General features: G+C 70.6%; 54 protein-coding genes (1 of these 54 running past the window's edge). 33 read left to right on the plus strand and 21 right to left on the minus strand.

Annotated features, from left to right (window positions below):
- Window positions 1–479: 479 nt before the first annotated feature.
- The gene (locus tag AB0M73_RS31030; RefSeq protein ID WP_363897887.1) at window positions 480–1793 is read left to right on the plus strand and encodes an NlpC/P60 family protein; all 1314 of its coding nucleotides are present in this window, start codon (window positions 480–482) and stop codon (window positions 1791–1793) included.
- On the opposite strand, the gene AB0M73_RS31035 is transcribed toward AB0M73_RS31030, so the two are convergent.
- Window positions 1730–2965, minus strand: a complete 1236-nt coding sequence (locus tag AB0M73_RS31035; protein WP_363897890.1) for an MFS transporter — start codon at window positions 2963–2965, stop codon at window positions 1730–1732. The genes AB0M73_RS31030 and AB0M73_RS31035 overlap by 64 nt on opposite strands.
- Window positions 2966–3048: 83 nt before the next feature.
- Here AB0M73_RS31035 and AB0M73_RS31040 point away from each other — a divergent pair, with 83 nt between their 5' ends.
- Window positions 3049–3963, plus strand: coding sequence for a LysR family transcriptional regulator (locus AB0M73_RS31040; RefSeq protein ID WP_363897893.1), 915 nt, complete (start codon window positions 3049–3051; stop codon window positions 3961–3963).
- On the opposite strand, the gene AB0M73_RS31045 is transcribed toward AB0M73_RS31040, so the two are convergent.
- The gene (locus AB0M73_RS31045; protein WP_363897896.1) at window positions 3960–4418 is read right to left on the minus strand and encodes a DUF3291 domain-containing protein; all 459 of its coding nucleotides are present in this window, start codon (window positions 4416–4418) and stop codon (window positions 3960–3962) included. The two genes, AB0M73_RS31040 and AB0M73_RS31045, sit on opposite strands and share 4 nt — an antisense overlap.
- 23 nt (window positions 4419–4441) lie before the next feature.
- Window positions 4442–4849: a VOC family protein gene (locus AB0M73_RS31050; protein WP_363897898.1), complete on the minus strand. Its 408-nt coding sequence runs from the start codon at window positions 4847–4849 to the stop codon at window positions 4442–4444.
- A gap of 148 nt (window positions 4850–4997) precedes the next feature.
- Here AB0M73_RS31050 and AB0M73_RS31055 point away from each other — a divergent pair, with 148 nt between their 5' ends.
- The 3 genes from AB0M73_RS31055 (at window position 4998) to AB0M73_RS31065 (ending at window position 7283) form a co-directional block, all read left to right on the plus strand.
- Entirely contained in the window at window positions 4998–5342 is a 345-nt protein-coding gene (locus AB0M73_RS31055) for a hypothetical protein (protein ID WP_363897901.1), read from the plus strand.
- Window positions 5330–5689, plus strand: a complete 360-nt coding sequence (locus AB0M73_RS31060; RefSeq protein ID WP_363897904.1) for a hypothetical protein — start codon at window positions 5330–5332, stop codon at window positions 5687–5689. The genes AB0M73_RS31055 and AB0M73_RS31060 overlap by 13 nt, the downstream gene beginning before the upstream one ends.
- 388 nt (window positions 5690–6077) lie before the next feature.
- Window positions 6078–7283: a protein kinase gene (locus tag AB0M73_RS31065; RefSeq protein WP_363897906.1), complete on the plus strand. Its 1206-nt coding sequence runs from the start codon at window positions 6078–6080 to the stop codon at window positions 7281–7283.
- Window positions 7284–7341: 58 nt separating this feature from the next.
- Here AB0M73_RS31065 and AB0M73_RS31070 read toward each other — a convergent pair whose 3' ends face one another.
- Complete coding sequence (locus tag AB0M73_RS31070; RefSeq protein ID WP_363897909.1) at window positions 7342–8028, minus strand: hypothetical protein; 687 nt, start codon at window positions 8026–8028, stop codon at window positions 7342–7344.
- A gap of 195 nt (window positions 8029–8223) precedes the next feature.
- Between AB0M73_RS31070 and AB0M73_RS31075 the strand changes: the two genes are divergently transcribed.
- Complete coding sequence (locus tag AB0M73_RS31075; protein ID WP_363897911.1) at window positions 8224–8811, plus strand: hypothetical protein; 588 nt, start codon at window positions 8224–8226, stop codon at window positions 8809–8811.
- Window positions 8812–8829: 18 nt separating this feature from the next.
- Here AB0M73_RS31075 and pntB read toward each other — a convergent pair whose 3' ends face one another.
- The 5 genes from pntB to AB0M73_RS31100 all read right to left on the minus strand — a co-directional run bounded on the left by pntB (window position 8830) and on the right by AB0M73_RS31100 (window position 20189).
- A complete protein-coding gene (gene pntB, locus AB0M73_RS31080; RefSeq protein WP_363897914.1) occupies window positions 8830–10206 on the minus strand; it encodes a Re/Si-specific NAD(P)(+) transhydrogenase subunit beta in 1377 nt (458 codons plus the stop codon).
- 3 nt (window positions 10207–10209) lie between these two features.
- Window positions 10210–11739, minus strand: coding sequence for a Re/Si-specific NAD(P)(+) transhydrogenase subunit alpha (locus tag AB0M73_RS31085; RefSeq protein ID WP_363897917.1), 1530 nt, complete (start codon window positions 11737–11739; stop codon window positions 10210–10212).
- Window positions 11740–11907: 168 nt separating this feature from the next.
- Window positions 11908–13110, minus strand: coding sequence for an MFS transporter (locus AB0M73_RS31090; protein ID WP_363897920.1), 1203 nt, complete (start codon window positions 13108–13110; stop codon window positions 11908–11910).
- 64 nt (window positions 13111–13174) lie between these two features.
- Window positions 13175–16657: a BTAD domain-containing putative transcriptional regulator gene (locus AB0M73_RS31095; RefSeq protein WP_363897923.1), complete on the minus strand. Its 3483-nt coding sequence runs from the start codon at window positions 16655–16657 to the stop codon at window positions 13175–13177.
- Window positions 16650–20189 carry a BTAD domain-containing putative transcriptional regulator gene (locus AB0M73_RS31100; RefSeq protein ID WP_363897926.1) on the minus strand — a complete coding sequence of 1180 codons (3540 nt, stop codon included), beginning with the start codon at window positions 20187–20189 and terminating at the stop codon, window positions 16650–16652. The genes AB0M73_RS31095 and AB0M73_RS31100 overlap by 8 nt, the downstream gene beginning before the upstream one ends.
- Before the next feature lie 235 nt (window positions 20190–20424).
- On the opposite strand from AB0M73_RS31100, the gene AB0M73_RS31105 reads away from it, so the two are divergent.
- The 9 genes from AB0M73_RS31105 (at window position 20425) to AB0M73_RS31145 (ending at window position 28127) form a co-directional block, all read left to right on the plus strand.
- Window positions 20425–20763 carry a metalloregulator ArsR/SmtB family transcription factor gene (locus AB0M73_RS31105; RefSeq protein ID WP_363897929.1) on the plus strand — a complete coding sequence of 113 codons (339 nt, stop codon included), beginning with the start codon at window positions 20425–20427 and terminating at the stop codon, window positions 20761–20763.
- A complete protein-coding gene (locus tag AB0M73_RS31110) occupies window positions 20760–21230 on the plus strand; it encodes an SRPBCC family protein (protein WP_363897932.1) in 471 nt (156 codons plus the stop codon). Before AB0M73_RS31105 ends, AB0M73_RS31110 begins: the two co-directional genes overlap by 4 nt.
- Before the next feature lie 70 nt (window positions 21231–21300).
- Window positions 21301–22302 (plus strand): hypothetical protein, encoded by a 1002-nt coding sequence (locus AB0M73_RS31115; protein ID WP_043716358.1) that lies wholly within the window; start codon window positions 21301–21303, stop codon window positions 22300–22302.
- Window positions 22299–22856 (plus strand): NTP transferase domain-containing protein, encoded by a 558-nt coding sequence (locus AB0M73_RS31120; protein ID WP_363897935.1) that lies wholly within the window; start codon window positions 22299–22301, stop codon window positions 22854–22856. Before AB0M73_RS31115 ends, AB0M73_RS31120 begins: the two co-directional genes overlap by 4 nt.
- Before the next feature lie 47 nt (window positions 22857–22903).
- The gene (locus tag AB0M73_RS31125) at window positions 22904–24028 is read left to right on the plus strand and encodes a MoxR family ATPase (RefSeq protein WP_363897938.1); all 1125 of its coding nucleotides are present in this window, start codon (window positions 22904–22906) and stop codon (window positions 24026–24028) included.
- Window positions 24025–24960 (plus strand): DUF58 domain-containing protein, encoded by a 936-nt coding sequence (locus tag AB0M73_RS31130; RefSeq protein WP_363897941.1) that lies wholly within the window; start codon window positions 24025–24027, stop codon window positions 24958–24960. The genes AB0M73_RS31125 and AB0M73_RS31130 overlap by 4 nt, the downstream gene beginning before the upstream one ends.
- Window positions 24957–25937 carry a VWA domain-containing protein gene (locus AB0M73_RS31135; RefSeq protein ID WP_363897943.1) on the plus strand — a complete coding sequence of 327 codons (981 nt, stop codon included), beginning with the start codon at window positions 24957–24959 and terminating at the stop codon, window positions 25935–25937. Before AB0M73_RS31130 ends, AB0M73_RS31135 begins: the two co-directional genes overlap by 4 nt.
- 132 nt (window positions 25938–26069) lie before the next feature.
- A complete protein-coding gene (locus tag AB0M73_RS31140; RefSeq protein WP_363897946.1) occupies window positions 26070–27404 on the plus strand; it encodes an MFS transporter in 1335 nt (444 codons plus the stop codon).
- 72 nt (window positions 27405–27476) lie between these two features.
- Window positions 27477–28127: a DUF998 domain-containing protein gene (locus AB0M73_RS31145; protein WP_363897949.1), complete on the plus strand. Its 651-nt coding sequence runs from the start codon at window positions 27477–27479 to the stop codon at window positions 28125–28127.
- On the opposite strand, the gene AB0M73_RS31150 is transcribed toward AB0M73_RS31145, so the two are convergent.
- The 4 genes from AB0M73_RS31150 to AB0M73_RS31165 all read right to left on the minus strand — a co-directional run bounded on the left by AB0M73_RS31150 (window position 28098) and on the right by AB0M73_RS31165 (window position 30723).
- Window positions 28098–29078: an acetylxylan esterase gene (locus tag AB0M73_RS31150; RefSeq protein WP_363897953.1), complete on the minus strand. Its 981-nt coding sequence runs from the start codon at window positions 29076–29078 to the stop codon at window positions 28098–28100. The genes AB0M73_RS31145 and AB0M73_RS31150 overlap by 30 nt on opposite strands.
- Before the next feature lie 9 nt (window positions 29079–29087).
- Complete coding sequence (locus AB0M73_RS31155; protein WP_043716353.1) at window positions 29088–29774, minus strand: dihydrofolate reductase family protein; 687 nt, start codon at window positions 29772–29774, stop codon at window positions 29088–29090.
- A gap of 5 nt (window positions 29775–29779) precedes the next feature.
- Complete coding sequence (gene ribA / locus AB0M73_RS31160; RefSeq protein ID WP_363897957.1) at window positions 29780–30412, minus strand: GTP cyclohydrolase II; 633 nt, start codon at window positions 30410–30412, stop codon at window positions 29780–29782.
- Window positions 30413–30600: 188 nt separating this feature from the next.
- Window positions 30601–30723 carry a hypothetical protein gene (locus AB0M73_RS31165; protein ID WP_363897959.1) on the minus strand — a complete coding sequence of 41 codons (123 nt, stop codon included), beginning with the start codon at window positions 30721–30723 and terminating at the stop codon, window positions 30601–30603.
- Between the two features lie 371 nt (window positions 30724–31094).
- Here AB0M73_RS31165 and AB0M73_RS31170 point away from each other — a divergent pair, with 371 nt between their 5' ends.
- The gene (locus AB0M73_RS31170) at window positions 31095–31952 is read left to right on the plus strand and encodes a class I SAM-dependent methyltransferase (RefSeq protein WP_363897961.1); all 858 of its coding nucleotides are present in this window, start codon (window positions 31095–31097) and stop codon (window positions 31950–31952) included.
- Window positions 31953–32199: 247 nt separating this feature from the next.
- Complete coding sequence (locus AB0M73_RS31175) at window positions 32200–32628, plus strand: hypothetical protein (protein ID WP_363897963.1); 429 nt, start codon at window positions 32200–32202, stop codon at window positions 32626–32628.
- Here AB0M73_RS31175 and AB0M73_RS31180 read toward each other — a convergent pair.
- A complete protein-coding gene (locus AB0M73_RS31180; protein ID WP_363897966.1) occupies window positions 32570–33430 on the minus strand; it encodes an aminoglycoside phosphotransferase family protein in 861 nt (286 codons plus the stop codon). The two genes, AB0M73_RS31175 and AB0M73_RS31180, sit on opposite strands and share 59 nt — an antisense overlap.
- Before the next feature lie 69 nt (window positions 33431–33499).
- Between AB0M73_RS31180 and AB0M73_RS31185 the strand changes: the two genes are divergently transcribed.
- A complete protein-coding gene (locus AB0M73_RS31185) occupies window positions 33500–34057 on the plus strand; it encodes a GNAT family N-acetyltransferase (RefSeq protein WP_363897969.1) in 558 nt (185 codons plus the stop codon).
- Here the strand turns inward: AB0M73_RS31185 and AB0M73_RS31190 are convergent.
- On the minus strand, window positions 34048–34884 hold the full coding sequence (locus tag AB0M73_RS31190; RefSeq protein WP_363897972.1) for an SDR family oxidoreductase: 837 nt from the start codon (window positions 34882–34884) through the stop codon (window positions 34048–34050). The two genes, AB0M73_RS31185 and AB0M73_RS31190, sit on opposite strands and share 10 nt — an antisense overlap.
- A 52-nt stretch (window positions 34885–34936) precedes the next feature.
- Here AB0M73_RS31190 and AB0M73_RS31195 point away from each other — a divergent pair, with 52 nt between their 5' ends.
- Window positions 34937–35545 carry a TetR/AcrR family transcriptional regulator gene (locus tag AB0M73_RS31195; protein ID WP_363897975.1) on the plus strand — a complete coding sequence of 203 codons (609 nt, stop codon included), beginning with the start codon at window positions 34937–34939 and terminating at the stop codon, window positions 35543–35545.
- On the opposite strand, the gene AB0M73_RS31200 is transcribed toward AB0M73_RS31195, so the two are convergent.
- Window positions 35519–36154 (minus strand): TetR/AcrR family transcriptional regulator, encoded by a 636-nt coding sequence (locus AB0M73_RS31200; RefSeq protein ID WP_363897978.1) that lies wholly within the window; start codon window positions 36152–36154, stop codon window positions 35519–35521. The two genes, AB0M73_RS31195 and AB0M73_RS31200, sit on opposite strands and share 27 nt — an antisense overlap.
- A 91-nt stretch (window positions 36155–36245) precedes the next feature.
- On the opposite strand from AB0M73_RS31200, the gene AB0M73_RS31205 reads away from it, so the two are divergent.
- From AB0M73_RS31205 to AB0M73_RS31215, 3 genes are read left to right on the plus strand one after another with little or no spacing between them, the layout of a single operon-like run.
- Complete coding sequence (locus AB0M73_RS31205; RefSeq protein ID WP_363897981.1) at window positions 36246–37448, plus strand: lipase family protein; 1203 nt, start codon at window positions 36246–36248, stop codon at window positions 37446–37448.
- 18 nt (window positions 37449–37466) lie between these two features.
- Window positions 37467–38126, plus strand: coding sequence for an alpha/beta fold hydrolase (locus AB0M73_RS31210; RefSeq protein WP_363897984.1), 660 nt, complete (start codon window positions 37467–37469; stop codon window positions 38124–38126).
- A gap of 43 nt (window positions 38127–38169) precedes the next feature.
- Entirely contained in the window at window positions 38170–38997 is an 828-nt protein-coding gene (locus tag AB0M73_RS31215) for a DUF4436 family protein (RefSeq protein ID WP_363897987.1), read from the plus strand.
- Here the strand turns inward: AB0M73_RS31215 and AB0M73_RS31220 are convergent.
- Window positions 38989–39465 carry an Lrp/AsnC family transcriptional regulator gene (locus AB0M73_RS31220; RefSeq protein WP_043716340.1) on the minus strand — a complete coding sequence of 159 codons (477 nt, stop codon included), beginning with the start codon at window positions 39463–39465 and terminating at the stop codon, window positions 38989–38991. The two genes, AB0M73_RS31215 and AB0M73_RS31220, sit on opposite strands and share 9 nt — an antisense overlap.
- Before the next feature lie 129 nt (window positions 39466–39594).
- Here AB0M73_RS31220 and AB0M73_RS31225 point away from each other — a divergent pair, with 129 nt between their 5' ends.
- A complete protein-coding gene (locus AB0M73_RS31225) occupies window positions 39595–41865 on the plus strand; it encodes a pyruvate dehydrogenase (RefSeq protein WP_363897991.1) in 2271 nt (756 codons plus the stop codon).
- Window positions 41866–41871: 6 nt separating this feature from the next.
- Here the strand turns inward: AB0M73_RS31225 and AB0M73_RS31230 are convergent, their stop codons facing one another.
- Window positions 41872–42150 (minus strand): DUF427 domain-containing protein, encoded by a 279-nt coding sequence (locus tag AB0M73_RS31230; protein WP_363897994.1) that lies wholly within the window; start codon window positions 42148–42150, stop codon window positions 41872–41874.
- Window positions 42151–42235: 85 nt separating this feature from the next.
- On the opposite strand from AB0M73_RS31230, the gene AB0M73_RS31235 reads away from it, so the two are divergent.
- The 3 genes from AB0M73_RS31235 (at window position 42236) to AB0M73_RS31245 (ending at window position 45772) form a co-directional block, all read left to right on the plus strand.
- The gene (locus AB0M73_RS31235) at window positions 42236–43477 is read left to right on the plus strand and encodes an MFS transporter (RefSeq protein ID WP_363897997.1); all 1242 of its coding nucleotides are present in this window, start codon (window positions 42236–42238) and stop codon (window positions 43475–43477) included.
- Between the two features lie 269 nt (window positions 43478–43746).
- Window positions 43747–45204: an MFS transporter gene (locus AB0M73_RS31240; RefSeq protein ID WP_363898000.1), complete on the plus strand. Its 1458-nt coding sequence runs from the start codon at window positions 43747–43749 to the stop codon at window positions 45202–45204.
- Window positions 45205–45229: 25 nt separating this feature from the next.
- On the plus strand, window positions 45230–45772 hold the full coding sequence (locus tag AB0M73_RS31245; RefSeq protein WP_363898003.1) for a universal stress protein: 543 nt from the start codon (window positions 45230–45232) through the stop codon (window positions 45770–45772).
- 125 nt (window positions 45773–45897) lie between these two features.
- On the opposite strand, the gene AB0M73_RS31250 is transcribed toward AB0M73_RS31245, so the two are convergent.
- Window positions 45898–46830 carry an EamA family transporter gene (locus tag AB0M73_RS31250; RefSeq protein WP_363898006.1) on the minus strand — a complete coding sequence of 311 codons (933 nt, stop codon included), beginning with the start codon at window positions 46828–46830 and terminating at the stop codon, window positions 45898–45900.
- Between the two features lie 62 nt (window positions 46831–46892).
- Here AB0M73_RS31250 and AB0M73_RS31255 point away from each other — a divergent pair, with 62 nt between their 5' ends.
- Together AB0M73_RS31255 and AB0M73_RS31260 are read left to right on the plus strand one after the other, a co-directional pair.
- Complete coding sequence (locus AB0M73_RS31255) at window positions 46893–47528, plus strand: GntR family transcriptional regulator (RefSeq protein ID WP_363898009.1); 636 nt, start codon at window positions 46893–46895, stop codon at window positions 47526–47528.
- A gap of 302 nt (window positions 47529–47830) precedes the next feature.
- Window positions 47831–49789: a translation factor GTPase family protein gene (locus tag AB0M73_RS31260; RefSeq protein ID WP_363898012.1), complete on the plus strand. Its 1959-nt coding sequence runs from the start codon at window positions 47831–47833 to the stop codon at window positions 49787–49789.
- A 2-nt stretch (window positions 49790–49791) separates the two neighbouring features.
- Here the strand turns inward: AB0M73_RS31260 and AB0M73_RS31265 are convergent, their stop codons facing one another.
- Complete coding sequence (locus AB0M73_RS31265; RefSeq protein WP_363898015.1) at window positions 49792–50058, minus strand: hypothetical protein; 267 nt, start codon at window positions 50056–50058, stop codon at window positions 49792–49794.
- Window positions 50059–50245: 187 nt separating this feature from the next.
- Here AB0M73_RS31265 and AB0M73_RS31270 point away from each other — a divergent pair, with 187 nt between their 5' ends.
- Complete coding sequence (locus AB0M73_RS31270) at window positions 50246–50641, plus strand: nitroreductase/quinone reductase family protein (protein WP_363898018.1); 396 nt, start codon at window positions 50246–50248, stop codon at window positions 50639–50641.
- On the opposite strand, the gene AB0M73_RS31275 is transcribed toward AB0M73_RS31270, so the two are convergent.
- A complete protein-coding gene (locus tag AB0M73_RS31275; RefSeq protein WP_363898021.1) occupies window positions 50638–51192 on the minus strand; it encodes a suppressor of fused domain protein in 555 nt (184 codons plus the stop codon). The genes AB0M73_RS31270 and AB0M73_RS31275 overlap by 4 nt on opposite strands.
- A 103-nt stretch (window positions 51193–51295) precedes the next feature.
- Between AB0M73_RS31275 and AB0M73_RS31280 the strand changes: the two genes are divergently transcribed.
- The 4 genes from AB0M73_RS31280 to AB0M73_RS31295 form a co-directional block, all read left to right on the plus strand.
- Window positions 51296–51976: a hypothetical protein gene (locus tag AB0M73_RS31280; RefSeq protein WP_363898024.1), complete on the plus strand. Its 681-nt coding sequence runs from the start codon at window positions 51296–51298 to the stop codon at window positions 51974–51976.
- A 25-nt stretch (window positions 51977–52001) separates the two neighbouring features.
- Window positions 52002–53225 (plus strand): MFS transporter, encoded by a 1224-nt coding sequence (locus tag AB0M73_RS31285; RefSeq protein ID WP_363898027.1) that lies wholly within the window; start codon window positions 52002–52004, stop codon window positions 53223–53225.
- 4 nt (window positions 53226–53229) lie between these two features.
- Window positions 53230–54018 (plus strand): hypothetical protein, encoded by a 789-nt coding sequence (locus AB0M73_RS31290; RefSeq protein WP_363898030.1) that lies wholly within the window; start codon window positions 53230–53232, stop codon window positions 54016–54018.
- A 594-nt stretch (window positions 54019–54612) separates the two neighbouring features.
- On the plus strand, window positions 54613–56552 hold the 5' portion of the coding sequence (locus tag AB0M73_RS31295) for a protease pro-enzyme activation domain-containing protein (RefSeq protein WP_363898033.1). It continues 502 nt past the right edge of the window; 1940 of the gene's 2442 nt are visible here — the first part of the coding sequence; its start codon is at window positions 54613–54615; its stop codon lies beyond the right edge, outside the window.

Consider the following 56552-nt stretch of genomic DNA (forward strand, 5'->3'; position numbering starts at 1 on the left):
GGTGACTGTGCTCAGGCTGCCGGCGGCTCGGCGGTGGTCTGAGGGAACAGCCATGCCCTGGACATGGTCGACTCACCACTATTTTCGGGTCAGTCCCGCCCACCGTCACACCGAAACCCGGCTTCGGGCACACCGACCCCCGCGAGTCCCGCCCAGCGTCACACCGAAACCCGCTCTCCGTCCCCCGCGAGTCCCGCTCTCCAGCAGTCATGAATTGGTTTCATGACTGCCCCAGGGCGGGACTCGCGGTGTGTCGGGGGTAGTTGTGTCCGAAAACGGCATTTGTGCTGCTTGAAGGCGTGACGTGCGGGGGTTTTAGGCCATTGGTGTGACACGTGTGGCTGATGATGGGTGAGTTTTGCACGTGCTGTGTGGCGCTGGTGGGACGGGAGTGGCACAGTGACATCGTGCCTGGTTGACGCCGTTCGGCCCCCTCTGTGCTGCGCCGAACGGACCAGCCTTCGCGAGGAGGTGCGGCGGTGGTTCGAGCAACGGTGCTGGCCGGGGTGGTGCTGGCCGTCCTGGTGGGCGCGGCCGGCCCGGGGAGCGCGGCGCCGCCGCCGAACAATCCGTCGGACACCGACATCAGCGCCGGTCAGGACGCGGTCCGGGACAAGGCGGCGAAGGTCGGGGACCTGAGCAACCAGCTGGCGGCGGCGGACGCGAAGCTCGCCGACCTGCAGGACCAGGTCGAAGCCCGGATGGAAGAGGTCAACAAGGCCCGGGTCGACCTGGAGACGGCGCAGGCGGCGGCCAAGCAGGCCGGCGACGAGGCGGCCGCGGCCAAGTTGGAGTCGGACGCGGCGGCCAAGGCGATGGACGACGCCCGCCGGCGCCTCGACGACTTTGCGGCGGCCAGCTTCTCCCAGGGCAGCGCAGTCGGCGGCTTCTCGGCCCTGTTCGACGCGACGAGCCCGGACAACCTGCTGGCCCGGGTGCAGATGCTCAACGCCGTCAGCGAGTCCGAGCTCAAGGCGATGGACGTGACGCAGCGGGCCGAGGTGGACCGGGCCAACAAGGACTCGGCCAGCCGCAAGTCGTTGCAGGTGGCCAAGGAGAAGCAGGACGCGGCCGACGCGGCCAAGCGCGAGGTGGACGCGGCGATGGCGGCGGCGGTGGCCGCCCGCCAGAGCGAGGCGGCGCAGGAGAAGCAGCTCCAGTCCTCGAAGTCGGACATGGACGCCCAGCTGTCGGCGGCCCAGGCCAACGTCACCGACCTCCAGGCCCAGCGCCAGCGCTACGACGACTGGCAGGCCGAGAAGAAGAAGGAAGAAGAAGCCGCCGCGGCCGCCGCGGCAGCGGCCGCTGCCTCCCGCCCGGTGGCCAACCGCCCGCCCCCGCCGCCCCGCCCGGTGCCGGTGGCGGCCGCGGGACGGGCAGCGGCGGTGATCGCCCGCGCGATGGCCGAGCTCGGCATGCCGTACGCCTGGGGCGGCGGCACGCCCAGCGGCCCCAGCCGCGGCATCAGCGACGGCGGCGGCGACGCCGACTACTACGGCGACTACAACAAGATCGGTTTCGACTGCTCGGGGCTGATGGTCTACGCCTTCGCCGGCGTCGGCGTGTACCTGCCGCACTACAGCGGCTACCAGTACTACGCGGGCCAGCACGTGCCGCTGTCCCAGATGGCCCCGGGCGACATGCTCTTCTACGGCAACCCCAGCAACATCCACCACGTCACGATGTACGTCGGCGGGGGCCGCATGATCGAGGCGCCCTACTCCGGCGCCTACGTCCGCGTGGTGCCGGTGCGCTGGGGCGAGATCATGCCGTACGCCACCCGCGTCCTCTGAGGCCGTCGCAGCGTCAACGGCGTGCAGAGCGCCAGCACGCCGGCCACGGCGATGGCCTCGCGCGGCCCGATCCAGCTGGCCAGCAGGCCCCACAGCGCGGTCATCACGGCGATGCTGACCTTGGTGGTGACCGACCACGCCGACAGGACTCGGGCCACGTTGTCGGCCGCGGAGTTCTCCAGCCGCACGGTGGCCGACACCGGGGCGTAAACGCTGCAACACACGATGATCCCGAACTCGACGCCGATCACCAGCAGCAGACCGGGCAGGCCCGGCCCGACAAACGCGAGCCCCACCACCCACACCGCCCGCAACGTGCCGCTGGCGAACAACACCCGCTCCGGCCCGAACCGCCGCACCAGGGGACGGGCCAGGCGTGAGCCCACGAGCCCGCCCAGGCACGGAATCCCGAACGCCAGGCCGTACTGCCACGGCGTGAATCCGAGGTCCCCCAGCATCAACACCGCCAACAGCGGCGCCGTCGCCATGAGCAAGCCGTTGTACAGCGCGGAGTTCACGAACAGCGGCCGCAACACCGGATGCCGAACGATGTGCCGCCACCCGTCGAAGATCTCACCGAAGCCGATCTTCCGTGACGCGTTCGGCACCGGCTCGGAACCGTGAATGGCCCGAATTCCCAGCGCCGACACCAGGAAGCTCAGAGCATTGGCCACGATCGTCGTCATCGGCCCGAACACGCCGATGGCCAGCCCGCCGGTCGGCGGCCCGACGGCGGTCGCGGCCCAGGACGTGGCCTCGAACCGTCCGTTGGCCTGAAGCAGATCCTCCCGTGGCACCAACGACTTCAGAAACGCACCGCTGGCCGCCGTGAACACGATGTCGGCCGTGGCGACCACCACCGACACGGCCACCAGCTGCCCGAAGGTCAAGCCGCCCAACAGATACGCCGCCGGCAGCGTCAACAGCGCCGCGAACCGCAGCAGGTCCATCGCCACCATCACCGGCCGCTTGCGCCGGAACTCGACCCACGGCCCCAACGGCACCGCCACCAGCGCCCCGACCACCAGCCCGGCCGCCGCCAGTAGCGACACCTCGGCCGGCGTGCTGTGCAGCGCCAGGATCGCCACCAGCGGGAAAGCGTCGAACGCGAACCAGGTGCCGACGGTGCTGGCCGCGAAAGCCGCCCACAGCCAGCCGAAATCCCTACCCATGGCCGGGATCCTCTCGGTTGTCGGCCGAGCGATCAAACAACCCCGACCCGGCGAGCCACAACCGCGAGTTGTAGCCTCGCGCCGTGGACCTCAACGCCGTGCGGACCTTCGTGGTGGCGACCGACGAGGGCCAGCTCCAGGAGGCCGGCGTCGAGCTGGGCATCAGCCAGCAGGCGGTGTCCAAGCGCATTGCCGCGCTGGAGAAGGAGCTTGGCGTCCGCCTGTTCACCCGCACCGCCCGGGGCATCCAGCTGACCGCCGACGGCCAGGCCTTCCTGCCGCACGCCCGCGCCCTGCTGGACGCGGCCGACCGAGCCGTGGCCGCCGTCCGCCCGGGGGTCCGCCCGCTGCGCGTCGACGTGCTCGGCCGGCGCTCCGCCTGTGCCGCCCTGGTGCAGGAATTCCACCGCCAGCACCCGGAATTCGAGCTGGAGGTGGTCACGCTGCCCAACGGCACCGCCGCCACCGCGGCGGTCCGGGCCGGCGAGGTCGACGCCGCGTTCTGCGGGCAACAGTCCCCGCCACCGGAGGGCGTGCGCACGATGCGCGTCGACAACGAACCGCTGCACCTGCTGGTCGGCCTGGGTCACGAACTCGCCGCCGCGACCGAGCTGAGGCCGGAAGACCTTGTGGGGCAACGGATCTGGATTCCCGGCATCGTGCCCGGCGCGGAATGGGGCGCCTACTACGAGGAACTGGCCGCCGCGTTCGACCTGTCCATCGACGCCGAGGGGCCGAATTTCGGCACGGAGCACATGCTGGACCGGATCGCCGACACGCCGTCGCTCGCGACCTTCTTCGGCACGGTGATCCGGCTGCCCCGGGCCGAGGACCTGCGCCTGATCCCGGTGCGCGATCCGACGCCGGTCTACCCGCACTCGCTGATCTGGCGCGCCGACAACCACCATCCCGGCCTGGCCGAATTGCGTAGGCACCTGGACGAGCACTGGCGGTCCAGCCGCCGCGAGGACGTCTGGACCGCCAGCTGGGCCGCCTAGGACCTCCGACGCTCAGGAGCGCCGTCGGCGTCGAAGCGGCGACGAACGGTGAAAGCGCGCGGACTTGGACCATGACGCCGCAGATATTCCAGCCTGGTGAGGCATTCCGACGGTGTCGGGCGGTGCGCGGCGGGCACCCACCACAGAGCGGTCGTCGGCCCGGAAAGCGGGGTGAACCACTCCGTGCGGCGTCGAACGAAGTGGCCATGCCGGGAGCGATAGGTGAACATGTGCAGGTGCTCGTAGCTGGCCCAGAGTGACAGGTTGATGATGGTGAGCGGATCGCCGAGCAGGTCGGCGCCGTCGAGATGCCCGTCGCTGGTGATGTGGCGCCAGATGAAGCCCGGTGAGCGTTCGGCCAGAGCGTTGATCGTGTCGAGGGCGTCGGTGAATTCCCGTACACCTGGATCGCCGAACGGCCGGCGCAGCCGTGCGACATTGATCTGCGCCAGCACGCGTGGCGCCCCGAGCGGCGAGGTCAGGGCGAATCCTGTGGGCCGCTCGTGTCTGGACCGACCGCTAGTGCGATCGGATTGCCGTCCGGATCACTGACGTACGCGACGCGTTCACCCCACGGCATGTCGGCCGGTTCCCGGAGGATGGCGACGCCGCTGGCGCGCAGTGTTTCGACGAGGGCGTCCACCGCCTCGACGTAAACGAAGAGTTCGAATTTGACGCCGCCGACGGCCACGGGTTTGCCGTACTGCTGTCGCGGCCAGTCCGAGGTCACGACCGCCAGTTCGTGACTTCCCCGGCGCAACCCGATGTAACCGGGTTCGCCCTCGGGAGGCAGTTGAAAGTGTCGCCGGAACCCGAGAGTTTCGTAGAACGCCGCCGATGACTCGACCATTTCGGCAAAGACAACCGGGAACGCCCGTTCGGTCATGACGCGACCCTACACGTGTCCGGCGTCAACCTCCGTCGTGTCGGCGCGTGGGGCGTGTGCCGCCCCCGTGCCGCCTGCTTGCCATCTCCGAAGCCGTCATCTACGTTGCCCATAGCGTCATCCTAGATGACAGAGTGGAGACTCTCAAATGACACGCACCAACGCCAAGTCGCCTGCGACCAGGGCGCGCCGCGCACTGACGCGCGGCGTCGTCGTGCTGGGTGCCGCCGGCATGATCGCGGCCGGCGCGGGTACGGCGCCGGCCTCCGCCGCGCCCCCGCGCACCCAGCCGGTCGCCGTTCACTGCGACACCGCCCACTACTTCGCCAACTACGACCAGGCCGCGGACAGGTTCTTCGGTGAGCAGTCGGACACCGTGTCGCGCGGCGGTCTGATGAATCGGCGCATCATCACCCCGTTCGAGGGGCGACGCGGTGTGGTCGTCTTTCATGGCACCGGATGGTTTTTCACCACCAGGGCTTGCCTCGGCTGATCCTAAGGAGCTTCGTCATGCCATACAGGAACCCAAAGTTTGTGGCTGTCGCCCTTTCCGTCGCATGCCTGTCGATCTCCCTGCTGAGCTCGGCGGTCGCTTCGGCCAGCGACGACGTGCTGTATGTGTGCCACGCGCAGGACACCTACGTTCGTCAAGCGCCCGTAGGCGAGATCGTCGGCCGGATCTACCACAACCAGAAGTTCGACCGGTCCGAGCCGACGACACCACACGGATGGATCAAGGGTGTCGCTCCGGCGGTGAACGACGGGCCGGTGGAACAGCGGCACGGCGTGATTCCCGGTTTTGTCGACCACGACTACGTCTGCACCGGGCCGCAAACCTGAGCCGACGTTAACTGCCTCGCCGGGTGCTTTCGCGATCCAGGTGGATGATCGACATGCCGCCGCCTGGCCGTGAAAGCACCCGGCGCTCACCGTCCGGGGCGGGCCTTTCGTGTCAGTCGCTTGTGGCCATTCGCCACCTGAGAGTACGTTGCGGTGATTATGAGATGGTCAGCCGCAGAGGGGGCCGGGCGAGTAGGTGTGGCTCGAATTCCGTCCAGTCGGCGCTGGCCTGCGAATGATTCGTGGGATGTGGCAGCCGTCCCCGGCTGGAGGAGCTGAAACATGAATGAGCGAGGCGCCATCAGCCTGTCCGGTGACATCTCGACTCCGCCGCGGTCGGTCCGAGCCGTCGCCGTCCACACCGTGACCTCCGTGTGGAGAGTGGCCGGTGCCTGATCGAGACCTCGCGACGACCAACCCGCTGAGCGTGCCCGGCTACCGACTGGGAGCAGCGCTGGGCGGTGGCGCCACCGGGACGGTGTACGAGGCCTGCCGTCTGGCCGACGGCAGCACCGTCGCGATCAAGTTGCTGCACCCCCACCTGGTCGATCAGGGATATCGGGAGCGCCTTCGCCGCGAGGCGCAGCTGACGTCCGCCGTGATCCACCCCGGCGTCGTGGCCGTGCACGAGGTGGGCGGCGACGGAGACGACGCCTGGCTGGTGATGGACCGGCTCACCGGCCCGGACCTGGGGCGCCAACTCGAAACCGAGGGCCCGATGGCGCCGGATCGGGCGGCCTGGCTCATGGCCGAGGTCGCCGACGCCGTGGACTCGGTCCACCAGGCCGGTGTCATCCACGGCGACCTCAAGCCGGCCAACATCATCCTCGACAACGGCCGGCCACTGGTCGGCGACTTCGGCGTCGCGCGGCAGCTCATTCACCCGCAGCCGACCGGCAGGATGGATCTCACGGGCGGGTCCGCCTGGATCCGCACCGGCGACCCGTCCCTGGTGAGCGACCCGGTGTCGGGCGATCTCGGCACGGTTGCCTACATGCCGCCCGAACAGTGGCGAGGTGACGGGATCTCGGCCGCCACCGACGTCTACGCTCTCGGCGGCACCCTGTTCACCCTGTTGACCGGCCGCCGGCCGTTCGAACGTCAGTCCCTTCCCGAGCTCGCGTACGCCGTCGCGATCGTGCCCGCACCGCGTCCGAGCGCGTTCGACGTGCCCCAGGTGTTCGACGACGTGGTCGGCATGGCCATGTCCAAGGAGCCCCGTGACCGGTTCCCGACCGCCGCGGCCTTCGCCGACGCCGTCAGGGCCGCCGCGCGGGGCGCGAAGCTCGCGCCCGCTCGACGAGTTCGGAAGGTCTGGCCGGTCATCGCCGCAGTGGCCGCCCTGGCGTGTCTCGGCCTCGGCGCCGCTCTGCTGCTCGTGCCGTACCGCTCGGCCGTTCCGGACGACCTGACGGTCTGCGCGGTGGACGCCTCCGTGCGCGATGTCCCCCACGGCCACACGATCGCCCTGCTGCACCGCGGAGACCATGTCAGTTCGCTGGATGCCAGAGACGGCGACGCGTGGGTGCACGTCAAGCTCCCCGACGGCCGGACCGGGTGGTCGCTGACGGACTTTGTCCGCCACTCCTGCTGACACCGACCTCATCCTCGGCCGCCTTGCGCTTGAGGATGAGGTCGACGTGGTCAGGTGCTCAGTCGTTGTCGTTGTTGAGCTTCGAGGGAAGCTGGGAGGCGATGCAGCTGCGGGCCACGAACATCCACGTGGTTTCGCCGTTGATGTCGGCCCGGATCATGGACGCTCCGTTGTCCCTGGTGGAGTACCGGTATCCCGCGGTGCTCGGCAGGGTTACGCCGACGGGGTCGTGCAACCGGCCCGACCGGTAGTCGCTGTCGACGAAATAGTTGTAGAACCCCGCACAGGCGGACGGGTTGACCTTGACGATGATCTCGCCGTTCCCGGTGTGCGGCTTCACGTCGAAGTCATGCCCGAAGCTGAGGCGGTGCTTGAGGGCGTCGCTGGTGGTGGCGCCGCAACTGTCCGCGACTGCGGTCGAGCGAGATGTGTCCAGCGCGCCCGGCACCAGCCATGCGCAGTAGCTCGACCCGTCCCCGGCCCGCCAGCGGCCGAAGTGGAAATTGGCGCCGGTGGTCACGCTGACGTCGAACCTGGTTCCGGCGACCGCGGTGCCCATCACGTAGCCGCACGCCTTGTTCGCCAGCCAGCCGCCGGCGACCATCGTGCCGTGGTTGTTGCAGGCGGCGGCGGGTTTGGCGACATTGCCCACCGTGACGAACCGGTGGGCCGCCTGTGCCGGCTGGGCCATCATGACCACCCCGAACAGGGCCGCGGCCAGGACGCCGAGCAGTCTCGTTTTCATCGGTAGCACCATTCCTTTGTGGACAGAGACGTCGCCGGTGGTGTCGACGGCGAGAGGGTCCCGCTGTCTTCGCGGGTAGCCGCATCGTCACGATGTAATCTTGAAATTCGCTACATGTACTTTAAAAGTACACGGCGACCGTAACCCGTGTAGACGCAGATGGCAAGAGCCGTATTCACGGGCTACGCTGGCGCGGTGGGCACAGACACCGGAGCAGCGGCCGAGCGTCATATCGCCCCCGCCCGGAGGGCCTACTACGGCATCGCCGAGATCGCGGATGCCCTGGGCATGAACCGGCAGTTGATCACGGCCTGGCGGCGGCGCGGAAGCCATGGGATGCCCAAACCGGACGCCGAGCTCTCGGCCGGACCGGTCTGGCGCGGCGACACCATCGAGCCGTGGATCGACCGCGTTCGTAGCGACCACGGTGACCAGACGGGGCACCCGCTGTGCCCGAGCGTCGCGCTCCGCGCCGGTCGTCGAATGCTGCGGCTGGCCGCGGTCCTGTTGGAAGAGCCGATCCGAACCAGGCTGCTCAACCAGGTGCTGGCGGACGCGCGCGAGCTGCTCCCGATCGTCGACGCGGCCGCCGACGACCCGCTCAGCCGGGCAGTCGCCGATCTTGTCTCCCCGGTGCGCGAGACCGCGGACGGATCGGCCGACCTGACCGCCTTCCGCGCCCGGGTGCTCGGCGAAGTCGAGCACCTGTCGGCCCTGTTGGATCTGGTCGCCGTCCGCGCACCGGCACTCGCGACGAGTGCCCGATCAGAACACGACGTCTGACCGGGCCCGGGACGCTCCTCAGAGGGCGCGGACGATGTCCTCCACCCGCTCCTTGGCGTCGCCGAACAGCATCTTGCTGTTGTCCTTGAAGAACAACGGGTTCTGCACGCCCGCGTAGCCGACGGCCATCGAGCGCTTGAACACGATCACGTTCTGCGCCTCCCACACGTGCAGCACCGGCATGCCGGCGATGGGGCTGCCGGGGTCGTCGGCCGCCGGGTTGACCGTGTCGTTGGCGCCGATCACGAGCACCACCGACGTCTGCGGGAAGTCGTCGTTGATCTCGTCCATCTCCAGCACGATGTCGTACGGCACCTTGGCCTCGGCCAGCAGCACGTTCATGTGCCCGGGCAGGCGGCCGGCCACCGGGTGGATGCCGAACCGCACGTCGATGCCGCGTTCGCGCAGCTTGCGGGTCAGGTCCGCGACGGGGTACTGGGCCTGGGCCACGGCCATGCCGTAGCCGGGCGTGATGATCACCGTCTCGGCGTCGCGCAGCAGCTCGGCGGTGTCGGCCGGCGTGATCTCGCGGTGCTCGCCCTGCTCGATCGCCGCGAACGTGCCGGATTCCACGCCGAAACCGCCGGCGATGACCGAGATGAACGACCGGTTCATCGCCTTGCACATGATGTATGACAGGTAGGCGCCGGAGGAACCGACCAAGGCGCCGGTGACGATCAGCAGGTCGTTGTTCAGCAGGAAGCCCGATGCGGCCGCCGCCCAGCCGGAATAGCTGTTCAGCATGGACACCACGACCGGCATGTCGCCGCCGCCGATGGACGCCACCAGATGCCAACCCAGCAGCAGCGCGATCGCCGTCACCGCGGCCAGCAGAACGACATTCGGCGTGATGACGAAGAACACCGTCAGCACGACAAAGGCCACCAGCGCGCCGAGATTGAGGAAGTGCCGGCCCGGCAACATCATCGGCGCCGACCTGATGCGCGCCGACAGCTTGAGGAACGCCACGATCGAGCCGGTGAAGGTGACCGCGCCGATGAACACGCCGATGCACACCTCGGCGTGGTGGATGCCCGGCAGCGGGCCGGCATCGGCGTCCAGATAACCGTTCCAGCCGACCAGAACCGCCGCCAGGCCGACAAAACTGTGCAGCAACGCGATGAGCTCCGGCATACCGGTCATCTCGACGACCCGAGCCCGCCACAGCCCGATGCCGCCGCCGACCGCCATCGCCACGATCAGCAGCACGATGCCGATGACGGCCATTCCCTGCAGGGCCAACACAATGGTCGCGATCAGCGCCAGCGCCATGCCCGCGATGCCGAACAGCACGCCGTTGCGGGACGTCTCGTGCTTGGACAAACCGGCCAGGCTGAGCACGAAAAGCAGTGCTGCGACGAGGTATGCGGCCTGCGCCGCCGTTGCCACGGTCATGGGTCAGCTCCTCGAGAACATGCCGAGCATGCGCCGGGTGACGGCGAATCCGCCGAAGACGTTGATACTGGCCAACAGCACCGCCACGGCGGACAGCACCGTGACGGCGACCGTGCTGTGCCCGATCTGGAGCAGGGCGCCGACCACCACGATGCCGGAAATGGCGTTGGTGACCGACATCAGCGGCGTGTGCAGGGCGTGGTGCACGTTGCCGATCACGTAGAAGCCGATCACCACCGACAGCGCGAACACCGTGAGGTGGCCGATCAACTCGTCGGGGGAGAAGCCGACCAGCAGGAACAGCGCGATCGCCGCGACGGCGACCACCAGATGCCGGGCCCGCTTCGGCTGGTCCTTCTTCTGCGGCGCAGGCGTTTTCTCCACCTGCTGCGGCGGCGCCGCGCTGACGCTGATCTTGGGTGGCGGCCAGGTCGTCTCGCCGGCCCGGACCACGGTCACGCCCCGCAGCACGACGTCCTCGAAGTCCAGCACCACTTCGCCGTCCTTGCCCGGCGTCAGCAGCTTGAGCAGGTTCACCACGTTCGTGCCGTACAGCTGCGAGGCCTGGGCCGGCAGGCGGCCGGCGAGGTCGGTGTAGCCGATGATCGTCACGCCGTTGGCCGTGACCACCACTTCGCCGGCCACGGTGCCCTCGACGTTGCCGCCCTGCACGGCCGCCATGTCGACGATCACGCTGCCGGGCCGCATGCTGGCCACGTGCTCCTTGGTCAGCAGCCGCGGCGCGGGCCGGCCGGGGATGAGCGCCGTGGTGATGATGATGTCGACATCCCGGGCCTGCTCGGCGTAGATCTCCGCCGCCCGCTTGTCGTACGCCTCCGAGGTCGCCTTGGCGTAGCCGTCGGTGCTGGCCTCCTGCTCGACGTTGACGGCCAGGAAGTCGCCGCCCAGCGACTTCACCTGCTCGGCCACCTCCGCGCGCGGGTCGGTCGCCCGGACGACGGCGCCCAGGCTGTTGGCCGCGGCGATCGCCGCCAGGCCGGCCACGCCCGCCCCGGCCACCAGGACCTTGGCCGGCGGCACCTTGCCCGCCGCCGTGACCTGGCCCATGAGGAAGCGGCCGAAGACGTTGGCCGCCTCGATCACCGCCCGGTAGCCGGCGATGTTGGCCATGGAGCTGAGCACGTCCAGGGACTGGGCGCGGGAGATCCGCGGCACCGCGTCCATCGCCAGCACGGTGATCGGGCGCTCGGAGAGGGTCTGGACCAATTCAGGCCGCAACGCCGGGCCGATCATGCCGATCAGCGTCGCGCCGTCGTGCAGCGCCGCGATCTCCGGCTCGGTCGGCGGGTTCACCTTGATCACGACATCGCCCGCCCAGGCCTCGCCATGGCCGGCGATTCGGGCCCCGGCCTGCGCATACGCCTCGTCCGGGAAGCTCGCGGCCGCCCCGGCGCCGGTCTCCACGAGCACCTCGTAGCCGAGGGCGGCCAGTTGGCGCACGGTCGCCGGTGTGGCGGCCACCCGCGTCTCGCCGGCGGCCGACTCGGTGACCACGCCCAGTGTCCGACCCATCACGGCTCCCGTCTGTGTCGCTGGCCCCCCGACTCCATCTTCGTTCACAATGACCGTTCCGCGACTCATTTCGGTTCACACGTGAATCTCGATCGGGAAATGCACCGGATGGCGGAGCGTCTACAGTGCACACGCCAGACTCTATGTGACGGTTGACACACAAGGTTGTCAGGCTTGTTCGAGCGCGCCGAGCCGCGGCACGAGCAGCAGCGACAGCGCCAGCACGACGCCGCCGATGATGATGGGGGCTCGCACGTCGAGCACGGTGCCGAGCACACCGCTCAGCGCCGCGCCGACCGGTCCGGCGCCCCAGCCGACGAGCCGGTAGGCGCTGGTGACCCGGCCCATCAGCTCGCGTGGGGTGAGCCGCTGGCGCACCACCACCGCCTGCACGTTCCACAGCAGGATGCCGAAGCAGCCGATGGTGTAGCCGACCGCGACCACCGGGATCGACCAGGCGACGCCCGCCACGAGCAGCCCGACGGCAATCAGGCCGATGGCCAGGCCCAGACCGGGGCCCAACCGCAGGCGGCGCCGGACCCAGCCGCCGGCCAGGCCGCCGAGCATGCCGCCGACCGCGCCGATCGCCAGCACGAGCCCGTAGACCGCCGCCGGGGCGTGCAGGGTGTTCACGATCAGCAGCACGAGCATGGTCAGCGCCATCTGCACGGCCAGGTTGGCCACACCCAGCTCCAATGCCAGCAGGCGCAGGCCCTTGTGCCGCCACAGCCACCGCACGCCCTCGGCGATGTCGGCGCGGATGGTGGTGTTCACCTCGGCGCGGGCCGGCGCGTGTCGGGCGCGGATGGCGAACACCAGTCCCGCCGCCGCAACGAACGTCACCGCGTCGACCAGCAGCGGCGCGCCGGCCGAGAGGGCGAACAGGGCGGCGCCGAGCGGCGGCCCGAGGAACTGGAAGCTGATCAGCTGGGCGGCCTGTAGGCGGCCGTTGGCCTTGGCCAGGTCGTCGGGGTCGACCAGGTCGGCGATGAACGGGCCGGAGATGGTGTCGAAGACGGCCCCGGCGCTGCCGAGCAGGAACGTCATGACGATCAGGCCCCACAGCGGCGGCGCGGTCGTCAGGACCCAAACGGCGAAGGCGGCGACCAGCAGGCCGCGGACCAGGTCGATGCGCCACATCAGGTTGCGGCGGTCGTGCCGGTCGGCCAGCGCGCCGCCGAGCAGGGTGAACAGCAGGATCGGGACCGTGCCGGCGAAGGTCACGATGCTGACGGCCGCCGGCGTGGGCGACAGCGCCGCCGCGAGCAGCGGCAATGCCGCGGTGCGGATGCCGTCGCCGAGAAGCGAGGTCGACGCCGCTGCCCAGAGCTTGGCGAAGTCGGTGTCGCGAGTGGTGTTCGGCGCCCCCATGACCGGAGACTAGCCGATGTCGTGCCGCGGCGGTTTCCCTTTCGTGCAGCCGAAGCGGCGACGCCTAACCCACGTCGCGCTGCGCCGGGCCTTCCGTTGTGCGGCCGCCGAAACGGGCCGTGGCGCGGCGGGCCGGCCAGGCGGCGCCGAGGGCCTCGTAGCGGCGGACGGCCTCGGCCAAGGCCGCCTCGCCTTCGCCCCGTCGGCCGGCCGAAGCCAGCACGACGGCGAGATCTTCCAGCGCCTGGGCCAATTCCACCGGCCGGCCGACGTTGCGGTAGTGGGCCACGGCCTTGGCCACCTGGGCCGGATCGCCCTGCGCCAGACCACGGCAGCGCAACAATGCGGCAGCGGCGCGGGTGGGGATGAGCTCGCGGGCCGCCTCGCCGGCGCAGATCTCCAATGCCCGAGCGACAACGTCGGTGGAACCGGCTTGCAGAGCCAGCCGAACGACGTCGGGCAGCCACTGGTGGCGAAGCATCATGGGGGCGTAGCGAGGATCCAGGACGGGTTCCAAGGCGATGAGGGCCTCATCGATGCGGCCATCGCGCTCGGCGGCCTGGGCCTCGGCCATGAGCAGGAAGTCGCAGTTCTCGCGGTCGGCGGTCGTGAGCATGGGCAGCTCGTCGGCGGCGGCGAGGTGCGCGGCGACCTCGTCGCCGTCGTCACGGAGGGCGGCGATCAAAGCGGCGACGCCATGGGAAAGCAAGAGCATGGGGCTGCTCTCGCGCAGCCCCAGGAAGGCCAGCTCGGGACCGGACCGGGTGATGATGCTCAGCTCCAGCAGGCCGTCGCTCCACCGGCCGGCCCAATAGTGGTTGACGGCGGTGGACATCGGCAGACCGCCGGGCAGCTGATAACGATGCACCAAGGTGCGAACGGCCGACAGAGCACGATCGGCGTCGTCGAGGCGGTCGAGGTTCTGGAGGCTGAACACACGATTGTCGAGCAGGCTCAGATGCAGGTGCGCCAGGCCGGCATCGTCGGCGACAACGGCCAGAGCCTCGTCCACGTAACGCAGAGCGGCGGCATGATCGCGGTCGATGGACTCGAACAGCCACAGCGCCTGCAAAGCGAAAGCGACGGCGAAGTTGTCGCCGGCCTTCTCCCCACGGTCGATGGCCGCCAGCGCGGTGGCCTTGGCGGAGGCGAACTCCAACAGCCCCATGCCCTCCCGCACGGCCAACAACGCCTGGCACCGGGCCTGCCACACGGCCGAGATCTCCGGCGCCGAAGCGGCTTCCCGCAGCGCCGTGACGGAATGCCCCTCCTGCCCGCGACGGTAGAAGATGACGGCCCGGATCCACTGCATCTCGCCGGCCAGATCGGGATCACGGGTCAGCGCCAGCACCGACCGAACCTCGTCCTCGGGCAGCTCCCCGCGCCAGTACAGCACCCGGGCCAACACGGCGGTCAGGTCCACGTGCCGGGGATCGTCCTGCTCGCAGACGGCGACAACCCGGCGCAACAGGTCCAACCCGATGTCCGGCGCCCGGTGCGCGATCCGCTCGCCGTGCCGGAGCATCCAGTCGATCACCCACGAGTCGACGGCGACCGGAGACGCGACCAGCTGCCGTGCAACGGTTTCCATCGACGCGCCGGCCCGGTCCAGCCGCTCGGCGGCCTGCCTGTGCAACACGGTGCGCACGGTGGGAGAGGTGGCGTCGTAGAGGGCCTGGCGGATGAGGGCGTGCCGGAAGTTGTAGCGATTCCCGTTGGCCAGCAACACCTTCGCGGCGGCGGCCTCCTCCAGCGCCGGCAGCAGCTCGGCGACCGGCCGCCCCAACAGCACGCTCAGGTCGGCGGTCGCGAACTCGGTGCCGAGCAAAGCCGCCCGGCGCAACACTTCCGTGGTGGCAGTGGTGAGAAAGCCCAGCCGGTGCGTCAGAGCCGACGACAGCGAGGTCGGCACCGACACGTCACCGACGGCCGACACCTCGGCCCGGCCGGCCGTCACCTCGACATGCCGGTCCCGGAGTAAGGCGTCGGCCAACTCGCCCACGTACAAAGGATTGCCGGCGGCTCGGTCGGCCAGGCCGAGCAAACCGGAGCCCGGCGTGCCGCCCACGATGCCCTGCAACAGCTCGGCGACCTCGCCACCGGCCAAAGGCGCGAGCTGTAGCACAGGGCCGCCCTGCTTGGCCACGATGTCCCGAACCCCGTCGAGCACAGCGGTTCGCGGCACCGGTCGCAGCGAGCCGACCAGGAGCAGCGGCAGCGTGGCGGTCTCCAGGGCCAGCCGGCTGAACACCAGCAGGCTGGCCTCGTCGGCCCACTGGATGTCGTCGGCCACCAGCGTGAGCGGACCCTCGGCGCACATCTCCTGCACGATGGCGACCAGCTCGTTGACCACGGCCAACGTCGGATCGCCGCCGCCGAGCGGATCGCGGCTGGACTGGGCCAGCCGCATCATCTCCGCGACCCGGGCCCGGGCCGGATCGGGCGAATCGGCGTCGATGCCCAGGCAGTCCAGCATGAGCCGCAACGGAAACCGGCTCGCCAGCTCGTCGCCCGCGCCCCACACCAGCTGCACGCCGGCGTCCTCGCAGCCGGCCATGCCCGTGGTCAACAGCTCCGACTTGCCGATGCCGGGCTCGCCCTCGACCAGCAGCACGCCGCCCCGGCCGCCGCCGACGTCCCGAACCGCCTGGCGCAGCACGGAAAGCTCATGGGTGCGGGCGACGAAGGTCCGTGCCCGGGGGCGGGGCCGCGAGGCCCACCACACCGGTCGGCGACGGACCGGGGGCGGCGCGGCGACGGTCGGCGCGGCCAGGGCCGCGTCGTTGGTGAGGATCTGCTGCTGGATCTCGGCCAACCGCGCGCCGGGCACGGTGCCGAGCTCGTCCATCAACACCCGGGCCGCCGCGCGGAACTGCTCCACGGCGTCGGCCTGCCGACCGACCCGGTACAGCGCGATCATCAGCAGCCCGCGCAGGCCCTCGTGCAGCGGGTTCTCCCGCACGAGCGCGGTCAGCTCGGCGACGAGTTCCGCGTGCTGACCGGCAGCCAGCCCCGCGGCGGCGCGGATCTCCAGCAGGTCGAGGCGGTTGGTGAGCAGCCGGTCCCGCAGGCTCGCCGCCCACGGACCGGGCAAACCGGACAGCGGTTCTCCGTGCCACAGAGCCAAAGCGCGGTCGGCGGCCTCGGCCGCCGCCGACTGATCACCGTCCGCCACTGCCTGTTCGGCCTTGCGCAGCAACGCGTCGAACTCGTGCAGGTCCACATCGGCGGCGTCGACACGCAGCCGATAGCCGGGGCCCTCGGACAGCAGCAGGGAGGAGACGGCGCGGTTGCCGCGATCGGGTTCCAACGCGCGACGCAGGCCGGAAACGTAGGTGTAGACGCTGCCATCGGCCGACGGCGGCGCCTCGTGACCCCAGATCGCGTTGATCAGGTCCTCTCTGGACACCACCTTGTCCGGACGGGCGGCCAACGCCGCGAGCAGCGCGCGCTGGCGCGGGGCCCCGAGCTTGTGCTCGTCCCCGTCCCGTCGGACGAGCACGGGGCCCAGCAGTTCGACCCTCAGTTCCCGGGCCTGATCAGCCACTGCGTTCCCCAGTCTCGATGGGCACGGTCCCCGCCGGCGCCGAATGCCCGGACACCTTACCCAACAGGGCCGCCCGCGAGTCCACCCCCAGCTTCTGCATGATGCGTGAGACATGCGCCTGCACGACCCGCCGGGACAGCGCCAGCTCGGCCGCGATCTCGGGGTTGGATCGTCCCAGCGCGACCAGCTCCGCGACCCGGACCTCGTCTCCCACCAGGGCGTGCCAGCCGGCGACGGTCGGCTGCCCGGTCGACAGGCCGGCCCGTCGGATGCCGAATTCGCGCAGCCGCGACTCCGCGCGCCGGATGTCCCAAGAGGCACCCAGCTCTGCGTAGATGAGCAGGGCTTCCCGAAACGTGTGACGGGCACGGTCGATCTCGCCGCGCCGGGCCAACAGCACGGCGGCGTCCTCGCTCGTGATCGCGAACTCGACGCGCCGGCCGGCCTCGCGATACCGCTGCGCCACGACAAACAGCGGCTCCGGGTCCTGGGCGATCAGCGCCGCGCAGCGCTGGGCGGCGTGAAAAGCCCGCGCTGGCACCGTTTCCGCGGCAGCCTCGGCCCGGGCCAGGTGCAGCGCCGCCGTGGCGACATCGGGCTCGCCGGCGTCCAACGCGATCCGGGTCAGGTCCGGCAACCACTGGTGCCGCAACGTCATCCGACCATAGGACGTGTCGAGGATCGGCTCGTAGGCCGACACCGCGGCGGCGAGGTCGCCGTCCTGTTCGGCGGCCATGGCCTTGGCCGCCAGGAAGAAGTCGCTGTTCTCCTGGTCGCCGGGCGCGATCACCGGGTACGACGACGCCGTGCGCAGGTGCGCGTGCAGCTGCTCGGTGTCGCCGCGGTGCCCGGTGATCATCGCCGCGGTGCCGTACTGGAGCAGCGGAACCCGGGACCGCAGGTCGAAGATGGTGATCTCGGGCTCGTCGCCGATGATCGAGTCCAGCTCGGCCAGCGCCTCGTCCCAGCGGCCGAGCCAGTAGTAGTGCACGGCGGCGCCGATGTGGACGCGCCCGGACGGCAGCCCGGTGCGGCGGACCATCGCGCGTGTGCGGGCCACGGTGTCGGTGCCGTCGGTGAGCCGGTCCAGGTTCTGGAGGCTGAACAGCCGCGCGCCGAGCAGGTTGATCTGGAGGTCCACCAGGTGCTGGTTGCCGGTGGCGGCGGCCAGCGCGTTGTTCACGTGCGCGAGCGCCGCGGAGTGGTTGCGGCGCACCGATTCCACGTACCAGAGCTCCTGCTCCGCGGCGGCGATGGCCGGGGCGTCGTTCGCCTCCGTGGCATCGACGAGGGCGGCGCGGGCGGTGGCCTCGGCGGTGTCGAGGTCGTCCAGGCCGGTCCGTTCGAACTGGGCCCGCAGCGTGTCGTGACGGGCGGCCCAGAAGTCCGGCGCGGACGGATCGGCCGCCGCCGCACGGAGGTCGGCGATGGCCTGGGCGACATCGCCGCGCCGGTAGGTCAGGCAGGCCAGGATCCACCGCATCTCGGCGGCGTGGGCCGGATCCCGGGTGATGTCGAGCAGCGCACGGGCGGCGGCCTCGGGCTGCCGGCCCAGCCGGAACTGCCGGCGAACCTGGCTGACCAGCAGGAATTCCCGCTCCTCCGGCGTCGGCGACGTGCTGTCCAGCGCACGGTCCAGCAGTGTCAGCACGAGCCCCGGATCGCGCCCCGCGACCGTCTCCACGTTGGCCAGCAGCCACTGCACCGACCAGGGGTCGAACTCGCCGGCCGCCGCCAGCTGAGCGGCGGTCCGCTCCACCGGGGCCCCGGCGTGGGCCAGGGCCTTGGCCGATTCGCGGTGCAGCGTCGTGCGGACGGCCGCCGGGCGCTCCTCGTACAGCGCCTGCCGCACGGCCGGATCCCGGAACGCCAAACGATTGCCGGCATCCACCAGCAGGCCGGCGTCGGTGGCCTCCTCGACCGCGCCGACCAGGTCGGCGGGGGAGGCGCCGACGATCGCCGCCAGGTCGGCCAGATCGAACTCGACGCCGAGCAGCGCCGCCCAGCGCAGTCGGTCCAATGCCGTGGGGGACAGGAACTCCAGCCGCCGCGCGGCCACCACGGCCATGGCCCGGTGCGCGTCGAAGCCGCTGGACGGGTCGACGTCGGCGACGCCGTCCACGGTGCGCAGCATGGACTCCCGCACCAGCCCGTCGACGAGTTCCCGGACGTGCAACGGATTGCCGGCGGCGTGGTCGACCAAGCCCCTCAGCACGGTGCCCAGCGACGCCCCGACGATCCGGGCCGCCAGCTCGTGCACGTCGTCCGCGTGCAGCCGGCTGAGGGCCAGCGTGCGGCCGCCGGCCAGGTCCACGTGGTGCGCGGTGGGGTTCGTGCGGCGCGCGCCGACCAGCAGCAGCGGTAGCTGCTGGGTCAGGCGGGACAACCGGTGCCACGCCAGCAGACCGGTCTCGTCGAGCCACTGCACGTCGTCGATCACGAGGATCAGCGGCGCCTCCGCGCAGGCCTGGTCGACGAACGACAGCAACCGGCTGATCGGGGCCAGCGGGCCGTTGCCCGACAGGTCCTCGCCCAGCGCCCACACCACGCGGCAGCCGGCCACCGGCGCGTCGGCCAGGCCGACCGCCAGCAACGCGGACTTGCCGATGCCGGGCTCGCCCTCGACCAGCACGCAGCCGCCCGCGCCGTCGGCCAGCGCGACCACAAGCGCCCGCAGCCAGGCCACTTCTCGCGGCCGTCCGACGAACTGCGTCGGCACTTCCGGCTGGCGGGTCGCGGGGGCCAGCTGGTCGTGCTGCGTGCCGATGCCGGGGATCGGCACCTTCTGCTGGGCCTGGATTCGGTCGTGGATGTCCTGAAGCGCCGGGCCCGGGTCCAACCCGAGCTCGTTGACCAAGACCTCGCGTGCGCTCTCGAACTCGGCCAGCGCCTCGTCGCGGCGGCCGGCCCGGTACAGCGCCACCATCAGCAGGCCGCGCAGGCCTTCCCGGCGCGGGTGTTCCCGCACCAGGCCGGCGAGTTCGGTGATCGCACTGTCCTGGTTGCCCAGGGCCAGCAGCAGCGAGCAGCGGCGTTCCAACGTCGCCAGCCGCAGTTCGGCCAGCCGGGCCCGGTGCAGCTCCGCGAACGGCCCCGACAGTCCCGAGAAGGCCTCGCCTTGCCACAGAGCCAAAGCCGCCGTCACCGATCGCAGCGAGGCGCCGAGATCGTCGGCCGTCGAGCGCAGCGCGTCGAACCTCGTGACATCCAGCTGCGCGCGATCCACGTGCAGCGCGTACGCCGAGCCCACCGACTCCAGCACGTGCTCGGTCGACTGGTTGCTGCCGCGCACCCGCTGCTGGAGGGATCGCCGCAGGTCGGAGATGTACGTGTGCAGGATGCCGACCGCGCGGGCCGGCGGGTCCTCGCCCCAGACGCCGTCGACGAGCTCCTCGCGGGTGACCGCCTGCCCGGCCGCCATGGCCAGGATCGCGAACACCGCCCGCCGCCCCGCCGAGCCGAGATCGACCTCCTGCTCGCCGCGCCAGGCGCGGACCGGGCCGAGCAGCTGGACCCGCAGTGGTGCGGTCACGCCCGAGCGTCCCCGGGTCGTGCTGCGGTGCGACAGTGCATGTGCGGAGTGTAGCCACCGGGGCGGAAATTGCGATCCCGCCGAACAGCGTGATCGGCAGTGCCGCCCGTCACCGCGTTTTCCCGAGCCTGTCTCGGAAACCGCCCGCCGCTGTCCGCTTTCCGCCGTGCCCCTTGCGGACGGGGACCGACGGTGCCATAGTCAACGTATCGGTTGATAAACAGATTGGTTGACAATGGGCCCCGACGAGCAACTGGACCGCGCGTTCGCCGCGCTCGGCGATCCCGTGCGGCGGGCCCTGATCGCCCGCCTGTCGCGGAGCGACGCGACGGTGAACGAGCTGGCCGAGCCGTTCGACATCACCAAGCAGGCGGTGTCCCGGCACATCCAGGTGTTGGAGTCCGCGGGCCTGATCACCCGCAGCCGCGACGGCCAGCGCCGCCCGTGTCACCTCGACGCCGGCGCCCTGGAGCAGCTCACGGCCTGGATCGACACGTATCGGCTCGCGGCCGAAAGCCGGCACCGGCGGCTCGACGCCGTGCTGGAGGCCCTCAAGGAGGAGGAAACGACATGAGCAACCCGACCACCATCACCGCCCAGCCCGGCACCCCGTTCATCGAGATCTCGCGCGAGTTCGAGGCCACGCCCGCCCAGGTGTTCCGCGCCGCCACCGACCCCGACCTGATCGCCCAGTGGCTCGGCCCGCGCGAGCTGTCCATGGACGTCGAGGAGTACGACGCGCGCCCCGGCGGCAGCTACCGCTACGTCAACCGCGACGCCGACGGCAACGAGTACCGCTTCCGCGGCGTCTTCCACACCGTGGCGAAGGACGAGTGCGTCGTCCAGACCTTCGAGTTCGAGGGCGCGCCCGGCCAGATCAGCCTGGAGACGGTCACCTACACCGACCTCGGCGGCCGCACCCGCATGCACACCCGCTCCGTGTTCCCCTCGGTCGAGGCCCGCGACGCCATGCTGGCCAGCGGCATGGAGCACGGCGTCAACGACTCCTACGACAAGCTGGCAAAACTCGTAGAAGCCTGAAACCGGACAACCTTTCGGGCACCTGGTGCGTGAACCCTCGGAGAGCCAGACGATCCCGAGGGGGAAGCGCATGGGGTGGAAGACGCTGGGAGTCGCGGCGGCGGTGGTGGTCGCCACGGTGGCGACCGCAACGCCCGCATTGGCCGGCACGCCGCACTGGGAGGTGAGCGCGCTGCCGCTGCCGCCGGGGGTGTCGCCGGGGTATCTGGAGGCGTCCGACGGCCACGGCGGTTACGCCGGGATGATGTTCACGCCGGACCGGTTCACCCTCGTCACCTGGAAGGACGGCCGGCCCACCGACCACGGCATGCCGCCGGGTGCGGACTTCGGCCAGGTGGTCGGAGAGAGCAACAGCGGCACGGTGCTGATCATTGCCGATGCGGGGGACGGCGCGGCGAAGCTGTTCACGCTGGACGGCTCGGGTTACCACCAGGTGGTGACGGGGCGGTACACGGACATCCGGCGTGCGGCGATGGGGCCACGTGGCGACATCGCGGTGCAGGCGGTCGACCCGCTGGGGCAGCAGTCGTCCACGGTGGTGCTGTACTGGTCGCCGCTCGGCCAGGCCGGTCTGCGGCCACTGGCCGGCGCTCCGGCGAACTCCACGCCGGCGGCGATCGACTACGACGGCACCGTGCTGGTGAACAAGGACGACACGACTCCGTACGTGGTCCGCAACGGAGTCGCCCGCCCGCTGTCCGCTCCCGGCCACACCTACGTGTGGGCCACCACCATTCGCCATGGCGTGGTGGTCGGCGGCGCGGAGTCGCAGGCGCTGATGTGGACCGGGCCGGATTACGTTGCGACGCCGCTCGACCACGGCATGTCGACGTGGGACGTCAACGCGTCCGGCCTGATCGTCGGCGAGGAGTACGAGCCGAGCGTGCAGAACGGCCCGGCGGCGGTGTGGCAGGGCACGACGTTCCTGACCGAGCTGCCGCTGCTGCCCGGCACGACCAAGGCGCGGGCCCGGTTCGTCGACGATGACGGCACCATCGCCGGCTGGTCCTCGGAAGGCTCGGTCGGTGACGGCGGTCAGCCCGTGGTGTGGCGGCTAGTGTCCTCTGCGTGACGGACTTCGCCGCGGTGCTGCTGGCCGGTGGCCGCGGCAGCAGGATGGGCGGGGTGCACAAGCCGGCGCTGGTCGTGGCCGGCCGCACCCTGCTCGACCGCTGCCTGACAGCGGTCGCCGACGCGTCGCCGGTGGTCGTGGTCGGACCGGCCACGACCACCGACCGCACCGTCCTCTGGACCCGTGAGGACCCGCCCGGCGGCGGCCCCGTCGCCGGGCTGGCCGCCGGCCTGGAGCTGATCGGCGAGGCGGCGACAGTGGCCGTGCTGGCCGCGGACCTCGTCGGCGTCACGGCGGACACCGTGGCCCGGCTGCGCAACGCCGTGACAGCCGACGGGGCCTTGCTCGACGACGGCCACGCGCAGTGGCTCATCGGCGTGTGGCGGGCGGACTCCCTGCGTAGAGTGCTGCCCAAGGACCCGGCGGGCGCGTCGCTGCGCTCGGTGCTGGGGGCGCTGGACTACACCTGCGTCGCCGCCGAGCCGGGGGAGACCGTCGACGTGGACACGCCCTCCGACCTGGCCAAGGCTGCTTCACAGCACCCTCACCGGTGATCGGGTTACCTACCGTCGGAGCACGCCGTCATCTAGGAGGTCCGCACGTGAGCGAGCCCGTGAACACCGAGGGCACGCCGCCGAACACGCCGGCTCGGGACGCCCAACTGCTCGAGCGCACCGTGTTCGAGGTCAAGCGGGTGATCGTCGGCCAGGACCGGCTGGTCGAGCGCATGCTGGTCGGCCTGCTGGCCAAGGGCCACCTGCTGCTCGAAGGCGTGCCCGGCGTGGCCAAGACGCTCGCCGTGGAGACCTTCGCCAAGGTCGTCGGCGGCTCGTTCAGCCGGGTGCAGTTCACCCCGGACCTGGTGCCGGCCGACATCCTCGGCACCCGCATCTACCGCCAGAGCAGCGAGACCTTCGACGTCGAGCTGGGCCCGGTGGTGGCCAACTTCGTGCTGGCCGACGAGATCAACCGCGCGCCGGCCAAGGTGCAGTCGGCGATGCTGGAGGTGATGGCCGAGCGGCACGTGTCGATCGGCGGCCGGACCTTCCCCATGCCCGACCCGTTCCTGGTGTTGGCCACCCAGAACCCCATCGAGAACGAGGGCGTCTACCCGCTGCCGGAGGCCCAGCGCGACCGGTTCCTCTTCAAGATCGTCGTGGAGTATCCGACGGCCGAGGAGGAGCGGGAGATCGTCTACCGGATGGGCGTCGCCCCGCCGCAGCCGCAGCAGGTGCTCGGCACCGACGAGCTGGTCCGGCTGCAGGACGTCGCCGCCAAGGTTTTCGTGCACCACGCGCTGGTGGACTACGTGGTGCGGCTGGTGCTGGCCACGCGGTCGCCCGGCGACCACGGCCTGACCGACGTGGCCGGCTGGGTCGCGTACGGCGCCTCGCCGCGAGCAAGCCTCGGCATCGTGGCCGCCGCCCGTGCGCTGGCCCTCGTGCGCGGCCGTGACTACGTGCTGCCGCAGGACGTGGTGGACGTGGTGCCGGACGTGCTGCGGCACCGCCTCGTGCTGTCCTACGACGCCCTGGCCGACGGCGTGCCGCTGGACCACATCGTGGCCCGCGTCATGCAGACCGTGCCGCTGCCGCAGGTCTCCGCGCGCCCGCAGCCCGGCCAGCCGATGACCGGTCAGCCGCTGACCGGCCCGCAGGCCGCGCAGCAGCCGTTCCAGCCGCACCTCGGGCCGATGCAGCCGCCCGCGCCGGTCGGTAGGCCGTGAGCGAACCACGCCCTCGCTGGGCTCCTCCCGTGTTGCGTGAGGAGAAGCTGGAGTCGGCGTTGCGCACGTTGGAGATGGACGTGCGGCGCCGGTTGGACGGCCTGCTCCAGGGCAACCACCTGGGCCTGGTGCCCGGGCCCGGCACGGAGCCGGGTGAGGCGCGGCCGTACCAACCGGGCGACGACGTGCGCCGCATGGACTGGGCCGTCACGGCCCGGACCACGCAGCCGCACATCCGGGAGACGGTCGCCGACCGTGAGCTGGAGACGTGGCTGGCGGTCGACCTGTCGGCGAGCCTCGACTTCGGCACGGCGGCGTGCGAGAAGCGCGACCTGGCCGTCGCGGCCGTGGCGGCGTTCACGCACCTGACCGGCGGTGGCGGCAACCGCATCGGCGCTGTGCTGTCGACCGGGCAGGAGATGGTGCGACTGCCGGCTCGTGGCGGCCTCGCGCACTCCCGCAGCCTCGTCCGCCGCGTGGCGACGACGCCGCGGGCGCCCGAGGGCGTGCGTGGCGACTTGGTGGCCTTGCTGGAGCAGCTGCGCCGGCCGCCGCGTCGCCGTGGGCTGGCCGTGGTGATTTCCGACTTCCTCGGCGACATGGCGTGGCAACGGCCGCTGCGTGGGCTGTCCGCGCGGCACGACCTGGTCGCGGTCGAGATCGTCGATCCGCGTGACATCGACCTGCCCGAGGTCGGCCTGGTGACGTTGGTGGACCCGGAGAGCGGCCGGCAGCGCGAGGTGAACGCGTCGCCGTTGCTGCGCCGGCAGTTCGCCGCCGCCGCGGACGAGCACCGCGCGCAGGTCGCCGCCGGCCTGCGGCAGGCCAACTGCGCGCACCTGGTGCTGCGCACGGATTCCGACTGGATCGCCGACATGGTCCGGTTCGTGGTCGCTCGCAAGCGGCGCTGGTCCGGGGGAGCGGCTGGATGAGCTTGTCCGGGTTCGCGGACCCGTTGTGGCTGCTGCTCATCGGCGTGGTGGCGGTCCTGGCGGTCGGGTATCTCGTCACGCAGCGCCTGCGTCGCCGGGACACCAAGCGCTTCACCAATCTCGAGCTGCTGGAACGGGTCGCGCCCCGGCGTCCGGGCTGGCAGCGGCACATTCCGCCGGCCATGCTGGCCGTCGGCCTGATCCTGCTGAGCATCGCGCTGGCCGGTCCGACGGCCGAGTCGAAGGTGCCGCGCAACCGGGCCACGGTCATGCTCGTCGTCGACGTCTCGTTGTCCATGAACTCCAAGGACATCCCGCCTTCTCGGCTGGCCGCCGCGCAGCAGGCCGCGAAGTCGTTCGCCGACCAGCTGACGCCCGGCGTGAACCTGGGGCTGATCGAGTTCGCCGGCTCGGCCACCACGCTAGTGTCGCCGACGACCGACCGCACGCAGGTCAAGGCCGGCATCGACGCGTTGAAGCCGGCGGAGGGCACCGCCACCGGCGACGGCATCGCCGCCGCCGTGCAGGCGATCCAGTCGTTCGGCAAGCTGATCACCGGCGCCGACGGTCCGCCGCCGGCCCGCATCGTGCTGCTGTCGGACGGCCGGGAGAACAACCCCGCCGACCCGAACGCCGCGCGGGGCGCGTACACCCAGGCCAGGGCGGCGCGGCAGGCCCAGATGCCGATCTCCGGCATCTACTTCGGCACCAAGGGCGGCACCGCCGACGTGGAGGGGCAGGCCGAGGACGTGCCCGGCGACCAGCAGGCCATGCGGCAGATCGCCGAGCTGTCCGGCGGGCAGGCCTACGACGCCGAGAGCGCCGGGCAGCTGCAGAACGTCTACAGCTCGCTGGCCTCGCAGATCGGCTACGAGACCAAGACCGTCGACGCCAGCCAGCCGTGGCTCGCGCTGGGCACGTTGATCTCGCTGCTGTCGGTGGCCGCCTCGGTGCTGATCACTCAGCGGATCTCCTGATGATCCCGCCCGTTTAGGCCGTAGGGAGGCCGAAGGGCAGCCGGTTGCCACCAGGACGCCCAGAATGTGGATCTTGATCTTGCCTGGCGGCGTCCCCGCTCGCGATGATGCCCGGATGGGACGCGGCCTGTGGTGAGCTGGAGCCGTCCCGGCGGGCTGAGCGGCTACTCGATCCTGTGGGCCGGGCAGATCCTGTCGGTCAGCGCGGCCCGGATGGTCAACTTCGGTTTCGGCGTCTGGCTGTTCCTGCGGACGCACAGTGCGCTGGACCTGTCGCTGATGACCGGCGCCGCGTTCGTGGCGACCATGCTGTGCAGCCCGCTGGCCGGCGCCGCCGTCGACCGGCTGCCGCGGCGGCTGACCATCGCCGTCGGCGACGCGGGGACCGTCGTCGTGCTGGGCTCCCTGTTGGCGCTGTTCGCCTTCCACGGCGTGCAGGCGTGGGAGTTGTTCCTGGCCAACACCCTCATCGGTGTGCTGGTGGCGTTCGAGGTGCCGGCCTACTCGGCGACCATCTCGCTGATGGTGGCCAAGGAGGACCTGTCCCGGGCCAACGCGCTGCGAACGATTGCCGATTCGGTGCAGAACGTCGTCGCCCCCACCCTCGGCGCGATCGCCCTGCAGTGCCTGGGAATCGACGTCGTGGTGCTGATCGCCGTGCTGGCCGGGGCGGTGGCCGTCGGCACCGTGTTCCTGGTGCGCATCCCGCAGCCCGACCGCGCCGCCGCGTGCGCCACCGGCTGGTGGCATGGTGCACTGCTCGGATTCCGCTACATCACCGCGCGCCCCGGGCTGGTCGGCTTGCAGATGACGTTCTTCGTCGTGAGCATGCTGTCGGTGATGGGCTGGCAGGTGCTCACGCCGATGGTCCTGTTACGCAGCGGGAACGACGAGCTCGCCGCCGGCCTCGTCCAGACCGTCGGCGCCTTCGGCGGTGTGGTCGGCGGCGTGGTGATGCTGTTACGGCCGCCGCCCGTTCGTCCCGTTCGGTCCGTGCTTTTCGCGGTGCTGGCCTACTACTCGCTCGGGCGGATCATGCTCGGCATGGGCGACGGCATGTTCTGGTGGGCGGCCAGCTGGTTCTGCTCCTGGGTGTGCATGCCGTTCCTGCGCGGCAATCTCGACGCCATCTGGCAGGTGAAGGTCGACCCCGCCATGCAGGGCCGGGTCTTCGGCGCCCGCCAGGTCGTCGACAACCTCGCCCTGCCCCTGGCCCTGGCCGTCGTCGGCCCGCTGGCCGACAACGTCCTGGAGCCCGGCATGCGGCCCGGCGGCGCCCTGCTGGAGGTCTTCGGCTCCGTCGTGCCCGGCGGCCCCGGCGGCGGCATGGCCCTGGTCTTCTTCGGCACCGGCGTGCTCGGCGTCGTGGTGGGCCTGTGCGGGTTCTTCGTGAAAGTGGTGCGGGACGTGGACACCGACCTCCCCGACCACGACGCCCTGCCCGATCTGGTCACCAGCCACGCCTGAGCCTCCCTCGATAGGGGGACGCCGGTTGCCGGCCCACGCGGGCAGGGTCACGCTCCCAGGTGGGAGGCCCTGATGATGACGAGTGCCGAGAAGCGCGCCGCGGTCGGTGGATTCCTCTGGATCGTCGCGACGGTGCAGTACACCGTCGCGCAGTTCGTGGTGGCGGCCCACTGGCGCACCCCGTTCAGCTGGCGCGACAACTACGTCGGCGACCTCGGCAACACGGACTGCGGCGACTTCATGGCGACGTATGTCTGCTCGCCCAAGGCCGGCCTGATGAACGCGTCGTTCATCATTGCGGGCCTGCTGATCGTCGCGGGCGCGGGCCTGCTGCGTTCGCGGTGGCCGGACACGGGGCCGGCGACCGTGGGTGTGCTGCTGTGGATCCTGGTCGGCGCGGGCAAGCTGCTGCTCGGGGTCGCGCCGGAGAACGAGGACCTCTCGCTGCACATGATCGGCGGGTTCGGCCTGCCGGTGGCCAGCGTGGCGATTCTGGTGCTGTCACTGACGATTCGCGACACCAGGCTGGGCATGTTCGGCATCGTGGTCGCGGTCTTCGGGCTGCTCGGCACGGCCATGTCGATCTTCGCGCCGGAGCTGCTCGGCGTGGGCGGCGCCGAACGACTGGCCGGATATCCCGGTGACATCTGGCTTTTTGTCGTCGGCGGCGCCGCCCTGCTGCCTGGCCGCCGATCAGCCCAGGTGCTCGCGGAGGTGGCGTAGCTGCCGCTCGATGTGCCCGCGCGGCACGTCGTGCACGCCGAACGGGGACACCGTGATCTCCTTGAGCGCGGTGATCTCGTTGTACGCCGCGAAAACCGTGGACGGCGGGCAGACCGCGTCCATCAGGCCGGCGCTGAACAGCGTGGTGGCGGTGATCCGCCGGGCCAGCAGCGCGCAGTCCACGTAACGCAGGGTCTCCAGCACCGCCGGCACCAGATCCACGTGCTGCGCCAGGAAATCGCTGATCTCTGTGAAGGGAGCCTTCGGCGTGATCTTGATGGCCCGGTGGAAGTCGCACAGAAACGGGATGTCCGCGTGGCACACCCGCACCCGGTCCCCGCACAGCGCCGCGGCGGCGATGGCCAGCCCGCCGCCCTGGCTGCCCCCGCTGACCGCGATCCGCGACGGATCCACACCGTCCAGTTCGGACGCGACGTCGACCGCTCGCACGGCGTCCACGAAAAGCCGGCTGTAGTAGTACGTCTCCGGGCTGGAGATGCCCCGTGTCATCACGCCCGGGTACTCCGGTCCGGCGGGCGACCGCCCCGGGTCGCCGGTGGCGCCGATTGCCCACTTCGCGCCCTGACCACGGGTGTCCATCACCAGCACGGCGTATCCGGCGGCGGCCCACAGGGTGTGGTCGAGCGGCAGGCCGCGCCCGCCGCCGTACCCGATGTACCGCACCACGATCGGCAGCCGCTGCCCCTCCGTGCCGGCGGGCCGCAGGTACCAGCCCCGGATCCGGTCACCGCCGTCGCCGGAGAACTCCACGTCCCACACCGGCGTCGGCCCGTAGGCCGACTCCTCGTGCCGCACCAGGGAAACCGGCTCGGCCACGGCGCGGGCGGCGGCGATCCGGGCCGCCCACCACGCGTCCAGGCCGTCCGGCTCGGTGGCGGTCACCCTGTGCTCGGCCAGCTCCGACGGTTCCGAGAGGTCGAACAGGGGCATGTTTTCCTCCTACTGGCAACAGGTCAGGTCCTTCGGCGAGTATCGCAGGAGCACGACGTCGCCGACCTGGGTGCAGCCGAGGAGTTTCATCCGGGCGGCGGTGCCGCCGGGATAGTTGGCCGGGCCGAGGAACCGCGGCGCGTCGACCTGCCCGACCACCAGCGGCGCTATCGCCACGTGCAGCTCGTCGGCCAGGTTGAGCGCCACCAGCTGGGTGTGCACCGTGCCGCCGCCCTCGACCATGAGCCGGTCGACGCCGCGCTCGCCCAGCCGGGCCAGCACGGTGTGCCAGTCGAACACCGCGCCCGTGCTGACCACCTCGGCCCGCTCGCCGAGACGGTCCCGCACCTTCTCGGCGGCGGAGTCCACCGTGAACACGAGTTTCTCGCCGCCGCAGCCCCAGACCGCGAGGTCCGGATCGAGGTCGCCGGAGCCGGTGACGATGACCTTCATCGGATGCGCGGGCAGGCCCCGGGCCGCCCGCTGCGCCCGCCGCTGCTCCGAGTGCACGATCAGTCGCGGGTTGTCACGGCGAATCGTGTTGGCTCCCACCAGGACGGCGTCCACGTCGGCGCGGACCGCGTCGACCCGGTCGAAGTCCTCCGGGCAGGACAGCAGGAGGCGTTGGCATCCGGCGTCGTCGAGGTAGCCGTCGATGCTCACGGCCGCCGACAGCACGACATACGGCAGTTTCATGGGCCTCAACTCACGAGACTGGACAGCGTGATGGTGTGGCCGGTGTGGTCCACCTTGGCCCGCAGGTAGCGCAGGTTGTTCTCGGTGGCGAACACGCCGGTCGGCACGCGGCGGCGCACCGAGACGCCGAGCTTGCGCAGCTGCTCGGCCTTGTCCGGGTTGTTGGAGAGCAGGTCGATCTTGCGCACGCCCAGCGCGTCCAGCATCTGCGCGGCCACGGTGTAGTCGCGGCCGTCCTCGGGCAGGCCCAGCGCGGCGTTGGCGGCGTAGGTGTCCAGCCCGGTGTCCTGCAGCGCGTACGCGTCGAGCTTGTTGTAGAGGCCGATGCCGCGGCCCTCCTGGCGCAGGTAGAGCAGCACGCCGCCGGTGGCGGAGATGCGCTCGACGGCCTCGCGCAGCTGGGGACCGCAGTCGCAGCGGGCGGAGCCGAACACGTCACCGGTCAGGCACTCGGAGTGCGGGCGGACCAGGGGCGTGCCGGTGGTGATGTCGCCGAACACCATGGCCACGTGCTCGAGACCGTCGGCCAGGCCGTGGAAGGTGACCGCGTCGGCGGAGACGGAGAACCCGTCCGCGAAGCGAAGAGGGATCCGCACCCGGGTGCGGACGGTTGCTGCCTCAGCGCCGCTCGTCGACATGGTGGACTCCGATCTGCCAGTGGCCGCGCTACGACCGTCTTCCTGTTCAAATTTCAACAACATCGCGGCGGCCCGGATGGTTTCCCGGACAGATGTGACCTGCGTCGCATGTGCTGCGCCCTGGTGAAGCATCGCTGAGCCTAACTCCTCTCCTTCACCCCAAGACACGATCACCGCAGCCTCCTGGTTCATCCCATGTTCAGGGAATTCGCTTGCGCGAGCGCGGCCAGCACCAGGTCGACCGTGGTCTCGAAGGAGCTGCCACTCCGGTGTCCGGCCAGGTGGCGGGCGGTGGCGGCGATGTTCGCCACGGGTGTCCGGTGACAGTTGACGGTTGTTCTCGCACCACGCGTTTCTGTCCGCTTCCCGAACCGCGGGCGGTTGAGACCGCGCCGCCGCGTCCAGCGCGGAGTGGCCGAGCGTCATGTGGATGAACGCGTGGTAGTAACCGACGGCGTCGGTGTCGGCGAAGCCCGCGGAGCGCTGAGCCGACACGACCACTCGATGGCGCGGGCTTCGTTGGGTCGGCAGGTGACGCGGGCGCCGGCCAGCCGGGCGATCCGGGGATGCGCCAGATTCGTCCGGTAGATCCGTATCGCCAGCTCACGCAGGGTGGCTAGCCAGTCCGGCCCCGGCTCAAACCCGTCGATGGCCTGCCCGGTGACCGTCCATCACGGCGGAAGTGCCGGTAGAGCGCCGTCGCGTCGGCACCAAGCCACTACCGACGGCAAGCAGCCGCCATCAGTCACGGATCGCGAACAGCGGCTGGACTACTAGCGTTACCTCGGCGGACCGCTCGGAGATCTTCGATATCGCGCACCTGCGCCATCCCATCGCGGCGCCGGTCGCGCCCGACCGGTTGCGCGAGTTGGTTGGGTGGTTGAGCCCCGCCGTCGGCGCCCGCGCGGTCGACCTCGGCTGCGGTGAGGGCGAGTGGCTGCAGCAGGTGCTGCTGGACCATCCTGCGACGACAGGCGTCGGGATCGACCCCATGCTGCCGGCCTCGGCCGCCCGGCGCACCGGCGAGCGCGGGCTGACGGACCGGGTGCGATGGATCGAGACCGACGCCGCCACCTGGAACGACGGGCTCTTCGACGTGGTGCTCTGCGTCGGCGCCCGGCACGCCTTCGGCGGGTTGGCGGACATGCTGGTCGCCGTCCGGCAGCACCTGCGCCCCGGCGGTCAGGCGCTGATCGGCGAGATGATCTGGGAAGGGACCCCGTCGGCGGCGGCGCTGGCCGCGCTCGGGCTCCCGGCCGACTCCGTCCCCGACCTCGCCGGCCTGGTGCAGGCCTTCCACCGGCACGGCCTCGAGCCGTCCTTCGGGCATGTCAGCACACTGACCGAATGGGACGACTACGAGTTCAGCTGGACCGGCTCGCTCGTCGACTGGGCCGTGCGGTCGGCCCCGACCGTCGAGGACCGCAACCAGGCGCTCACCGCCGCCCGCGAGCACCGTGACACCTGGCTCGGCGGCTTGCGGCGGGAGCTCGGGTTCGCCACCTTCGTCTTGCACGACGTCGCACCGGTGCCGGTCTGAGCGGCCATCAGCTACTGATCACGAACTCCGGCTGGAGTGCTAAGAAGCCCGGTGGCGGGTTCCCTCCAGGCCGTGCCGGCCTTCGGATGTGTCCACTGTGGACCGACCTGGTCGGGAGACCGAACGGACCACAGTGGACATGGTGCACGCCAAGCTGCTGTCGTTCCCGTCGGAACTGTTGTGTGGCTGCGGGTCTTGGACCGGGCAGGGGTGGGTTTTCACTCGTGAGCGGCCCACAATGCCCCACATGGAGATCACCGAGGCAAGCCGCCGCCGCATCGTCGTGGTCCTGGTGCTGTCGGCCCTGATCACCGTCTCCTACATGCTGCTGTGGGTCTTCGCACGGGACGTGGTGGCCAGCGAGACCCGGCCCGGCTACGTCGAGTTCGAGAACTCCTTCCCGCTGGCCGACACCTGGCTGCTGGTCTGCCTGCTGGGCGCGATGTTCTCGCTGCTGGCCCGCCGCCCGAGTGCCCTGTTCTGGCTGCTGGCCGGCGGCGGGGCCGGCGTCTACCTGCTGTGCATCGATTCCCTGTACGACATCGAGAACGGCATCTGGTGGCTGCCCGGCGGGGCCGGAGTGCTGGAGCTGGGCATCAACCTGACGACCCTGGTCGTCAGCGTCGGCCTGCTCCGCTGGGCCTGGCGCCGGCGGTCCACGTTGTCGGCTTCATGAGCCGCCGCAACACTTCCTGTCCCCGGGCACCCCATCCGGGCTGGCCGCCGGGACGGCCCTGTTCCCACAGTTCGCCGATGTCCACGAGGAACAACGCCCTCCCGATGGCCCAGCCCTTGGCCCTCAGGACCGTGGCCTCGTCGGGCCGGTAGGCGTCGAAGAACCGGTCGGTGTCCGGCAGCAGCACCCAGGCCGAGGCCAGGTCGATCGCCGGGTCGCCGCCCGACAGCGAACCCCAGTCGATCACTCCCGACAGCACGCCGTCGCGCGCGACCACGTTGGCCGGGTGCAGATCGGCGTGCCGCCACACCGGCGGTCCGGCCCAGACCGGGGCGACCAGGGCCCGCTGGTAGTCGGCGCGGAGTTCCGCCGGCACCTTGGGATGCGGCGTCAGCGCCACCCGGTCGACGTCGATCGGCGCGTCGGTCGGGGCCGGTCGGTGCAGGGCCAGCAGGAACTCCGCCAGCCCTTCCGCCGCATCGGCGCTGAGGTCCGCCCGGTCGGCGGGCTCGCCGTGCACCCAGGCGTTGATCGTCCACGTCTTCGGGAAGCGCTCCGACGGCTCGCCCACGCGGACCGGCGCCGATACCGGCAGTGGCAACGTCGGGGCCAACTGCGGCAGCCAGCGGTGTTCCATGCGCAGCAGCTCCGACGCCCCCTCCTGGCGGGGCATGCGGACGGCCAGGTCGTCGCCCAGCCGCCACATCTGGTTGCCCCAGCCGCCGGGCACCGGCCGCAGCGGCAGGCCGGCCAGATCCGGGTGCTGGTCTCGGAGCAGGTCGCGCACGAAGGCTTCGTCCATGGCTCCAACCCTGCCCCACGCCCGGAATTCGTTGGCGGCCAGGTGGTTGGCGCGGGCACCATGCCTCGGGTGGGGACATGGGGGATCCGGGCTTACGACCCGCGTGACGAGGAACTCTGGCTGCGGTGCCGGGTGTTGAGCTTCCTGCACTCGTGTTACTACGACGACGTGCTGGTGGCCAAACCCCGCTACGACTGTCCGTCCGTCGAACTGGTCGCCGTGGACGGCGGGATCGTGGTGGGCGTGCTGGATGTCGCGGTGCGGAACGACCTCGCCACCGTCGAGACGATCGCCGTCCACCCCGATCACCAGGCCCAGGGCATCGCGACCGGCCTACTCGACCACGCGTTGACCCGGCTGCGAGAGCTCGGTGCCATAGACCTGGACGCCTGGACGCGTGAGGACAAATCCGCGCTGCGTTGGTACGCAGCCCACGGCTTCGCCGAGACTGAGTACTACATCCACGTTCACGCCACTGGCGACGAAGTCACCCAGACCATCGGGGGACTCGCCGTCGCGGGAGCGCTCCTGCACGCCGACGCGGCCGGCGAGGACGACCTGCGCGCCCAGTTCGACCGCGTGTACCGCTGCCGGCGGCTGATCCGCGCAGTAGTGCTTCAGGCGTAGTGCGGACGGAGGCCGGCCGCGAGGACGCGGTCGAGCATTCGGTCCGGCAGGAACCGGGCCAGGCGAGTGATCACGGCCGCGTCGCGACCGATGGTGTAGCGGGTGCGGGGTTTGCCGGCGGTCACGGCCTTGGCGATCACGCGCGCGGCTTCCGCTGCGGTGACGCCGTTTCCCGTGCCCGCGGCGGTCTGCGAGATGATCGCCCGGACCAGCCGCCCGTAGCGTCGCTGGTGGTCCGGCGACATGTCGGCGGCCAGCCGGCTCGTGGTGGCGATGCCCCGGTCGCCCATCTCCGTGCGGACCCCGCCGGGCTCGATCACCACCACCTGCACGCCCAGCGGTGCGAGTTCCCGGCGCAGCGCGTCGCTGACCGCCTCCAGTGCGAACTTCGCGCCGGCATAGGCGCCGTAGGTGGCCATGGCGATCCTGCCGCCGACCGAGCTGATGTTGACCACCCGGCCGCGGTGGCGCAGCAGGGCGGGCAGCAGGGCCTGGGTGACGGCGACGTGGCCGAACAGGTTGACCTCGAACGTCCGGCGCCACTCGTCCAGCGGCAGGGCCTCGACCGGCGCGTTGACGGAGATCGCGGCGTTGTTCACCAGTGCCCACGCCGAGTCGACGCGCGCGGCCAGGTCGGCGATGTGCTCGGGCCGGGTGATGTCGAGGATGACCGGCTCGATGCCGGGGGCGCGGAGCGCGTCGGCGTCCTGTTCGCGGCGGACGCCGGCCAGGACGTGGAATCCCCGGCGGGCCAGCTCGCGGGCGGACGCCGCCCCGATCCCGGTCGATGCCCCGGTCACGACCACTGTTTCAGATGACGTTGTCATCTTGACCACGGTAGGCATTTGAGATGACAGTGTCAACTGTATGCTGGTCGGCATGGCCACCCGCGCGGAATCCGCCGCCGTGACCCGGCGCGCACTCCTGGACGCCGCCGCCGACCTGCTCGACAGCGGCGGCACGGACGCGGTGACGTTGCGGGAGGTCGGGGCGCGCGCGGGCGTCACCCGCGGCGCGCCGTACCGGCACTTCCCCGACAAGGACAGCCTGCTGACGACCATCGCGGCGGAGGCGCTGGACCGGCTCGCCGATCAGGTGCGGGCCGTGCGCGCCGATCCCGGCGTGCCACCGGCCGACATGCTGCGCCGCGGGCTGGCCGCGCTGATGGCGATCGGCCGCGGCCAACCGCACCTGTACCGGCTGATGTTCACGTTGCCGGCCGGCGACCCGACCGCCGTCGACGCGGCGACTCGCGCCGCCGATCGCGCCCAGGACGAGTTCCTGGCCATCGTCACCGATCTCGTCGGCGCCCGGGACGCCGATCGCTTCGCGGCGCTGCTGCTGACCAGCGCGCACGGGATCACGGACATGGAAGCCGGCGGGCACCTGTCCGCCGACAAGTGGCATGTCACGGCCGAGGAACTCGTCTCGATGCTGGTGGCCATGGTCGAACGCAGTGGATCAGCGCAGGATCGCGGCCAGCATTAGCCCCCGGATCTCGGCGGCGATGTCGGCCACCGGCCACGGCGGCCGGTGCGCCTGCCACTCCCGCAGCAACCCGGTGATGGCGCCGACCAGGCCGATGGCGGTGAGCCGGTAGTCCCGCTCGGGGGCGACGCCGTGGGCGGCGGCGTGCCGGGCCTCGGCCTCGATGAAGTCGGCCCAGCGGGTGACCCACTGCTGGTGCTGCCGCTCCAGCTCCTCGCTGACGCCGACGGCCTCGACGTAGTTCAGCCGCGGCAGCCGGGGATCGGCGGTGACGCTGGCGACGAAGGCGTCCAGCAGCAGGGAGATCCGCGTGACGACGTCGTCGGATTCCAGGGTCTCCAGCGCGGCGCGGACCCGGTCCAGGGCGACGGAGTTGATCAGGTCGTGCAGGGTCAGCAGCACCTGCTCCTTGCCGGTGAACTCCTCGTAGAAGTTGCGGGTGGACACGCCGGCGTCGGCGCAGATCTGGACGATCTTGGTCTGCCGGTAGCCGACCGTGGTGAACAGCCCGAGGGCCGCCTCCAGCAGCCGCTGGCGACGTTCGGCCCGGCGCTGCTCGGAGGCCACTCCCGCGTAGGCGCGCTTGGCGATGGCCGACTCCTCACCCATGTGACAAAAACTGGTAATCGGGATTGCCAGATTACCCGAGACGGCCCTACCTTGTGAAAATCCTGATTACCACTTCAGCTCGGAGGCAACGATGCTTCGCCGAGTGCTCGTGCCGCTGCTGGCCCTGGCCCTGGTGACGGCTCCGGCCGTCGCCCAGGCCGATCCCCGCCCGCCGGCGCCCGCCCAGGACCCCTTCTACACACCGCCGACGCCCCTGCCGGGCGCGGCCGGCGACCTGATCCGCCAGCGCCGGGTCGACTGGTACCCGGAGCCGTTCCGCGTGTTCAAGGCCCCGGTCCAGACCTGGCTGGTGCTCTATCGCTCCACCTCCGCCACCGGCGCGGCCAACGCCGTGTCGGGCATGGTGCTGGTGCCGCCGATCCCGTGGACCGGCCCCGGTCCTCGCCCGGTCCTCGCGTACGCCATGGGCACGCAGGGGCTCGGCGACGACTGCGCGCCGTCGTATCACCTCCGAACCGGCACCGAGGTGGAGATCGCCTTCCTCGCGCAGGCGATGCTCAAGGGGTACGCCGTCGCGCTCACCGACTACGAAGGCCTTGGCACGCCAGGGACTCACACCTACGCCGTCGCCAATGCCGAGGGCCACGCCCTGCTCGACGTCGCCCGGGCCGCGAGCAAGGTCGACGGCGCCGGCCTCAGCGCCGATGCGCCGGTCGGCGTTTTCGGCTACTCCCAAGGAGGTCAGGCCGCCGCTGCGGCAGGGGAGTCGCAGCCGACCTACGCCCCGGACGTGCACGTCGTCGGCATCGCCGAGGGCGGCGTCCCGGCCGATCTCACCGAAGTGGCCGCCTACAACGACGGCAACGCCGGCTTCAGCCTCGTCGCCGGCGCGGCCGTGGGCTACGCGGCGGCGTATCCCGAGCTGCCGTTCGCCGATGCCCTGAACGCCAAGGGGCGCACGGTCGTGCAGAAGGTCGAGACCTCCTGCATAGTCGAACTCGCGCTCGCGGATCCCTTCGACCGCCTGGACAATCTCACCACGACGCCCGGGATGATCAAGGATCCGCGCTGGCAGGCCCGGCTCGCCGAGAACCGCCTCGGCGCGCACAGGCCGGCCGCGCCCGTGCTGCTCTACCACGGCACCCTCGACGAGCTGATTCCGTTCCAGGTGGGGGAGGAGCTCCGCGACCGCCTCTGCGCGCTCGGCGCTTCCGTGCAGTGGCAACCGGTTCCGCTCGCCGGGCACATCGTCGCGGTCAGCGTCTACGGCACCGCCGCCCTGAACTGGCTCGGGGACCGCTTCGCCGGCCGGGCCGCCACCCCGAACTGCTGATCGTGATAGGCAGGTCGGGTGGAACTGTTCACTCGCACCTGGGGTTCGCCCGACGCGCCGGCCATGGTCCTGCTGCACGGCGCGTCGGCCAACGGCGGCACCTGGTCGGAGTTCGCCGCGAGGTTCGCCGACCGCTGGCACGTCATCGCGCCGGACCAGCGTGGTCACGGCCGGAGTCCGCGCGCCGACGCCTACTCGTTCGACCTGTTCGCCGATGACCTGCACGGCCTGCTCGACCAGTTCGGTGTCGAGCGGGCCGTGCTCGTCGGGCACTCCATGGGCGGTGTCGCCGCCTACCGCTACGCCGAGAAGCGCCCGGAGCGGCTGGCCGCGATGGTGCTGGAGGAGGCCCCGCCGCCGGTTCCGCTGGGCCTGCGGCTGGCCCCGCGGCCCGAGGGGGAGCTGGACTACGACTGGGCGTTGCGGCCGCGGATCATCGCCGAGCTGAACGACCCCGATCCCGACTGGCCGCAGCGGCTGGCCGGCATCGCCACGCCGACGCTCGTCGTCGCGGGCGGCGAGCAAAGCCACCTCCCACAGGCCGCCATCGCCACCATGGCCGACCTGATGCCGGCCGCCACGCTCGTGACGATCGACGCCGGGCATCTCGTGCACCAGAGCAGGCCGGCCGAGTTCGCGGCCGTCGTCGAGCAGTTTCTGGCCGACACCAACAGGTGAATCACCGTGCCACGGTCGGCCGTCTGGCCTAGCGTCACGGCGGGTGAGGACGGTACGGATCGTCGCCGTGGGCGTGGTGATCGCGGTGCTCGCCGCGGGTGGCGTCATCGGCTTCCAGATCGACAGCAGCAATCGCCAGACCGACTACGTCGTCGGCAGCGACGACGCCAACCGGGTCGAGCTCGACGTGACGCTGCAACGGGTCGACGTCACCGGCCGCGAGCTGGACCTGCGGATCATCCCGGTCATGCACGGCAACCTGGCCGACGGCTTCGACGCCGTGCCGGTGCGGGACATCGAGGTCGACACCAGCTCGCTGACCAGCGGCACGCTGCGGTTCAAGGCCCATGACCGGGTGTCGTTGCAGGACGTGCGGATCGGCGTCGACGACGGCCTGGTGTCCTCCTACCCGTTCGACAGCTACTCCGCCGCGATCGGCTTCTACGTCACGGCCGGCGACCAGAACGTGCCGGTGTCGCTGCGGTTTCGGGGCTACGACGCGCTGTTCACGGCGGCGGCGACCGACGCCGAGTGGCGTGCCGGCGTGCTGAAGGCCAACGTGGTGGCCGGCCGAACGTTCAGCTCCCTGGTGCTGGCCTGGTTCCTGATGATCGCCATGTGGGCGCTCGCGCTGTCGGTGCTGGGCGCGGCGCTGACCATCGTGTCCAAGGGGATGGGGCTGGTGTGGCCGGCGATGGGCTGGATGGCCGCCACCCTGTTCGCCCTGGTCGGCTTCCGCAACGCCGCCCCCGGCTCGCCGCCGATCGGCGGGCTGATCGACTACGGCGCCTTCTTCTGGGCCGAGCTGCTGACCTCTGCCGCCCTGGTTTACGTGACTGTGCACGGCATCCGGCGGGCGCGCCTAGCGTGAGCGCCGCTCCAGCAAAGGGCTGATCCGGTAGCCGACCAGCTCCCGCATCACCAGCGCCGTGCTGGTCCGCTCCACCCCGGGGATGGCCAGCATCAGGCCGGCGATGCGGTACAGGTCGTCGCCGTCCTGGGCGACGACGTGCACGAACAGGTCGGGCTGGCCGCTGATGCCGTGCACCTGGAGCACCTCCGGCACGTCGGCCAGCGCGTCGGCGACCTCGTCGAGGCGTTGCTGCGTCACGACCATCATCACGAACGCCGTCAGCGGATAGCCCAGCGCGCGGGGCGGAATGCGGTGTTCGAACGTGTCCAGCACGCCCGGCTGCTCCAGCCGCAGCAGCCGCGCCTGCACGGTGTTGCGGGACAGCCCGGTCTGCTCGGCCAGCGCCACGGCGGTGGCCCGCGGCTGCTCGGCCAGCGCTTGCAGCAGGCGGAGGTCGGTCTGGTCGAAGCGGTCGTCGTTGCGCACTCTGCTCGCTTTCGCCGGTCTGATGCTCGGTCGGATTGTGCGATCTGCTCAATCCAGCGTACTCGCATTGTGCGTAGTGAGTGTCGGTGTTGTCATTTCAGGACGTTGTGCACGCATGGAGGTGGCGAGATGACCAGGCCGAGCCCGGCCGCGCTGGCGGTGCTGACCGAGATTGAGCGGCGGGTGCTGTGGCTGTCCACGGCCGTCATCCACCACGCGAACCTGGTGCGCCCCAACACCTCCGGCCTCAAGGTCGGCGGGCACCAGGCGTCCAGCGCCTCGATGGTGTCGATCATGACGTCGCTGTGGTTCCGGCACCTGCGGCCGCAGGACCGGGTCTCGGTCAAGCCGCACGCCTCGCCCGTGCTGCACGCGATCAACTACCTGCTGGGGGAGCTCGACGAGTCGTATCTGACGACCCTGCGCGCCTTCGGCGGCCTGCAGAGCTACCCGAGCCGCTCCAAGGACCCCGATCCCGTCGACTACTCGACCGGATCGGTGGGAATCGGGGCCACCGCACCGATCTGGGGTGCGATCGCCCGTCGCTACGTCGGCGCGGGCAGTGGCCGCCAGTACTCGCTGCTGGGCGACGCCGAGCTGGACGAGGGTGCGGTCTGGGAGGCGGTGCTCGACCCGTCGGTGGCCGAACTCGGTGAGATCGTGTGGATAGTCGACCTGAACCGGCAGTCGCTGGACCGGGTCGTGCCGCAGATCGCCGCCGACCGGCTGCACGCCATGTTCGCCGGGGCCGGCTGGCAGGTGATCACCCTCAAGTACGGGCGGCTGCTGGAGGAATTGTTCACCCGACCGGGTGGCCCGGCGCTACGCGAGCGTATCGACACCATGCCCAATCCCGAGTACCAGCGACTGCTCCGCTGCGACGCGGCGCAGCTTCGGAATCGTTTGCCCGCAGGGGATCCGGCCATCGCCGAGCTGGTGTCCGATGTGGACGACGACACCCTGGTGGCGGCCGTCCGCAATCTCGGCGGCCACGATCTGGCCGCGCTGGACGGGGCCTTCGAGCAGATCGAGGACAGCCGGCCGACGGTGATCTTGGCGTACACTGTGAAGGGCAACGGGTTGCCCACGCAAGGGCACCCGCAGAACCACTCATCACTGCTGACCACCGAGCAGCTGGCCGAGCTGGCGCGACGTCTTGGGAGGGACGTCGACGACCCCTGGCAGGCGTTCCCGGTCGGCTCCGATGCGGCCGTCCTGTGCGAGGACACGGCGAACCGCCTGCGGCGCAAGAGCGTCGCGACCGCGCAACCGCCATCGATCCCGCTCGACCTCGGCCGGGTTCAGCAGGGCACGACCACGACTCAAGCAGCGCTCGGCCGAACGCTGCTCGATCTCACCCGCCGCGCGCCGGACGCGGCCCGGCGGGTGGTCACGGTCAGCCCCGACGTCAGTTCCAGCACCAATCTCGGCGGCTGGGTGAACAAGGTCGGCGTGTGGTCGCCCGACGAGCGCGTCGACTGGTTCGCCGACGACGCCGACACGATCCTGCACTGGAGGGAAAGCCCTGGGGGACAACACATCGAACTCGGCATCGCCGAGACCAACCTGGTCGGGCTGATCGGGGAGCTGGGCGCGACCTGGAGTCGCTGGGGCGAGCCGCTGCTGCCGATCGGCGTGCTCTACGACCCGTTCGTCTCGCGCGCCCTGGAACCGTGGTCGTTCGGCATCTACGCCGGCGGACAGTCGATTCTGGTCGGCACGCCGTCCGGGGTCACGCTGGCGCCGGAAGGCGGCGCGCACCAGTCCATCACGACGCCGTCCATCGGACTGGAGCAGCCCGGCTGCGTCACCTACGAGCCGGCGTTCGCCATCGACGTCGAGTGGACGCTGCTGGCCAGCCTGGCCCGGCTGGGCAAGCCGGACGGGACCTCGGCCTACCTACGGCTGTCGACCCGACCGGTCGACCAGTCGCTGGCCGACGTGCCCACGGATCCGGCCGCGCGCGAGCGTCGCCGTCGCCAGGTCGTGGCGGGCGCGTACTCCTTGCGCCGCAAGGAGAACCCGGCCATCACCATCGCCGCGATGGGCGCCGTCGTGCCCGAGGCGCTCCAGGCCGCCGAGCGGCTCGACCAGGTGGGCATCGAGGCCGACGTCGTCTGCGTGACCAGCCCCGGCCTGCTGTTCCAGGCCCAGCAGGCGAGGCAGGGTCTCGCCGACGGCCCGTCCTGGATCCTGGACCAGGTGTTGCGGCCGACGCCGCTGGTGACCGTGCTGGACGGTCATCCGCACACGCTCGCCTTCCTGGCCACCGTGAACCGGGTGGCGTCGATCTCGCTCGGCGTCACGCGGTTCGGCCAGGCCGGCTCGCTGGAGGACGTCTACCGCTACCACGGTCTCGATGCCGACAGCATCGTGCGCGCGGCCCTGGACCTCAGGTGACCGACCTCAGCTGAGCTCGACGTAGCGCTTGTCGAACGCGACGTAGCCGGCGAACTCGTGGCCGACGCGCTCGGCCGCGCCGTCGTACGGCTGCGGGTAGCTCCAGCCGGCGTCGTTCTGCCCGGCCACGGTGTGGTACTGAGCCGGGCCCTTCCACGGGCAGGTGTACGGGGTCGGGCTGTCGGCGAACTCACCGTCCACCAGGGACGACGGCGGGAAGTACCAGTTGCCCTCGATGGAGACCAGCTCTGACTCGGGGGCCTCGGCCACGACACGGCCGTTCACGGTTGCCTTCATGTCTTGGCCAACGGCCGGCGCCTCCCCGATAATTCCGTCGTGTGACCGAAAGGGCACCGATACGCTCGATCCGGTGACCTTGCCCCGGCGACTACTGGTCGACGCCTCCCCGCTCCGCCGGTCATCGGCCTTCCGCCGGTACTGGATCGGTTCTGTCCTCTCGGCCGTCGGCACCCAGATGACCCTGTTCGCCGTCACCTACCAGGTCTTCACCCTCACCAACAGCTCGCTGGCGGTCGGCGGCATCGGCCTGTGCGCCGCCGTGCCGGCCATCGCCTTCGGCATGCTCGGCGGCAGCATCGGCGACGCCGCCGACCGGCGCAAGATCGTGCTGTACAGCAGCCTCGGGCTCGCGGCGGTGTCGGCGTTGTTCGCCGTGCAGTCCCTTCTCGAGCTGCGGCAGCTGTGGCTGCTGTACGTGCTGGCCGTCGTCGAGGCGTTGATCGTGTCGGTCAACGTGCCGGCCCGCCGCACGTTCACGCCCCGCCTGCTGCCGGCCGAACTGCTGCCGGCCGGGGCCGCGCTGAACCTGATGACCATGCACCTGAGCAACACGGTCGGCCCACTGCTGGCCGGGCTGGTCGCGGCGGCCGGCGGTCTCAACGCGTGCTATGTGATCGACGTGATCAGCTTCGGGGCCGCGCTCTACGGCGTGTTCCGGCTGCCGCCGATGCCGCCCGAGGGCACCCTGGCCAAACCCGGCATCAAGTCGGTCATGGACGCCGTCGGCTTCATCCGGGGATCCTCGGTGCTGACCGGCGCGGTGCTGGCCGACCTGTTCGCGATGGCCCTCGGCATGCCGTTCGCCGTGTTCCCGGCGATCAACGCGGCCTTGTTCGGCGGCGGCCCGCAGACCCTGGGCCTGCTCAACGCCGCGCCCGCGATCGGCGGCGTGCTCGGCTCGGCACTGTCCGGACCGGTCGGGCACGTGTCCCGGCAGGGCCGCGCCATGCTGTTGGCGGGCATCGGCTGGGCGGTCACGCTCGTCGGCTTCGGGCTGTCGACCGCGCTGTGGCTGTCGGTCGGGCTGCTCGTGGCCGGGGGAGCGTTCGACGTGATCAGCGTGGTGTTCCGGACGACCATTCTCCAGGCCGCGACCCCCGACCGGTACCGCAGCCGCGTCAGCGCCGCCGAGTACGTCGCCGGCTTCGGCGGCTCCCAGCTGGGCAACTTCCGGGCCGGCGCGGTCGCCAGTCTCAGCACCCCGGGCCTGTCCGCCGTGATCGGCGGTCTGTCCACCATCGCCGCCTCGGTCCTGTTGTGGCGGCGGCTGCCCGGCTTCGCCGCCTACGGCGTCCCATTGTCCAATGACTGAGCCGCCCCGATTCGGCCCGGGGGCGTCGTTTCAGGCAACAACACCGTGTCAATTGTCCCGAGCAGGTTTGAAACCCTCGCGTGCGCGCCGGGTGAGCGTCCGCGCCGGCAGCGTGACCTGGGGATCGGACTGTGACCATGCCAGACTTTCACGCCTCTTACCGGTTGCGGACCGACCACTTTGGCGGTAGATCTCTAAACCTGCTCGTAACCCGCCGGCCACATGTGCGCGAACGTTTCGGCAACGCACGCGACATCGGGGAGAATTCCATGACAGCAGCCAGCTCCGCCGGCACGGCGACACCCAGGCTGAGCCTCGTTCCCGCCCGAATGGACCGGTTGCCCTGGACCAGGTTCCACTGGTCGATCGTGATCGGCCTGGGCGTGTCGTGGATCCTGGACGGCCTCGAGATCCAGATCGTGTCCGCCGCCGGGTTCGAGAAGACCCTCGGCATGACGCCGGCCGAGGTCGGCGCCACCGCCACCATCTACCTGGTCGGCCAGGTCGTCGGCGCGCTCTACTTCGGGCGGCTCACCGACAAGATCGGCCGAAAACGACTGTTCATCCTGACGCTGGCGATCTACCTGGTGGCCAGCGGCATCGCCGGCTTCTCGTTCAGCGTGTGGTTCCTGTGGATCTTCCGGTTCATCGCCGGCCTCGGCATCGGCGGCGAGTACACCGCGATCAACTCGGCCATCGACGAGCTCATCCCGTCCCGCTACCGCGGCCGCGTCGACATCGCCGTGAACGGCACCTACTGGGCCGGCGCGATGATCGGCGCCACCGCCAACCTGTTCCTGCTCGACCCCAACATCTTCCCGGAGAGCTGGGGCTGGCGGATCGGCTTCTTCATCGGCCCGGTGCTCGGCCTGATCATCATCTACCTGCGCCGGCACATCCCGGAGAGCCCGCGGTGGCTGATGACGCACGGCCGGCTGGAGGAGGCCGAGCGCACCGTCGACGAGATCGAGGCCGGCGTGCGGCGCGAGGGGGTGACCCTGACCGAGGTGCCGCCGGAGAAGGCCATGTCCATCGTGGAGGCGCCGCGGCTGGGCTTCCGCACCGTGACGGGCATCTTCCTGAAGAAGTACCCGAAGCGGTCCTTCCTCGGCTTCTCGATGATGGTCACGCAGTCGTTCCTGTACAACGCCATCTTCTTCACGTATTCGTTGGTGCTGCAGAACTTCTACCACATCAGCGCCAGCGGGGTGTCGGTCTACTTCTTCCCGTTCGCGGTGGGCAACCTGCTCGGCCCGCTCATCCTGGGGCCGTTCTTCGACACCGTCGGACGGCGCAAGATGATCCTCGGCACCTACGGCTTCGCCGGCGTCGTGCTGGCCGTCTCGGCGGCGCTGTTCCAGGCCGGCTCGTTGAACGCCACCACCCACACGATCTTCTGGTGCGTGTCGTTCTTCTTCGCCTCCGCCGGCGCTTCCTCGGCCTACCTGACGGTCAGCGAGATCTTCCCGCTGGAGCTGCGGGGGCAGGCGATCTCCTACTTCTTCGCCATCTCCCAGGCCGCCGGAGCCATCGCGCCGTTCGTGTTCAGCTCGCTGATCGGCAACGGCCTCGACCGTGGACCGCTCACCATCGGCTACTACTTCGGCGCCGCCATCATGATCCTCGGCGGCCTGATCGCCTGGTTCGTCGGCGTCAACGCCGAGGGACAGTCCCTTGAGGACGTGGCCGAACCGTTGTCCAAGGCGCCCATGGCCGAGGCCAGTTAGTATCCGCGACGACGAGGAGGTAGCTGTGGCTGATTTCATCGTCGTGGGCGTCAGTGTCCGCAGTGGATCGCCCACCGCCCTGCGCTGGGCCGCCGACGAGGCTCGCCGTCGCCGGTGCGGCCTGGTCGCCGTCCGCGCCTGGCGGGCCCCTCGCCCGCCGAGCGCCCCCGGCGGTCACCCGCCGGCCGTCTCCCGTGACGTCCCCGGCGCCTTCGCCGCCGCCGAGGAGAAGCTCTCCGCCGATGTCGCCGAGGCCTTGGGCCCCGACGCCAAGGTCGAGTGCCGCGTCATCAAGGGCACCCCCGTCTCCGTGCTCCTGAAGGAGTCCGAGGGCGCCCTCATGCTGGTGCTCGATGCCCCTCGCAGCACCGACCTCAAGGCCAACACCCTGTTGGCCCACCGGTTGATGTACCACGTCGGCTGCCCCGTCGTGGTCATGCCGCCCGCCCTCACCCTGCCCGGCCCCGGCCGGGCCGCGCGCATCGGCAAGGAGGTCGGCACCCGCATCGCCAAGGCCGCCGCCTCCGCCGGCCGTCCCGGCATCCGCATGCCCCGCCAGTCCAACTGACCCTCGCTGCCACCGAGCACCGCCGACCCTCGGGTCGGCGGTGCTCTTCTTCTGCCCGCCACCAGCCCTTGCCTCGTGCTGCCGCCGGGCAATCCCCTTGCCCTCGGCCAGGCGCGCCACCAGCGCTACTTTCTTCCGACACCGGCTGCTTCTTCCGTCGGCCCGGCCGGGTTCCGCCGCTCGACCACGTCGGCCGCCTTCGCCGTTCGCCCCGTGATCGTGATCGCCGCGCCGATCATCACGATGCCCGCCCACTGCCCGGCCGTCAGCTGCTCGTGCAGCGCCACCGCCGCGATCACCGCCGCGGCCGCCGGCTCCAGCAGCGTGATCGTCACCGCCGCGGCCGCCCCGATGTGCCTGATGCCGCGGGCGAACAGCCAGTACGACATGCCCGTCGTCACCACGCCCAGGTACGCCACCCCGCAAATCCCTTGCGGCGTCAGCAGATTCCCTGTCGCCGTCACCGCGATCACCGGCGCCATGAGCAGCGCCCCCAAGGCCAGGATCCCCGTCAGCGCCGTCGCGTCGTCGTGCCGTGCCGTCAGCGCCTGGATGGACACCGCCTGCCCGCTGAAGAACGCCGCCGCCAGCACCGACAATCCCAGCCCCGCCAAGGAAAACGTCGTCCCCGCCCCATTGGCGAAGGCCAGCAGGCACAGCCCGCCCACCGCCGTCGCCGTCCCCACGCTCCAGCCCGCACCCGGCCTCCGGCGGTTCCTCACGGCCGTCCACAGCCCCGTGAACACCGGCGACAACCCGATCCCCACTGCCGTGCTCACCGCCACCCCCGCGCTGCCGATCGCCCCGAAATAGGCCACTTGGAAGCCCGCGATCCCCACCGCCCCACCGGCCAGCGGCCCCAGATCCGCCCGCGTCCACCTGCTCCGGAGCGGCCGGCCTTTGGCCACGGCGAAGAGCACCAGAGCGCCGATCGCCAGGCGGATGCCGCCGGCCGCGACGCGGTCGCCTGGCCCGATCAGCGCGGCGACCGGTCCGAGCGTGCCCCACAACAGCGCGCCCGCGGCGGCGCTGGCCACGGCCCTTCGGGTGCTCGTCACCCGGCGAAGGTAATACGGTATGACTGTCATACGCAACGGTCTGACCGCTATACTCACGCGGTGTGACGGCGCTTCAGACGACCAGTACCCGGGACGCCTTGGTCGCCGAGGTACGCAGGCTGATCCTCGGCGGGGAGCTCTCGCCCGGCGAGAGCCTCACCGAGACCATGCTGGCCTCGCGGTTCGGCGTCGCCCGGCCGACCATCCGCTCCGCGCTCCAGGAGCTCGTCGCCCGCAACCTCGCGCAGCGGGCGACCGGCCGGTCGCTGATCGTCCCCGTGCTCACCGAGGCCGACATCCAGGACCTGTTCCTCATCCGCACCCCCCTCGAACTCGAGGCCGTCCGCGTCATCGTCGAGTCCGGCGTCTCCCTGTCCCGCCCCGAGCGCATCCTGGCCGAGATGGACTCCCTGTCTCCCGACGTCAGCTGGGCCGATCGCGTCGAGATCCACACCGAGTTCCACATCGCCCTCGTCGAACTGGCCGGCAGCCCCCGCCTCAACCGCATCTACCCGGCCCTCCAGGAGGAGATGCAGCTCTGCCTCGCCCAGCTGCACAACTTCTATCCCGGCGGCACCAACCTCGCCGCCGAGCACCGCCGCCTGCTCGCCGCCATCGCCACCGGTGACGTCGCCGTCGCCCAGGCCGAGATGCGCGAACACCTCTCCGCCGCCGTCCGCCACCTCGCCGCCCGCTGACTGCCGCCGCTGTCCGCCGACACGCCCGCCCTCCTTCCGACTGGCCGTTGCCAGTACCCGGCAATACGCCGCCTGCCGCCGCCTGCTACCACTCGGCAACACGCCGTCCGCCACCTCGCCGCCGCTGGCCGGCGCCACTACCCGGCAACCCGCTCGCCCTCCTTCCCCTTCGATAAATCATTTGCCCGGGCGTCGGGGGTTCTGCTCAACTCGTGGCGTCACCGAGCTGGGAGATGAGATGCGAGCAGCTGTCATGTTCACCGCAGAGGAAACGTTCCCCCTTCTGAAGGACATGACGCCGCATGGCAGTGCTCAACCTCGGAATTCTCGCGCACGTCGACGCCGGTAAGACCAGCCTGACCGAGCGGCTGCTGCACGCCGCCGGGATCATCGACGAGATCGGCCGCGTGGACGACGGAAACACGCAGACCGACTCGATGGCGCTGGAGCGCCGGCGAGGCATCACCATCAAGTCGGCGGTGGTGTCGTTCAGCATTGGCGACCACACGGTCAACCTCATCGACACGCCCGGCCACCCGGATTTCATTGCCGAGGTGGAGCGGGTTCTCGGCGTGCTCGACGGGGCGGTGCTGGTCGTGTCGGCGGTCGAAGGTGTGCAGGCGCAGACCCGCATTCTCATGCGGGTGCTGCGAAGGCTGCGCATTCCGACGATCGTCTTCGTGAACAAGGTGGATCGTGGCGGCGCCCGTTATGACGGGCTGGTGGCGGACATCGCGGCCAAGCTGTCGCCGTCGATCGTGCCCATGGGATCGGTCGCCGCCCTCGGAACTCGGGCCGCGCGGGCCGTGCCCTTCGGTGTCGAAGACGTCGAATTCGTGGAACGGCTTGTCGAGCTGGACGACGAACTGACGGCCGCCTATCTGTCCTCTTCGGACATTCCTTACGAGCGGGCGTGGTCCACGCTGGCGGAGCGTTCCCGGCGAGGGCTCGTGCATCCGGTGTTCTTCGGGTCGGCGATCACCGGAACGGGTGTGAGCGCCCTGATCGAGGGCATCACATCGTTCCTGCCGGCGGCCCCCGAGGACGTCGACGCGCCGGTCTCGGGCGCCGTGTTCAAGGTCGAGCGCGGTCCGGCCGGCGAGAAGATCGCCTACGTGCGCATGCACGCCGGCCGCCTGCGCGTCCGGGACCGGCTGCCCGACGGCGACGACAAGGTGACCGCCATCGCTGTCTTCGCCGAGGGCGCAAGCGTTTCACAACCGGCCGTCGCCGCCGGCTCCATCGCCCGGCTGTGGGGCCTCAACAGCATTCGCATCGGTGACGTCATCGGCTCGTCAACGCGTGCGGCGGAGCATTACTTCTCGCCGCCGACGTTGGAAACCGTCGTTCTGCCGGCCCGTTCGGGGGAGCGGGGCACGCTTCGCGCCGCCCTCGACCAGTTGGCCGAACAGGATCCGCTGATCGACGTCCGCCAGGACGAGATCCGCCGAGAGATAACGGTCTCCCTCTATGGCGAGGTGCAGAAGGAGGTCATCCAGGCCACGCTGGCCGAGGAGTTCGGGCTCGACGTCTCCTTCCGGGAGACCACGACCATCAACATCGAACGCGTCGTCGGCACCGGCGCCGCGTTCGAGATCATCGACGTCCCGCCCAATCCTTTCCTGGCCACTGTCGGCCTGCGCATCGAACCCGGTCCGGTCAACAGCGGCGTGCGGTATCGGCTCGGTGTCGAGCTCGGCTCCATGCCGTACTCCTTCATGAAGGCCGTCGAAGACACCGTCCGGGAGACTCTGTCCCAGGGGTTGCATGGTTGGCAGGTCATCGACTGTGTCATCACGATGACTCATTCCGGTTATTACCCCCGGCAGAGCCACATGCACGCCACCTTCGACAAATCGATGTCCAGCACCGCCTCCGACTTCCGTGGCCTGACGCCGCTCGTGTTGATGTCCGCCCTGGCCGAGGCCGGAACGCGCGTTCACGAGCCCATTCACCGCTACCAGTTGGAGATTCCCGCCGAGTCCTTCGCCGCCGTGCTGCCTGTTCTCGTGCGCCTCCGCGCCGCACCCCTCACATCGTCCATCACGGGCGGGACTCATGTCCTCGCCGGCGACATTCCCGCGGCCGAGGTCCATGGTCTCGAACGTCGGCTACCGTCGTTGACCAGCGGCGAAGGTGTGCTGGAATCTGCTTTCGACCACTACCGCCCCGTCGACGGCCCCGCGCCGGACAGGGTCCGATGGGACCACAACCCGTTGAACCGCAAGGAGTATCTGCTGCACGTGCTGCGCCGGGTCTGATCTCAGCCGCGGCGGCGTCGGTGGAGCACCCAACCGATGTTGACCATGGTCGTCGCCGACAGAGCCGCCAACAGGACCCCCGCCCACGTCATGCCGAGCCGGAAGGAGGCCACGGCAGAGGCGATGCACAGCAGCAGGCCGACCACGGCCAGCCACAGTCGCGCCGTTCGCGTCGGAACCACCCCGCCCATGCCGGCTGTCGGATCGTGGAAGGCCAGGGGAGCCCTGGATCTCCCGCTCTCCGACTGCCCCATGTCACCCGCCGTCATGCCCCTCCGTCCGACTCTCGTGGCTGTCCCGTTCGATGCAGCCCCCGATTCCCATCCAACCAGATCAACCTGGCAACGCCGCCGCTGGTGATCACCGCGGACCCCGGCTGCCAGGTTCGCGTGGTTGGATGGAAACGGGGGCTGCGTTTTTCCGGCTCATGATCATCGGCACGGCAGGGAGCAGGGGATGTCCGGCTATCGGGAGGCCAAGCAGCGGATCGTCACGGCGTTTCAACGCCGGGTCGGCAACCCGATCCTGATGCGGATGCCGGGGCACACGCTGCTGGAGACCACCGGGCGGCGCTCGGGGCAGCCCCGGCGGACGCCGCTGGGCGGAAGGCTGGTCGGGCGGGACTTCTGGCTGGTCTCGGAGTACGGGGAGAAGTCGCAGTACGTGCGCAACATCCAGGCCGACCCGAGGGTGCGGGTCCGGATCAGGGGGCGCTGGCGTGCCGGCATCGCGCATCTGATGCCGGAAGACGACGCGAAGGCGCGCCTTCGTTCGCTTCCGGCGGTGAACAGTGCCGGTGTCCGGCTGCTCGGCACCAACCTGCTGACGGTCCGGGTCGAACTGGCGGACTAGACGGCCGGCGGGCGCGTGACGTCGTAGCAGTCCCAGTCGAGGGCGACGAACGCCTGGAGCCCGTGCTCCCGGATGTACTGCCGCTCCACGTCGTGGATGGGGTAGAGGCCGGCGATGTTGATCGGCCTGTCGTCGCCGACGTCGATGTCGGTGTAGTCCTCGGGGGCGAGCACGGCCGGCGGGCCGACGACAAAGGCGGTCATGGCCGACTCGGCCGAGATCGGCTCACCGAAGTTGATCACGTCGCCGTACTCGAACGGGCACTCCCCGCGCAGCCCCTCGGCGAGGTCGCCGACGGCCAGCACCCACAACCGGTCGTCCGAGCGCACGCTGATGCACAGCTCGGGCTTGCTGAGCACCCAATCCTCATGCTCGGCCAGGGAAAGCCCGTAGGTGACGCCGGTGAGGTGGTCCTCGGGCAGGTCCTGGTAACCGAGCACCGTCACGGCCGGCAGGCCGGCCTTGGTCGACTCGATCGCGGTGAACCACGGCTCGACCCCGCCGGACAACGCATCCAGGTGGGCGAAATACCGTTCGGCACGACCGGTCATGGCCGGCCCCCGACCGGTGAGCCACGGAACTGGGGTTTCCACCGACGGAGCACGTCCAGACAGTACTAGGTTTCACCCGTGATCAACCGGCCACGGCGCGGAGGTGGGCGAGCAGGTCGTCGACGAGGTCCTCGGGATCGGCAACGCTGTCAACCGGTGGAGTTGGGTTGACAGCGTCAACCTGGATGGTGGAAACCGTGCCCGCGGTGGTGACAGGTGCGACCTCGGGTATCGGCGAGGCGATCGCGACGGCGCTGGCCGGATCCGCGACGGTGACGCTGCTCGGTCGGCAGGATGCCCGGCTCCGCGCGGCCGCGACGCGGATCGAGCGGCCGCGTGGGGTGCGGATCTGATTCTGGAACGGGCGGATCCGGCGCTGGGCAAGGAACTTCGGCTGCCGGATCCGGACCTGGCGCCGTTCGCGGCGTACGGGCGCACCAAGAACATGAACGCGATGTTCGGCTACGAGCTGGCGAGGAGACTGAAGGGCATCACGGTCAATGCGATGCACCCGGGGATCATCGGTGGCACGGGGCTGGGCCGGAATGCCCGTGGGGCGCTGAAGAAGCTGGGGGAGGAGCTGGCCGAGACGGCGCCGGGGCCGGAGGTGGGGGCGGACACGGCGGTGTGGCTGGCGACGGCGTCCGAAGTGGACGGACAGACTGGCGGCTTCTTCGTGAACCGCCGCCGGGTGGAGACGGCGGAGCACACGACGGATCGGGAGCGGTGCGGGCGGCTGTGGCGGGAGAGTGCCCAACTGGTGGGAAGTTTCGAGGGGTGGTAAGCGGTTTCCGGTAGCGTGGCGGGACGTGCGCCGCTGGAATCGTGACTTCACGCTGTTCTTCGTGGCTCGGGCGGCGGCGCGGCTGGGCGACATGATGTTGCCGGTGGCGCTGGCCGCGGGCCTGATCCGGTACGGGTACGGGGTGGGCGCGGTCGGCGGGGCGATGGCGGCCTTCAGCGCGTGCTTCGCCGGGTTCGTCATCTTCGGCGGGGTGATCGCGGACCGGTTCGACACCCGAGCGGTGATGGTGGCGGCGGACCTGACCCGGGTCGTGACCCAGTCGTCGGTGGCGGTGATGTTCTTCGCCGGGCACGTGGTTTTCTGGCAGATCTGCCTGGTGGGAGCGGTCAACGGCCTGTGCGCGGCGCTGTTCCAGCCGGGCATCGCCAGCACCATCCCGCGCATCGCGACGGACGTGCAGAGCGCCAACAGCGTCATCCGCGTGGCGGAGTCGATGATGGGCGTGGCCGGCCCGGCCTTCGCGGGCCTGCTGATCGGCGTGACGTCGGTGGGCGGCGTGTTCGCGGTGCACGCGGCGACGTACCTGACAAGTGCCTTGTGCCTACTGGGTTTGCGCCTGCGCCGAGGCGAGCGGCCGGCGAAACGGACGCGGTTCCGGGCGGATCTCGTCGAGGGCTGGCGGGAATTCCGGGCCCGCGGCTGGGTGTGGGGCGTCATCCTGGTCTGGATGGTGCTGATGATCACCACCTTCGGCCCGCTCACCCCGCTGGTGGCCACGGAGATCATCACCACCCACGGCGACACCGCGTACGGCCTGATCAACTCGATCGGCGGGGCGGGCATGGCCGTCGGCGGCCTGGTCGCGATGCGCCTGCGCCCACGCCACCCGCTGCGCGCCGGGGCGATCGCAATGCTCGGATACGGGCTGCTGCCGGCGATGGTGGCCGTGGGCGCCCCGATCTGGCTGGTGGGCCTGGGTTTCGCGGTCACCGGGGGCGTGCAGACGTTCTGGAGCGTGATGTGGGCGACCAGCATCCAGACCCAGATCCCCGGCTCGATCCTCAACCGCATCCACGCCTACGAGGTCGCCGGCTCGCTGGCCATGATGCCGGTCGGCCAGGCGCTGGCCGGCCCGGCGGCCGGCGCGCTGGGCGCGGAACCGGTGCTGCTGATCGGCGCGGTCGCGGCCGTGGCCGGCATGGCGGCGCTGCTGCTGGCCCCGCCGGTCCGCGACCTCGGCCGGGCCGACGGCCCCGTTCGCGAAGAATCGACGCTGGTGAGAGGCTGACGGCATGCGCGCCGACCTGCTCTCCGTCCCCGGCGAACCGGACCGTGCGAATGAGGACTTCGCGGCGCTGTCGCCACAAGGCGCCGCCTTGGTGCTGGACGGCGTCACGCCGCCGCCCGACGGGCAGACCGGCTGTATCCACACGGTGACGTGGTTCGTGCAGAAGCTGGGGCCGGCGTTGCTGAGGCGGGCGGAGCGGCGCGACCAGTCGCTGGCGGACTGCCTGGCCGACGCCATCGCGCAAACCGCGGCGGCGCACGAGAGCACCTGCGACCTGAGCCACCGCCGCACGCCGCAGGCAACCGTTGTGGCCCTGCGGTGGGACGACCGGCAGGTCGAGTACCTGGTGCTGTCGGATTCGGTGCTGCTGCTGGACGTCAACGGGGCGGTCACGCCGATCCTGGACGGCCGCCTCGACGAGGTGACCGGCCGGCCCGACCTGCGCGCGATCCGCTACACGCGCCAGTACTTCGACGCCCTGGAAAGCCTTCGCAACGCCGACGGCGGCTTCTACACCGCGGCCGCCGACCCGGAGGTCGCGAAGCGGGCGGTCACGGGCCACCTGCCGCGGGCCGACGTCCGCGCGGCGGCGGCGATGTCGGACGGCGCGACCCGGTGGACCGAGGTGTTCGGATTCGGCGACTGGGCCGAGCTGTTCGCCCGCATCGAGGACAAGGGCGCCGTGCAGGTGGTCGACGAGGTGCGCGCGGCGGAAACCGCCGATCCCGACCGGACGGCGTTTCCGCGGGGCAAGTCCCGCGACGACGCGTCGGTGGTCTTCCTCCAGTTCTGAGAACCCGTGACCGGGGCGCCGATCGCTACGGCATTCGCCGGTCCCTCGCTGCTCTGAATGGGCGTCGAAATGGAAAGACTCCTGCCGTTCAAGAATAAGAACGCGCCTTCTTGACGAACGGCGGCGACGCGATGATCGTCAACACCCCGATCTTGGACGGGCGCGGCGGCGGCCATCGGGCATGCAACCGATCGGGCGTCGGGCGCCGTCATAGTGTCGGACACATCCGCGAATCGTCCGGTTCTCCTGGTCGGGCCCGGTTACCGGCCGGGATGATCGGGCGGCGGCCGCGTTTTCACAACCTCCTTTCGTCGGGGTGCTGAAGTTGATGACTGTTAAGGCGCGCATCCCATAGAATGGGCGTCATTACCGTTGTTTTGTCCGCTTTGCCGGCCATTCGGTCACCATGGGTCCACCGGTGATGTCATGTACGTGATCACCAGGTCACGATGTGGCCACCCGTGACGGGCGATTCCATACCTTGGTAGGGAATCCATTCCCTGGCGGAACTTCGGCTGTTAGTGTTCCGGTAACTCCCTCGCCGAGGGAAATAAACCCTGCCATTTTCATCTCCCCTGTAGGGATGGAGCAATCGTGAAGCTGACCCGTCGCGCCTCAGTGGCGCTGCTGGTTGCCGCGCCGATGGTTCTTGCCTCCGGCGCCGGGTTCACTGCCTCCGCGCAGACGGACCCGCACACCACCCAGCTGGCCAACAGCGCCGCCCCGGGCCTCGAGTTCGCGACAAGAACCGGATCGGTGAACGCCGACCAGCAGATGCAGGTCGCCGTCTCGCTGAACTACCGGGACGCCGCCGGGCTGGACGCCTTCCTGGCCCGCGTGAACAACCCGAGCTCGGCCGACTACCACCACTACCTGACGCCGGACCAGTTCCGCGACCGGTTCGCACCCACCCAGGCGCAGGTCGACCAGGTGCGGGCCTATCTGGCCGGCAAGGGCCTGACCGTCACGGACGTGGCCTCCAACCGGATGCTGATCGACGCCAAGGGCCCGGCCAGGACGGTGCAGAGCGCCTTCGCCACCACGGTGTCGCGCTACCACGACAACAAGACCAACAAGGACTTCACCGCCAATGACACGGCCCCGTCCGTGGACAGCGCGGTGGCCGGCCTCATCGGCGGCGTCTCCGGTCTGAACAACCACTACCAGCTGCACAACTACACCGAGGCGCCCAACGCGAACGCGCCGAAGGCGGGCAGCGGCCCGGCCGGCGGCTACACCGCGCAGGAGCTGCGCTCCGCGTACGGCGTGGACAAGCTCAACAGCGCCGGCACCACCGGCGCCGGCCAGACCGTGGCCATGCTGGAGTTCTCGCACTTCAGCCAGACCAACATCAGCAAGTACGACCAGCAGTACGGCACCGGCTCGCCGACCCCGACCGTGGTCAAGGTCAGCGGCGGCGACGACGACACCGCCGGCGACGGCACCGTCGAGGTCGAGCTGGACATCGAGGTCGCGCACGCGGTCGCGCCCAAGGCCAATGTCGCGGTCTACGAGGCCCCGAACAGCGACCAGGGCGAGATCGACATGTGGAACAAGTTCATCACCGACAACGTGTCGGTGGTGTCCTCCAGCTGGGGCGCGTGCGAGCTCGACGACACGGCGTCCACCGAGACGGCCGTGGACAACGTGGCCAAGCAGGGCGCGGCCCAGGGCCAGACCTTCCTGTCGGCGGCCGGCGACTCCGGCGCCTACGACTGCTACCGCCACAGCGGCACGCAGTCGCCCAACGCCAACAACCTCGCGGTCGACTTCCCCGGCTCCGACCCGTACGTGGTCAGCGTCGGCGGCACCGTGCTGACCGAGGGCAGCGGCGGCAGCTACAGCTCCGAGACCGTGTGGAACGAGGGCACGGCCACCAAGTGGGCCGGCGGCGGCGGCGTGTCCAGCAAGTTCGCCCGCCCGTCCTGGCAGACCGGCCCCGGCGTGAGCACCAGCTCGCTGCGCCAGGTCCCGGACGTCTCGGCCGTCGCGTCGGACTACTCGATCTACACCGGTGGCCAGTGGGGCACCGTCGGCGGCACCAGCGCGGCCACCCCGCTGTGGGCGTCCGTGCTGACGCTGGCCAACCAGCAGGCGGCCGCGGCCGGCAAGGCCCGCGTCGGCCAGGTCCAGTCCACGCTGTACCAGCTGGGCTCGTCCAGCAGCTACGGCACGCTGTTCCACGACATCACCACCGGCGACAACCTGCACTACAAGGCGGTGGCCAACTACGACGAGGCCAGCGGCTGGGGTACGCCCAAGGCCGACGCCCTGGTGCCGAACCTGTCCGGCGGCGGCACCACGCAGCCGGGCGCCCCGTCGGTGACCAACCCTGGCAACCAGTCCAACCTGGTCGGTGACACCGTCAACATCACCGCCCACGCGACCGGCGGCACCTCGCCGTACACCTGGTCGGCCACGGGCCTGCCCACCGGCACGTCCATCGCCTCGGGCACCGGCGTGATCAGCGGCAAGACCACCACGGCCGGCACATACAACGTGACCGTCACGGCGACCGACTCCGCCAACAAGGC

The sequence above is a fragment of the Kutzneria sp. NPDC051319 genome (genome assembly GCF_040682195.1).
In the GTDB taxonomy this organism is placed as follows: domain Bacteria; phylum Actinomycetota; class Actinomycetes; order Mycobacteriales; family Pseudonocardiaceae; genus Kutzneria.

What these genes read in the sequence shown, in the direction of transcription:
- AB0M73_RS31085 (WP_363897917.1), bottom strand. Translation starts at nt 11,739, where the DNA reads ATGGGTCGGACACTGGGCGTGGTCACCGAGTCGGCCGCCGGCGAGACG.
- AB0M73_RS31265 (WP_363898015.1), bottom strand. Translation starts at nt 50,058, where the DNA reads ATGACGGCGGGTGACATGGGGCAGTCGGAGAGCGGGAGATCCAGGGCT.
- AB0M73_RS31205 (WP_363897981.1), top strand. Translation starts at nt 36,246, where the DNA reads ATGCTTCGCCGAGTGCTCGTGCCGCTGCTGGCCCTGGCCCTGGTGACG.
- AB0M73_RS31225 (WP_363897991.1), top strand. Translation starts at nt 39,595, where the DNA reads ATGACCAGGCCGAGCCCGGCCGCGCTGGCGGTGCTGACCGAGATTGAG.
- AB0M73_RS31190 (WP_363897972.1), bottom strand. Translation starts at nt 34,884, where the DNA reads ATGACAACGTCATCTGAAACAGTGGTCGTGACCGGGGCATCGACCGGG.
- AB0M73_RS31055 (WP_363897901.1), top strand. Translation starts at nt 4,998, where the DNA reads ATGACACGCACCAACGCCAAGTCGCCTGCGACCAGGGCGCGCCGCGCA.
- AB0M73_RS31200 (WP_363897978.1), bottom strand. Translation starts at nt 36,154, where the DNA reads ATGGGTGAGGAGTCGGCCATCGCCAAGCGCGCCTACGCGGGAGTGGCC.
- AB0M73_RS31145 (WP_363897949.1), top strand. Translation starts at nt 27,477, where the DNA reads ATGATGACGAGTGCCGAGAAGCGCGCCGCGGTCGGTGGATTCCTCTGG.
- AB0M73_RS31090 (WP_363897920.1), bottom strand. Translation starts at nt 13,110, where the DNA reads ATGGGGGCGCCGAACACCACTCGCGACACCGACTTCGCCAAGCTCTGG.
- AB0M73_RS31195 (WP_363897975.1), top strand. Translation starts at nt 34,937, where the DNA reads ATGGCCACCCGCGCGGAATCCGCCGCCGTGACCCGGCGCGCACTCCTG.
- AB0M73_RS31105 (WP_363897929.1), top strand. Translation starts at nt 20,425, where the DNA reads ATGGGCCCCGACGAGCAACTGGACCGCGCGTTCGCCGCGCTCGGCGAT.
- AB0M73_RS31270 (WP_363898018.1), top strand. Translation starts at nt 50,246, where the DNA reads ATGTCCGGCTATCGGGAGGCCAAGCAGCGGATCGTCACGGCGTTTCAA.
- AB0M73_RS31070 (WP_363897909.1), bottom strand. Translation starts at nt 8,028, where the DNA reads ATGAAAACGAGACTGCTCGGCGTCCTGGCCGCGGCCCTGTTCGGGGTG.
- AB0M73_RS31110 (WP_363897932.1), top strand. Translation starts at nt 20,760, where the DNA reads ATGAGCAACCCGACCACCATCACCGCCCAGCCCGGCACCCCGTTCATC.
- AB0M73_RS31175 (WP_363897963.1), top strand. Translation starts at nt 32,200, where the DNA reads ATGGAGATCACCGAGGCAAGCCGCCGCCGCATCGTCGTGGTCCTGGTG.
- AB0M73_RS31155 (WP_043716353.1), bottom strand. Translation starts at nt 29,774, where the DNA reads ATGAAACTGCCGTATGTCGTGCTGTCGGCGGCCGTGAGCATCGACGGC.
- AB0M73_RS31275 (WP_363898021.1), bottom strand. Translation starts at nt 51,192, where the DNA reads ATGACCGGTCGTGCCGAACGGTATTTCGCCCACCTGGATGCGTTGTCC.
- AB0M73_RS31290 (WP_363898030.1), top strand. Translation starts at nt 53,230, where the DNA reads ATGCGCGCCGACCTGCTCTCCGTCCCCGGCGAACCGGACCGTGCGAAT.
- AB0M73_RS31150 (WP_363897953.1), bottom strand. Translation starts at nt 29,078, where the DNA reads ATGCCCCTGTTCGACCTCTCGGAACCGTCGGAGCTGGCCGAGCACAGG.
- pntB (WP_363897914.1), bottom strand. Translation starts at nt 10,206, where the DNA reads ATGACCGTGGCAACGGCGGCGCAGGCCGCATACCTCGTCGCAGCACTG.
- AB0M73_RS31115 (WP_043716358.1), top strand. Translation starts at nt 21,301, where the DNA reads ATGGGGTGGAAGACGCTGGGAGTCGCGGCGGCGGTGGTGGTCGCCACG.
- AB0M73_RS31180 (WP_363897966.1), bottom strand. Translation starts at nt 33,430, where the DNA reads ATGGACGAAGCCTTCGTGCGCGACCTGCTCCGAGACCAGCACCCGGAT.
- AB0M73_RS31260 (WP_363898012.1), top strand. Translation starts at nt 47,831, where the DNA reads ATGGCAGTGCTCAACCTCGGAATTCTCGCGCACGTCGACGCCGGTAAG.
- ribA (WP_363897957.1), bottom strand. Translation starts at nt 30,412, where the DNA reads ATGTCGACGAGCGGCGCTGAGGCAGCAACCGTCCGCACCCGGGTGCGG.
- AB0M73_RS31050 (WP_363897898.1), bottom strand. Translation starts at nt 4,849, where the DNA reads ATGACCGAACGGGCGTTCCCGGTTGTCTTTGCCGAAATGGTCGAGTCA.
- AB0M73_RS31240 (WP_363898000.1), top strand. Translation starts at nt 43,747, where the DNA reads ATGACAGCAGCCAGCTCCGCCGGCACGGCGACACCCAGGCTGAGCCTC.
- AB0M73_RS31135 (WP_363897943.1), top strand. Translation starts at nt 24,957, where the DNA reads ATGAGCTTGTCCGGGTTCGCGGACCCGTTGTGGCTGCTGCTCATCGGC.
- AB0M73_RS31035 (WP_363897890.1), bottom strand. Translation starts at nt 2,965, where the DNA reads ATGGGTAGGGATTTCGGCTGGCTGTGGGCGGCTTTCGCGGCCAGCACC.